The sequence below is a fragment of the Flavobacterium omnivorum genome (assembly GCF_900099915.1).
Taxonomy (GTDB): Bacteria; Bacteroidota; Bacteroidia; order Flavobacteriales; family Flavobacteriaceae; genus Flavobacterium; species Flavobacterium omnivorum.
This window is the reverse complement of the sequence record NZ_FNDB01000001.1, coordinates 57,672-115,342: the sequence shown is the minus strand read 5'-3', so window position 1 is coordinate 115,342 and position 57,671 is coordinate 57,672. Positions and strand designations below refer to the sequence as shown.

At 34.8% G+C, this 57,671-nt stretch carries 48 protein-coding genes (2 of these 48 cut by a window edge); 20 read left to right on the top strand and 28 right to left on the bottom strand.

Features of this window, described 5'->3' with window-relative positions; translation table 11 throughout:
- Positions 1–233, bottom strand: partial view of a hypothetical protein gene (locus BLS90_RS17285; protein WP_175455405.1) — the 5' portion only. Its footprint begins 28 nt before the window's first position; 233 of the gene's 261 nt are visible here — the first part of the coding sequence; its start codon is at positions 231–233; its stop codon lies beyond the left edge, outside the window.
- Between the two features lie 52 nt (positions 234–285).
- Entirely contained in the window at positions 286–2,811 is a 2,526-nt protein-coding gene (locus BLS90_RS00520; protein ID WP_175455404.1) for a WD40/YVTN/BNR-like repeat-containing protein, read from the bottom strand.
- 125 nt (positions 2,812–2,936) lie between these two features.
- Between BLS90_RS00520 and BLS90_RS00515 the strand changes: the two genes are divergently transcribed.
- From BLS90_RS00515 to BLS90_RS00505, 3 genes are all read left to right on the top strand, one after another.
- Positions 2,937–4,229, top strand: a complete 1,293-nt coding sequence (locus BLS90_RS00515; protein WP_091253739.1) for an aminopeptidase P family protein — start codon at positions 2,937–2,939, stop codon at positions 4,227–4,229.
- A 275-nt stretch (positions 4,230–4,504) separates the two neighbouring features.
- Entirely contained in the window at positions 4,505–5,305 is an 801-nt protein-coding gene (locus BLS90_RS00510; RefSeq protein ID WP_091253736.1) for a TIGR00266 family protein, read from the top strand.
- Between the two features lie 252 nt (positions 5,306–5,557).
- On the top strand, positions 5,558–6,340 hold the full coding sequence (locus tag BLS90_RS00505; RefSeq protein ID WP_091253732.1) for an alpha/beta fold hydrolase: 783 nt from the start codon (positions 5,558–5,560) through the stop codon (positions 6,338–6,340).
- Here the strand turns inward: BLS90_RS00505 and BLS90_RS00500 are convergent.
- The 6 genes from BLS90_RS00500 to BLS90_RS00475 all read right to left on the bottom strand — a co-directional run bounded on the left by BLS90_RS00500 (position 6,337) and on the right by BLS90_RS00475 (position 16,317).
- Positions 6,337–7,008 (bottom strand): ATP-binding cassette domain-containing protein, encoded by a 672-nt coding sequence (locus BLS90_RS00500; RefSeq protein WP_091253728.1) that lies wholly within the window; start codon positions 7,006–7,008, stop codon positions 6,337–6,339. The two genes, BLS90_RS00505 and BLS90_RS00500, sit on opposite strands and share 4 nt — an antisense overlap.
- Positions 7,005–7,256: a hypothetical protein gene (locus BLS90_RS00495; RefSeq protein WP_139171365.1), complete on the bottom strand. Its 252-nt coding sequence runs from the start codon at positions 7,254–7,256 to the stop codon at positions 7,005–7,007. Before BLS90_RS00495 ends, BLS90_RS00500 begins: the two co-directional genes overlap by 4 nt.
- A gap of 54 nt (positions 7,257–7,310) precedes the next feature.
- A complete protein-coding gene (locus tag BLS90_RS00490) occupies positions 7,311–10,076 on the bottom strand; it encodes a PD-(D/E)XK nuclease family protein (RefSeq protein ID WP_091253721.1) in 2,766 nt (921 codons plus the stop codon).
- Positions 10,077–10,352: 276 nt separating this feature from the next.
- The gene (locus BLS90_RS00485) at positions 10,353–11,795 is read right to left on the bottom strand and encodes an OmpA family protein (protein WP_091253718.1); all 1,443 of its coding nucleotides are present in this window, start codon (positions 11,793–11,795) and stop codon (positions 10,353–10,355) included.
- Between the two features lie 112 nt (positions 11,796–11,907).
- Positions 11,908–13,101, bottom strand: coding sequence for a glycine C-acetyltransferase (gene kbl / locus BLS90_RS00480; protein WP_091253716.1), 1,194 nt, complete (start codon positions 13,099–13,101; stop codon positions 11,908–11,910).
- A gap of 48 nt (positions 13,102–13,149) precedes the next feature.
- Positions 13,150–16,317 (bottom strand): UvrD-helicase domain-containing protein, encoded by a 3,168-nt coding sequence (locus BLS90_RS00475; RefSeq protein WP_091253712.1) that lies wholly within the window; start codon positions 16,315–16,317, stop codon positions 13,150–13,152.
- 231 nt (positions 16,318–16,548) lie between these two features.
- On the opposite strand from BLS90_RS00475, the gene rbfA reads away from it, so the two are divergent.
- Positions 16,549–16,941: a 30S ribosome-binding factor RbfA gene (rbfA, locus tag BLS90_RS00470; RefSeq protein WP_091253703.1), complete on the top strand. Its 393-nt coding sequence runs from the start codon at positions 16,549–16,551 to the stop codon at positions 16,939–16,941.
- Between the two features lie 3 nt (positions 16,942–16,944).
- Entirely contained in the window at positions 16,945–18,144 is a 1,200-nt protein-coding gene (locus BLS90_RS00465; protein ID WP_091253700.1) for an ABC transporter permease, read from the top strand.
- Between the two features lie 120 nt (positions 18,145–18,264).
- Here BLS90_RS00465 and dusB read toward each other — a convergent pair whose 3' ends face one another.
- The gene (gene dusB / locus BLS90_RS00460; RefSeq protein ID WP_091253696.1) at positions 18,265–19,257 is read right to left on the bottom strand and encodes a tRNA dihydrouridine synthase DusB; all 993 of its coding nucleotides are present in this window, start codon (positions 19,255–19,257) and stop codon (positions 18,265–18,267) included.
- A 348-nt stretch (positions 19,258–19,605) separates the two neighbouring features.
- On the opposite strand from dusB, the gene lepA reads away from it, so the two are divergent.
- The 3 genes from lepA (at position 19,606) to BLS90_RS17320 (ending at position 22,048) form a co-directional block, all read left to right on the top strand.
- Positions 19,606–21,402 (top strand): translation elongation factor 4, encoded by a 1,797-nt coding sequence (lepA, locus tag BLS90_RS00455; RefSeq protein WP_091253695.1) that lies wholly within the window; start codon positions 19,606–19,608, stop codon positions 21,400–21,402.
- 108 nt (positions 21,403–21,510) lie between these two features.
- The gene (locus tag BLS90_RS00450; protein ID WP_091253692.1) at positions 21,511–21,732 is read left to right on the top strand and encodes an addiction module protein; all 222 of its coding nucleotides are present in this window, start codon (positions 21,511–21,513) and stop codon (positions 21,730–21,732) included.
- A 4-nt stretch (positions 21,733–21,736) separates the two neighbouring features.
- Positions 21,737–22,048 carry a type II toxin-antitoxin system RelE/ParE family toxin gene (locus tag BLS90_RS17320; protein ID WP_091253690.1) on the top strand — a complete coding sequence of 104 codons (312 nt, stop codon included), beginning with the start codon at positions 21,737–21,739 and terminating at the stop codon, positions 22,046–22,048.
- A gap of 14 nt (positions 22,049–22,062) precedes the next feature.
- Here the strand turns inward: BLS90_RS17320 and BLS90_RS00440 are convergent, their stop codons facing one another.
- On the bottom strand, positions 22,063–22,995 hold the full coding sequence (locus BLS90_RS00440; RefSeq protein ID WP_091253687.1) for a 1-phosphofructokinase family hexose kinase: 933 nt from the start codon (positions 22,993–22,995) through the stop codon (positions 22,063–22,065).
- Between the two features lie 105 nt (positions 22,996–23,100).
- Between BLS90_RS00440 and thiL the strand changes: the two genes are divergently transcribed.
- Complete coding sequence (gene thiL, locus BLS90_RS00435; RefSeq protein WP_091253684.1) at positions 23,101–24,150, top strand: thiamine-phosphate kinase; 1,050 nt, start codon at positions 23,101–23,103, stop codon at positions 24,148–24,150.
- A gap of 70 nt (positions 24,151–24,220) precedes the next feature.
- On the opposite strand, the gene BLS90_RS00430 is transcribed toward thiL, so the two are convergent.
- From BLS90_RS00430 to BLS90_RS00415, 4 genes are all read right to left on the bottom strand, one after another.
- Positions 24,221–24,916 (bottom strand): response regulator, encoded by a 696-nt coding sequence (locus tag BLS90_RS00430; protein ID WP_091253681.1) that lies wholly within the window; start codon positions 24,914–24,916, stop codon positions 24,221–24,223.
- Positions 24,917–24,935: 19 nt separating this feature from the next.
- Complete coding sequence (locus BLS90_RS00425; RefSeq protein WP_091253678.1) at positions 24,936–26,960, bottom strand: tetratricopeptide repeat-containing sensor histidine kinase; 2,025 nt, start codon at positions 26,958–26,960, stop codon at positions 24,936–24,938.
- A 102-nt stretch (positions 26,961–27,062) separates the two neighbouring features.
- Positions 27,063–27,350: a 3-oxoacyl-ACP reductase gene (locus BLS90_RS00420; RefSeq protein WP_091253674.1), complete on the bottom strand. Its 288-nt coding sequence runs from the start codon at positions 27,348–27,350 to the stop codon at positions 27,063–27,065.
- A gap of 167 nt (positions 27,351–27,517) precedes the next feature.
- Complete coding sequence (locus BLS90_RS00415; protein WP_091253671.1) at positions 27,518–28,330, bottom strand: LytR/AlgR family response regulator transcription factor; 813 nt, start codon at positions 28,328–28,330, stop codon at positions 27,518–27,520.
- A gap of 468 nt (positions 28,331–28,798) precedes the next feature.
- Here BLS90_RS00415 and BLS90_RS00410 point away from each other — a divergent pair, with 468 nt between their 5' ends.
- Positions 28,799–29,314 (top strand): DUF3575 domain-containing protein, encoded by a 516-nt coding sequence (locus BLS90_RS00410; RefSeq protein ID WP_091253666.1) that lies wholly within the window; start codon positions 28,799–28,801, stop codon positions 29,312–29,314.
- Between the two features lie 52 nt (positions 29,315–29,366).
- Here the strand turns inward: BLS90_RS00410 and BLS90_RS00405 are convergent, their stop codons facing one another.
- Complete coding sequence (locus tag BLS90_RS00405; RefSeq protein WP_091253664.1) at positions 29,367–30,908, bottom strand: glycine--tRNA ligase; 1,542 nt, start codon at positions 30,906–30,908, stop codon at positions 29,367–29,369.
- A 97-nt stretch (positions 30,909–31,005) separates the two neighbouring features.
- Between BLS90_RS00405 and BLS90_RS00400 the strand changes: the two genes are divergently transcribed.
- The 3 genes from BLS90_RS00400 (at position 31,006) to BLS90_RS00390 (ending at position 33,833) form a co-directional block, all read left to right on the top strand.
- Positions 31,006–31,689, top strand: coding sequence for a ComF family protein (locus BLS90_RS00400; RefSeq protein ID WP_091253661.1), 684 nt, complete (start codon positions 31,006–31,008; stop codon positions 31,687–31,689).
- 357 nt (positions 31,690–32,046) lie between these two features.
- A complete protein-coding gene (locus tag BLS90_RS00395) occupies positions 32,047–32,655 on the top strand; it encodes a superoxide dismutase (RefSeq protein WP_073352870.1) in 609 nt (202 codons plus the stop codon).
- Positions 32,656–33,209: 554 nt separating this feature from the next.
- On the top strand, positions 33,210–33,833 hold the full coding sequence (locus BLS90_RS00390; RefSeq protein ID WP_091253657.1) for a hypothetical protein: 624 nt from the start codon (positions 33,210–33,212) through the stop codon (positions 33,831–33,833).
- A gap of 443 nt (positions 33,834–34,276) precedes the next feature.
- On the opposite strand, the gene BLS90_RS00385 is transcribed toward BLS90_RS00390, so the two are convergent.
- The 4 genes from BLS90_RS00385 to purN form a co-directional block, all read right to left on the bottom strand.
- Positions 34,277–36,175 (bottom strand): amidophosphoribosyltransferase, encoded by a 1,899-nt coding sequence (locus tag BLS90_RS00385; protein WP_091253654.1) that lies wholly within the window; start codon positions 36,173–36,175, stop codon positions 34,277–34,279.
- A 127-nt stretch (positions 36,176–36,302) separates the two neighbouring features.
- Positions 36,303–37,226, bottom strand: coding sequence for a PfkB family carbohydrate kinase (locus BLS90_RS00380; protein WP_091253651.1), 924 nt, complete (start codon positions 37,224–37,226; stop codon positions 36,303–36,305).
- 95 nt (positions 37,227–37,321) lie between these two features.
- Complete coding sequence (gene rnhA, locus BLS90_RS00375) at positions 37,322–37,801, bottom strand: ribonuclease HI (RefSeq protein WP_091253648.1); 480 nt, start codon at positions 37,799–37,801, stop codon at positions 37,322–37,324.
- Positions 37,802–37,808: 7 nt separating this feature from the next.
- Positions 37,809–38,378 (bottom strand): phosphoribosylglycinamide formyltransferase, encoded by a 570-nt coding sequence (purN, locus tag BLS90_RS00370; RefSeq protein WP_091253645.1) that lies wholly within the window; start codon positions 38,376–38,378, stop codon positions 37,809–37,811.
- Positions 38,379–38,554: 176 nt separating this feature from the next.
- Between purN and BLS90_RS00365 the strand changes: the two genes are divergently transcribed.
- From BLS90_RS00365 to BLS90_RS00340, 6 genes are all read left to right on the top strand, one after another.
- On the top strand, positions 38,555–38,791 hold the full coding sequence (locus BLS90_RS00365) for an acyl carrier protein (protein WP_007137004.1): 237 nt from the start codon (positions 38,555–38,557) through the stop codon (positions 38,789–38,791).
- Between the two features lie 178 nt (positions 38,792–38,969).
- Positions 38,970–40,223 (top strand): beta-ketoacyl-ACP synthase II, encoded by a 1,254-nt coding sequence (fabF, locus tag BLS90_RS00360; RefSeq protein ID WP_091254590.1) that lies wholly within the window; start codon positions 38,970–38,972, stop codon positions 40,221–40,223.
- Positions 40,224–40,229: 6 nt separating this feature from the next.
- Positions 40,230–40,970 carry a ribonuclease III family protein gene (locus tag BLS90_RS00355; protein WP_091253642.1) on the top strand — a complete coding sequence of 247 codons (741 nt, stop codon included), beginning with the start codon at positions 40,230–40,232 and terminating at the stop codon, positions 40,968–40,970.
- Between the two features lie 114 nt (positions 40,971–41,084).
- Positions 41,085–41,573, top strand: a complete 489-nt coding sequence (locus BLS90_RS00350) for an IPExxxVDY family protein (RefSeq protein WP_091253638.1) — start codon at positions 41,085–41,087, stop codon at positions 41,571–41,573.
- Between the two features lie 5 nt (positions 41,574–41,578).
- Positions 41,579–43,009, top strand: coding sequence for a pyruvate kinase (gene pyk, locus BLS90_RS00345; RefSeq protein ID WP_091253635.1), 1,431 nt, complete (start codon positions 41,579–41,581; stop codon positions 43,007–43,009).
- A 161-nt stretch (positions 43,010–43,170) separates the two neighbouring features.
- A complete protein-coding gene (locus tag BLS90_RS00340; protein ID WP_091253631.1) occupies positions 43,171–43,941 on the top strand; it encodes a Bax inhibitor-1/YccA family protein in 771 nt (256 codons plus the stop codon).
- Between the two features lie 139 nt (positions 43,942–44,080).
- Here the strand turns inward: BLS90_RS00340 and BLS90_RS00335 are convergent, their stop codons facing one another.
- The 3 genes from BLS90_RS00335 to BLS90_RS00325 all read right to left on the bottom strand — a co-directional run bounded on the left by BLS90_RS00335 (position 44,081) and on the right by BLS90_RS00325 (position 48,260).
- Positions 44,081–44,596, bottom strand: coding sequence for a PAS domain-containing protein (locus tag BLS90_RS00335; protein WP_091253629.1), 516 nt, complete (start codon positions 44,594–44,596; stop codon positions 44,081–44,083).
- Positions 44,597–44,690: 94 nt separating this feature from the next.
- Positions 44,691–45,764, bottom strand: coding sequence for a DNA polymerase IV (gene dinB / locus BLS90_RS00330; protein WP_091253625.1), 1,074 nt, complete (start codon positions 45,762–45,764; stop codon positions 44,691–44,693).
- A 405-nt stretch (positions 45,765–46,169) separates the two neighbouring features.
- The gene (locus BLS90_RS00325; RefSeq protein WP_091253622.1) at positions 46,170–48,260 is read right to left on the bottom strand and encodes a recombinase; all 2,091 of its coding nucleotides are present in this window, start codon (positions 48,258–48,260) and stop codon (positions 46,170–46,172) included.
- A gap of 419 nt (positions 48,261–48,679) precedes the next feature.
- Between BLS90_RS00325 and BLS90_RS00320 the strand changes: the two genes are divergently transcribed.
- Entirely contained in the window at positions 48,680–49,147 is a 468-nt protein-coding gene (locus tag BLS90_RS00320) for a CYTH domain-containing protein (RefSeq protein ID WP_091253619.1), read from the top strand.
- On the opposite strand, the gene BLS90_RS00315 is transcribed toward BLS90_RS00320, so the two are convergent.
- The 6 genes from BLS90_RS00315 to BLS90_RS00290 all read right to left on the bottom strand — a co-directional run.
- Complete coding sequence (locus BLS90_RS00315) at positions 49,148–49,630, bottom strand: septal ring lytic transglycosylase RlpA family protein (protein ID WP_091253616.1); 483 nt, start codon at positions 49,628–49,630, stop codon at positions 49,148–49,150. It abuts the gene before it with no gap.
- An 84-nt stretch (positions 49,631–49,714) separates the two neighbouring features.
- Positions 49,715–50,149 carry a hypothetical protein gene (locus BLS90_RS00310; RefSeq protein ID WP_091254586.1) on the bottom strand — a complete coding sequence of 145 codons (435 nt, stop codon included), beginning with the start codon at positions 50,147–50,149 and terminating at the stop codon, positions 49,715–49,717.
- Between the two features lie 95 nt (positions 50,150–50,244).
- On the bottom strand, positions 50,245–53,538 hold the full coding sequence (locus BLS90_RS00305; protein WP_091253612.1) for a TonB-dependent receptor: 3,294 nt from the start codon (positions 53,536–53,538) through the stop codon (positions 50,245–50,247).
- A gap of 374 nt (positions 53,539–53,912) precedes the next feature.
- Entirely contained in the window at positions 53,913–55,571 is a 1,659-nt protein-coding gene (pgi, locus tag BLS90_RS00300) for a glucose-6-phosphate isomerase (protein WP_091253608.1), read from the bottom strand.
- Positions 55,572–55,755: 184 nt separating this feature from the next.
- Complete coding sequence (locus tag BLS90_RS00295; protein WP_091253605.1) at positions 55,756–56,976, bottom strand: M23 family metallopeptidase; 1,221 nt, start codon at positions 56,974–56,976, stop codon at positions 55,756–55,758.
- Positions 56,977–56,996: 20 nt separating this feature from the next.
- On the bottom strand, positions 56,997–57,671 hold the 3' portion of the coding sequence (locus BLS90_RS00290; RefSeq protein WP_091253602.1) for a tryptophan 2,3-dioxygenase family protein. Its footprint extends 261 nt past the window's final position; 675 of the gene's 936 nt are visible here — the last part of the coding sequence; its start codon lies off the right edge, out of view — the gene reads right to left on this strand; the stop codon is at positions 56,997–56,999.

The window sequence follows — 57,671 nt, the reverse complement described above, 5'->3', positions numbered from 1 at the left end:
GTAACTACTTTCTCTTTTCCTTTTTGAATACTGATTTTATTGATTGAAATTGGAAGGTAATATTTCCCATTTTTGGCTTCTTCCAATTTTAGTTTTTTGTCTTTATTTTTCCAATTATCAGCAGTTGCTTTGCTTATGGAAAGATCGTAAACGTGCTTATTTAGTCCTTTTGACGCTTTCACTTTCTGAGAATAAACGACTTCTTTTAAACTGTTTTCAATTTGCAAAAGCACTTCCGAATCCCCATTCGAATAAAACCAAATCTCTGCTTTTGGTTCTGAAGCCTCAGCCCAAGAACTCCAGCTGTTCCCCCCATTCTCTTGATTTTTTTATCTTTTTTAGTTCAAAAACATGAAGATTTTCCGCTATCACTTTATCGCTCAATTGTTGCACTTGCTCTAAATTGACTTTATAAATCGAACGTCCGTGAGTTCCTACCACTAAATCTTTTACTTTCTTTTGAATCACTAGATCGTGAACCGCAACGTTCGGAATTCCGTTCGAAAAATCATCCCAAGTTGTTCCTTTATTTAGTGAAACATACAATCCGTTATCCGTTCCCAGATACAAAACATTTTCGTTAACATTATCTTCCACAATCACATTCACTGGACTTGCAGGCAAATTAGTAGCTATATTTTTCCAAGTTTGACCAAAATCATCTGACACATACACATAACTAGTGAAATCATCATTTCGATATCCGTTTAAAGTCGCATACACTCTTTCTTTCTTGTGTGCCGAAGCCACGACTCTGGAAACCCAACGATTTTGAGGCAAATTTTCTGAAATTTTGTTCCAAGTCGAAGCACCGTCTTTCGAAACATGAATCAATCCGTCATCACTTCCTGTATAGAGTAAACCAAACTGCAAAGTGCTTTCACTAATAGCTGCGATGGTTCCAAAAGCTACATTTCCTTCTTTCACTCCTTGTGTCAAATCAGGCGAAATCGCAGTCCAAGTTTGCCCTTGATTCATCGAACGGTGCAAGAAATTAGATCCCATGTATAAAATATCTTGGTTGTGCGAAGACAATAAAATAGGCGTTTGCCAATTGAATCGAAATGGTTTCTCGTCCTTTTTTGGCTTTAGCGAAATATACTCTCGCTTGTTAGTTGCACGATCAATTCTGTAATAATTTCCAAATTGGAATCCCGTATAAACAATATTTGGGTTTCTTTTATCGATTTGAGTTTGCATTCCGTCGCCTCCCATCAAATTTTCGTACGGATATTTTCCGGTTTGGTACCATTCTGAGGAATATTTATACGTACTTGGTCCAACCCAAACGCCATTATCCTGCATCCCTCCATAGATATTATACGGTTCTTGCTCATCTACATTCACCGCATAAAACTGACTTACGCTATGGGAATTCCCTTTGAACCAATGTGCTCCATCATCGTATGAAATATTCAAACCACCATCATTTCCATTAATTAAATGCCCGGATTTATTTGGGTTCACCCAAACTACATGATGATCTGCGTGAACATTCTCTTCGCTTATGGAAGTGAATGTTTTTCCGCCATCATTTGATTTTATAATGGGTACACCTGATAAATAAATTTTATTGACATCGTTTGGATCAACAGAAATGACGCTGAAATAATAGCCGTAAGAATAAAAGAAATCATCGATAAAATCTTGATGGGTCTTCGTCCAGTTTTTTCCTCCATTACTTGATTTGTATACTTCGGCACCAATAACTTCTGTTTCGGCTAAACTATTTATAGCATCCAAAACTACTTTTGCAGCTTCGTTAGGTTGCAAATACCCGTTTTGAACCCAGTGTTTGATGTTTTCTGCTCTGTATTTTTCGGTTAAACCGTAATTCTTTAAAATAGAATTCAGACTTTTATTGGGCAATTTCAAGAATTCGTCTCCCGGGACAGAAAATGCAATTGGTAATGAATTGCTTTTTTTGGATCCACCCGGCCTTTTGAACTGGTTATCCAAAACAGCATACACGTTATTATCGTCATACACCGCTAAACCAATTCTCCCAACGCCTTCACCAACAGGAAATCCACTTTCAGCATTTGAAAAAAGTTTCCAAGTTAATCCCGCATCTTCACTTTTATAAATTCCCGAAGTGGCGCCGCTTCCTATAAAATCCCACGCTTTTCTGTCTTTACTCCAAGAAGACGCAAATTGAACCTTAAAGTTTTTTGGCGAAATAGCCACATCAATAATCCCGGTTTCGTCATCGATATAAAGGGTTTTACTCCATGTTTTTCCACCATTTGTTGTTTTATAAATTCCTCGTTCTTCATTTTTAGAATACAAATGACCCACTGCGCCCACAACAATTTCATCTGGATTTGATGGATTTATCAGGATTCTACTGATGTGATGGCTGTCGTGCAAACCCATATTTTGCCAAGTCTTTCCTTTATCTTCCGATTTCAAAATTCCAATTCCGGCGTAAGACGATCGGGACGAATTCACTTCGCCAGTTCCTACCCAAATCGTTCCTCTTTTCCAGTCTATCGCGATATCACCCACATTTTGCGTAGGCGCCGCATCCATAACTGAAGTAAAACTCATTCCGTTATTATTCGTATGCCAAAGTCCACCCGAAGCATATCCCACATAAAATTCGGTTGGATTTTCCGGATTTACGTCCACATCCACCACTCTGCCGCTCATCACCGTTGGCCCCACATTTTCGAAAGTAACCTGCTGAAAAAGCGATTGATTTTCCATTATTTTCTTGGCTACCAATGATTGCTGAATCGCTTCCACAGAAACTTGTCCCCAAGAGACACTTTGTATGATAAGAGCAGAGAATAGTACTATTTTTTTCATGTAAACTGATTTGAATTGGAAAATTAATCATAAAAATAGTTATCTGGAAATTTTATAGTGTAATTAACATCCGTTTCTCTCAAAGTTAGTATTTTTGAATAATCAATGTATAAAAACGAATTGTTATGAAATACCATCAAATTGACCGAGATTTATTTATAAAAAACAGAGAAAAATTCATGGCTCAGATGAAGCCAAAAAGTGTTGCCATCTTCAATTCTAATGATATTTATCCCGTTTCTGCAGATAGTACGTTGCCATTTGCACAACACCGCGACATATTTTACTTAAGCGGAGTCGATCAGGAAGAAAGTATTTTACTGCTTTTCCCGGATGGGCCTTACGAGCACCAAAGAGAAATGGTATTCTTGAAAGAAACCAGCGAGCACATTGCCATTTGGGAAGGTGAAAAACTAACCAAAGAGCGTGCTTTTGAAGTAACGGGAATCAGAACCGTGTATTGGTTGCAAGATTTTGAAAAAGTATTGTTCGAAATGATGACTCATGCTGAAACAATTTACATCAATACAAACGAGCATTACCGTGCCACTGTAGAAACTGAAACGCGTGAAGCCCGTTTTGTAAAATGGTGGAAAGAAAAATATCCGGCACATACTGTCGCAAAAAGCAATCCTATATTGCAACGCCTTCGTTCTGTAAAAGAAACCGAAGAATTGGATTTAATCCAAAAAGCCTGTAATATTACTGAACTTGGTTTTAGAAGATTATTGCCTTTCGTGAAACCAAACGTGACCGAATACGAAATCGAAGCCGAGTTGATTCACGAATTCATTCGCAACCGTTCCCGTGGTTTCGCTTACACGCCAATTATAGCTTCCGGAAACAATGCCAATGTGTTGCATTACATTGAAAACAACCAACAATGCAAAGCCGGCGATTTGATTTTACTGGATGTTGCAGCTGAATATGCAAATTATTCGAGTGATATGACGCGTACCATTCCAGTTTCAGGAAAGTACACCAAAAGACAAAAAGAAGTATACAATGCCGTTTTACGTGTGAAAAACGAAGCGACCAAAATGCTGACTACAGGAACACTTTGGAAACAATATCATATCGAAGTAGGTAAATTAATGACTTCAGAATTGCTAGGTTTGGGTCTTATTGACACAGCCGATGTGCAAAATGAAAAACCCGAATGGCCTGCTTATAAAAAATATTTCATGCACGGAACATCGCACCACATGGGATTGGACACGCACGATTACGGAATTCTTACTGAACCTATGCAAGCCAATATGGTGTTCACCGTTGAGCCGGGAATCTACATTCCTGCCGAAGGTTTCGGAATCCGTCTGGAGGACAACATCATCGTTCAAGAAAGCGGCGAACCGTTCAACATGATGCGCAACATCCCAATTGAAGTGGACGAAATCGAAGAGTTAATGAACGCATAATACGTCTTTCATATATAAAACAGGCAGTCTAGAGCAATCTAGGCTGTTTTTTTTTGAGCAGAAAGTATCGCTTTTCAAAACAACGTTTCCTCCTGCTGTCCGTTATATCTCTTGGTCCGTTGCACTTTACAAGAGGATATCACTTCCATCAGGGCTACACAGAACGTATGTTTTTCAGAAGAACCAAAATGTTAAATCCATTATAAAACCTAAAAAAGGCTGTAACATTTTATACCTATCTCCAACTTATCTATTCAATCAAAATACTAAAAATCATGCAAGCACACGAAATAGACTACCACATTTACGGCGAGGAAATGCAGTATGTGGAAATAGAATTGGACCCACAGGAAATTGTAATTGCCGAAGCGGGCAGTTTTATGATGATGGACAATAATATCCAAATGGAAACCATTTTTGGAGACGGTTCCGGACAGGAAAACGGATTGTTCGGTAAACTTTTAAGCGCCGGAAAACGAGTACTGACCGGTGAAAGTCTTTTTATGACGGCGTTCATCAATCAAAACAATACCAAAAGCAAAGTTTCATTCGCATCGCCTTATCCCGGAAAAATTATCCCAATTGACTTGACACAATTTAACGGAAAATTCATTTGCCAGAAAGATGCTTTCCTTTGCGCTGCCAAAGGCGTTTCGGTTGGGATTGAATTCTCTAAAAAACTGGGCCGCGGACTGTTTGGTGGTGAAGGTTTCATCATGCAAAAAATAGAAGGTGACGGAATGGCGTTTGTACATACCGGCGGAACATTAGCCAAAAAAGAATTAGCAGCAGGCGAAATCCTAAAAGTCGACACCGGTTGCATTGTAGGTTTCACCAAAGATGTCGATTATGATATTGAGTTTATTGGCGGCATCAAGAATTCTATTTTTGGTGGCGAAGGATTATTTTACGCCACACTGCGCGGTCCGGGAACAGTTTATGTACAATCCTTGCCTTTCAGCCGACTTGCCGATAGAATCATTGCATCTGCACCAAGAGCAGGCGGAAACAGTCGTGACGAAGGAAGTTTATTAGGCGGATTAGGAAGCATGCTTAATGGAGATCGACGATTTTAAATTTGAATAATTACAAACGGCTTTCAGGAATGGGAGCCGTTTTTCAACCATATAAGTCATGTAAGCAAATAGAGGTAATGCTTAAATGAACTTAAATTCCTTATATGGTTAAAAAATAGTTTTTGTTTAAATATTTTTTCAATTTCACTTTGTGCTTTTTGATATAATTCGCCATGACAACTTTAAAACTTATATGCCTTACATGGTTTAAAAAGATTAAAGCCCTAATTTTGCAAACTCTAAAAACTAAAAGTGAAACAAATTCTCTTTAAAAACACCAACATCTCCTATTCCGATACCGGGAAAGGAACCGCTATTGTCTTGCTTCATGGTTTCTTGGAAAACAAAGGCATGTGGGATTTTTATATACCCGAATTTGCCAAAAAAAACCGCGTCATCATCATTGATTTATTGGGTCATGGCGAAACGGAATGTTTGAGTTATGTGCAAACGATGGAAGATAATGCCGATGCCGTTCACGCAGTTTTATCGGAATTGCGCATCCGAAAAGCCATTTTTGTCGGGCATTCTATGGGCGGTTATGTAGCTTTGGCTTTCGCCGAATTATATCCTGACACGATAAAAGGATTGGTTTTACTAAACTCGACCTCAAGAGCCGACAGCGCCGAACGAAAAACAAATCGGGATCGAGCTATCAAAGCGGTAAAACAATCTTTTATGAATTTTGTTTCGCTTTCTATTGCAAACTTATTCAGCGAATTTAACAGAGAACGACTCGCACCAGTTATTGAAAAAGTAAAAAAGGAAGCTTTACAAACACCGCTTCAAGGAATCGTTGCTTCACTGGAAGGAATGAAAATTCGACAAGATCGGGAAGTATTGTTGCACCTTACACCCTATCCAAAATTATTGATTCTGGGCGAAAAAGATCCTGTCCTGAATTACGAGGAAACCAAAGAACAAATTGAAAACACAACGGTAAAATTAGTGACTTTTCCGGACGGACACATGAGCCACATTGAAAACCAAGACCAGTTATTGATTGTATTGTTGGCTTTTTTCAAAAGCATCTAAATCATTCCAGATTTCAAATACCCTTTTTCCACCAATTCGCTTTTGTCTTTCAAATGGTGCATTTTTCCTTCTTTCATCAACGCTAGTTTTGTGGAAACCTTAATCACATTTTCATAATTATGATCCGTGATAATTACGCCTTTTACACTAGACATTGCAGTGATTAATTCATTAATTTTTTCAATCATTATGGGTGACAAACCATTGTAAGGTTCGTCCAGCAAAACAAATTTTGACGCGTTATTTAGGATTAATTTAATTTCTAAATACCGTAATTCTCCGCCGGACAAATGCTTTATTTTTTTATCCAACATCGATTGGATCATTTCATCAGCACAAAAATCCTGTAATTTCTCTTTGGCAATAGCCAATTGAATGGTCTTTTTTATCGAAAATGAATTTGGAATAAAATTATTCTGAGGCAAATAACTGATTTCATTTAGCAAATCGCTGGTTTTTGATTTCACGATGCCATCCACCCGAACAAATTTAAAATCGGCTGTTACAATTCCGGAAATAATTTTTAACAAAGTCGATTTTCCAGAACCATTTCGTCCTAAAACACCAATAATATCGGTGGTTTCGCATTTCAAATACACATCGGAAACTATGATTTTTCCCTCATATTGTTTTTGAACACTGTCTACTTCTAAAGCACTTTTAATCATACGAGTTTCATTACTAAATTAATGAATAAAATCAGCACCATAGAAAAAACAAAATTCATCAGAAAACCATACACAAACAATTGCATTTTTGAAATTCCGTTGTTGTAATAAAACAGATATTCATTTTTAGCATTCACCTCTTTTATCAAAAGGCTAATGAAGAAACCAAAAATAATAAGCACGTATTTGAAGCTTTCAAATCCTCCAAAAACCCATGCCAAAGCGCTTATTGACACGTTTATTGTCAAAGTGCTTTTGTAAAACTCAAAGATGTTGGCTAATTTTCTAATTGGGAGTTTTGTTTAAATTATTTTTTCTTCAAAAGGAATGCTTTCATCCAAAATTTCGCTCAATAAAAGAACCATTTGCTCTAAATAATTACTCAAAATTTCTTCATTTATAATCGAATTTACTTCTTTGTCTTCTTTAAAATTAAACGGAAGAAAACCAGCTTTTAAATTCTTAAAAGAAATAATTCCGGCTTCAATTGGTTTTCCCTTCGCATCATGCTCATACATAAAAGCATACGCCAGAACCTGAATGATTTTATCGCTTTTAATATCTTCGGTTAATCGGTTCCAGGATTTCAGAGTGACGCTCGCTTTTTCTACTTTACCCGTTTTGTAATCGATAATTCGAATGACTCCGTTGCGCTCTTCAATTCTATCTACATTTCCTTTTATCAATACCGGAAACGGCAAATTCGGATGATTTAGAGTTCTTCCAAAAGTTTGTTCCAAAGCAATTATTTTTATTGCATCTCCGTTTTTAATACTTTCCAGTTCCACTTTTAGGAAATTAGAAACATTTCGTTTGGCAACTTCAAACGCCAATAAATTTCGACCTTTTTTGATTTCGCCTTCTTTATACACCAATTTAAACTGTTTCAAAACCTCAGCGTCTATTTGTTTGAAACAGTTTAAAATATCACTTTCTGAAATAAATTTACCAATAAATGGCTCGTACAAAACTTTTAGAGTTTCGTGAATAATGGTTCCCAACGTATTCAAAGCAATATTCTCCTCCACTTCTTCGACTTCGCTGATGCGTAAAATTTTCTGGAAATAAAACTGAATCGGATTCCGAATATAACTCGTCAATGCCGATGGAGAAAACCCTTTTTCGGCAATTTCTTTTAATCGTACCATCACACTTTCTGATTTTGGAATCACCATCGGTTGATAGGCCGTTTCAGGTAAAACTGCATTGTAAATTTCGTGTGTTAACGTATGATTATTTTGTTTTTCGACTTCCAGTTGGGTTATGAATCGGCTTTTTTCACCCGCATCTAATCCCTCACTTTCCGTATTATAAAGCAAATAAATGTTTTTGGCACGTTGCAACAAATGATAAAAATGATAGGTATAAATGGCGTCTTTTTCTTTGAAAGTCGGCAACCCCAATTCGCGTTTCACATCATACGGAATAAACGAGTTTTGTGATTTTCCGGCCGGAAATTTCCCTTCATTCATCGAAGTGACAATAACGGTGTCAAAATCCAAAACACGGCTTTCTAAAACGCCCATAATCTGTAAACCATTCAATGGTTCTCCTTCAAAAGAAACCTCAGCCAGATCAATTACTTGTTTGTAAATGGCGTAAAGTGTTTCTATTTTATCGATATGTGCGTGTTTCGAATAGTAATTAATCAGTTTGTTAATGACTTTAAAAATGGCAAATACAAAAGCTTTAGTTATTTTTTCTTCTTCGTTATCGTTACTTAAATTTTCTTTTATAGTTTGCAATAATCTAGAAATAGTCTCCAAGACCGGAATGGAACCTTTTTCCCATTTTTGAAATAATAAAAGAAACAACTCGCTTGGAATTATATTCAATTCCATCATTTTTTGATGCGTAATAAAAGTATAATTATTTTGATTGATGGTCTGAACAAGGGCAGTCGTTTTAGCATACGGTTCGACCAGCGGATGTGTCAAAATGTCCAATACATCTTTGTAATACAGCACATAACTTTTAGCATTTCTGGATAATGCATTCGTGTGCATTTTGAATAATTTGGCAATCAAAATCTGCGCTGGATTATTCTTACTCGAATATCCCATCGTGATATTCAAAGCACCTACACTTGATGGTAACGAATATAAAAGCGGCACCAAAAGATTTTCCTCGCCCAGAACCACAGCCACTTTATCCAGCTTGCTTTTGGGATTTTCATTTATGACATTCTCGATAATACTTCCGGCTATTTTGGCTTGACCAATAGTTTTTGGTGTACCAATAACCTGGATATTTTTAGTCTGCGAAAAATCATCTACAATCCATTCAAACGGATGCAATTTATAGTGCTTCCAATTTTCTTTGAAACGCCTAACAAACAATCCTGCATCGTGAAAGGGATCATTTAAAAAAGTTTGATCTACATCCCAATATATTTTAGCTTGGTCAGCCGCAATAAGGTGCTGTATTATTTTTTCTTCGGCAGCATTCAACGCATTAAAACCAGCAAATACAAATTGTTTCTCTTGAACAGAATTGGTAAAATGATCTAAGTTCTTAACTGCCTCGCGATAAATCAAGCCTTGATACCCGATTCCTTTGTTTAGCAAATGTGTATAAAGGGATTGATAGTAATTGGGAAGTAATTTCCAAAAATCAATATATTTTTCTAGTAAAGGAGTTTTATTTTCGACTTCAATTCCCCATTTTTTGATATCTTCAATATCTTTCAGATACGAAAGCACGTGAGAAGGATCTAATAAATAGCGGTCAATTTCATTAAAGTCCTGTAGGAGTGTTTTAGCCCAGTTGGCAAACAACTCAAAGGATTGTTGGTTTGCTTTATCGGTAATAGATAAGTAGACTTCGTAAAATTCAAATAACAATTCGATAGGATCAATAGCGCGGATCCCTGCTATATTTTGTACAAAATCCTCGATACTTATAATTTCGGGCGAAAGTATATTTGTGGTAACTTGATTTTTTACCGCTTCAATCAGAAATATTTTAGCCCGTTTGTTTGGTAAAACTACAATTGTATTGGAAAGATTGTCCGAGTAATTTTCGATTAAAACTGAAGCTATTTTATCTAAAAAAGAAGTATTTGTCATTCTATAAAAATAAAAAAACGTCCCGATAAATCGAGGCGTTTTCTAAAAATATTTTGAATAAAATTATTTTTGCAAAATAACTTCTGTTCTTCTGTTTTTAGCTTTACCAAGAGCAGTTTTATTTGTTTCAACTGGACTTCCTTCACCAAAACCAACAGCATTTAGGTTTACATCTTTAATACGTCATTCAAATAAAGCTTCTCTAACACGTTACTCTATCTATAAAAAAAACGCCCCGATAAATCGAGGCGTTTTCTAAAAATATTTCGAATAAAATTATTTTTGTAAAATAACTTCTGTTCTTCTGTTTTTAGCTTTACCAGCAGCAGTTTTATTTGTTTCAACTGGACTTCCTTCACCAAAACCAACAGCATTTAGGTTTTCACCTTTAATACCTCTTTCTAATAAAGCTTCTCTAACTACGTTAGCTCTATCTTCAGAAAGTGTTTGATTGTATGCATCTGAACCATCGCTATCAGTATGTCCTTCAACACTGAATTTAGCATTAGGGTAGTTTTTAAGAATATTTGCCATAGCATCTAATCTAGCTGGAACATCACCAACTTTGAAAGTAGCTTTACCTGAATTAAAGTAGATTGCTCTAGCTTGAATTTTAAGGTTATCTAACGCTTCAGTAGTTACTTCAGGACATCCTCTGTTGCTAGCTGGACCAGCTACAGTAGGACAATCGTCATCTTTGTCTAATACTCCGTCTCCGTCAGTATCAGGCCAAGGACATCCACCATTTTCTTTAGGACCTGCAACAGTAGGACATTTGTCATCTTTGTCAGCAATTCCGTCACCGTCAGCATCTGGACAACCGTTTAATGCAGCTAAACCAAAAACAGTAGGACAAGCATCATTTTTATCAGCAACACCATCTCCGTCAGTATCAGGACAACCGTTTAATGCAGCTAGACCAAAATCATTTGGACATTCGTCAGCACTATCTTGAATTCCATCTCCATCAGTATCAGGACAACCGTTGAATTCTTTCAAACCAGCAACTTCTGGACAAGCATCATCTTTGTCGTAGATTCCATCACCATCAGTATCTTTTCCTCCAAATTTGAAGATAAGACCAGCAGTGTGTTGAAAAAGAGAAGGAGCATCTGGAGTAGCAAAATCAACATTACCTTCCGTTCTATCACCAAAAGCTTTTTTGTATCTTGTAGCAATTTCCAAACCTACATTTTCAGAAAACCAGAAAGTCAAACCTGCACCAGGATTGAATGTTCCAAAACTACTATCTCCGAAGAAAGTATAACCTCCACCAACAGATAAAGACGGATCAATAACTTTAGATTTAATTAGGTTCATGAAGCTATATTTAATAGTAGCATCAACACCATAATACATTAAATCACCTGGATTAGTTACATGATATCCTCTAGAATCATGACCTACAGTACCTGGAGCAAAAGTTACAAATTTGTCAATTTTGTTAACAGATCCAGCAAGACCGAAAGAGAAATTATCTCCTACATATCTAGAAACACTTAAATAAGATACAGATGGAAGAATATTCCAATTGTCTTTCACTGCAAAAGGTTGAGAAAAATGACGGTCAAGCCAGTTATGTCCTCCCTCTGCACCAGCTTTGGTGTCAACGGCATTAACTCCAAAAGCGATAGCCCAAGGATTGTTACTGTCTTGTGCGTGAGAGCTTAAACCCATCACCATCATCACAGCAACTAAAATTTTGTTAAGATGTTTCATACTTAATTTTTTTAATTACAATTTAGTTAATTATATGCAAAAATAGTACGTAAATTTTAAACTACAAAATTAAATGTTAAAAAAAGCCCTTATATTAAGCCAAAAGTGGGAATTATACAACATTCAGAGCTTTTCCAACCTCAATAAATGCCTTTATTGCCTTATCTAAATGAGCTTTTGTATGCGCTGCAGAGAGTTGAACTCTTATTCTCGCCTTGTCTTTTGGGACTACGGGAAAAAAGAAGCCTATCACATAGATGCCTTTTTTTAACAGTTCATCAGCCATAGTTTGTGATAATTTTGCATCATAAAGCATCACCGGAACTATAGCAGAGTCCCCATCAACGATGTCAAATCCCGCATTTTCCATTCCTGTTTTAAAATAATTGGTATTCCACTCTAGTTTATCGCGTAACGTGGTGTCCTTTTCTAATAATTCAAATACTTTGATGGAAGCACCTACAATTGCAGGAGCTAGCGAATTAGAAAACAAATACGGCCTGGATCTTTGACGTAATATTTCGATAATTTCTTTTTTGGCGGTCGTGTATCCGCCCATCGCTCCACCAAGTGCTTTACCAAGTGTTCCTGTAATGATATCAACACGACCCATTACGCCTTTAGCCTCCGGCGTTCCTTTTCCCGTGGATCCAATAAATCCAGCAGCATGACATTCATCTACCATGACCATCGCATCATACTTATCAGCTAGATCACAAATTTTATCCAAAGGAGCTACAAGACCATCCATCGAGAAAACGCCATCGGTAACAATTAATTTAAAACGAGTTCCAGCTTCAGTAGCCTTAATTAACTGTTGTTCTAAGTCTTGCATGTCGCTGTTAACATAACGATATCGTGCTGCTTTACACAAACGAACACCATCAATAATAGAGGCATGATTCAAACTATCCGAAATAATGCAATCTTGCTCTCCCAATAATGGTTCGAAAACCCCGCCATTCGCGTCAAAAGCTGCTGCGTAAAGAATAGTATCTTCTGTTCCGTAAAATTCTGAAATCTTTCTTTCTAATGTTTTATGAATATCCTGTGTTCCACAAATAAAACGAACCGACGACATACCGAAACCATGCGAATCCAAGGCGTCTTTTGCAGCCTGAATCACTTCCGGGTGCGATGACAATCCTAAGTAATTATTGGAACAAAAATTTAAAACAGTTTCTCCAGTTGAAATAGTAATTTCTGCTCCTTGAGGCGAGGTAATAATTCGTTCCTTTTTAAAAATTCCGTTATCCTCGATGGTTTGTATTTCTGCTTGAAGATGTTCTTTTATTTTTCCGTACATTTTTTATGTTTTTAAAGTTCAATTTTTGCGAATAATTCATTTTTCAGTCTACAAATTTACTACATCGATTTCTTTTCCGATATAAATAAGTGCTTTTTTTACCACTTTATAGCCCATTAATTCAATTGCACTTTGGTAATTTTCCAATTGCAATTGGTATTTTGAATTGTGCGTTCCTGTTTTATAGTCCAGTAAAAACACTTCATTATCTTTGGTTAAAACCATTCTATCTGGCTTGATGGTTTTTCCCTGCATTTGAATGATGGTTTGCTCGTTCCATACTTCATTCCCTTCAGCAAAAAAAATCTCTAACTCCCTGTGATTAACAATTTCCCAAATTGTTTTATAAACCGTTTCTTTTTGACTAAAAATAATTAAGCCGTTTTCAATTGATTTTGTAATTGCTAAATCAATGTCATTTTTAATCTTTACAAAAGACAGAATTTCGTGAATAACATTTCCATATTCTATCGCTTCTTGTTGAAGTGTACCCCACATCAAAGCCTCTCGTTGTGCAATTTTAATATTTTTTGGATTCAGAATTTCCGCAACCAAAGGGATTCTTTTAGAAGTATCAACGTGCTTTTTATTTGTTGACAGTTTAGTCTCTTTCCCAAATTCATATTTTAACTCATCTGCCTTGAATAGGTTTTTACTTTCCAAATAATTGATAAAAAAGGTGCACATGTTATTTTTAGGAACTTCCCCTTTTCGAGATAAATTCATATTGGAAATCACATATAGTTGTTCTTCAGCCCGAGTTAAGGCTACATACAAAACATTAATATTGTCCAATAGTTCTTCCTGCTTTTTTTGATTGTAAACCCCAGCAGCTTCTTCTCCAAACCCTTCTACCGCACTACTATTATCAATTAAAACCTTTGGCAAACCAAAATCCTGCTCCTCAGCATTCAACCATAACTTATCTTTTGGCTTTCTGTTGTAATCTTCCTCCGCAAAAGGAAAAATCACGACTGGAAATTCCAATCCTTTTGATTTATGAATCGTCATAATCCGAACGGCATTAGTCCCTTCGGGAGACGGAATACTGAATTTCTCCGCATTTTTATCCCAGAAATTCAAGAAATCTGAAATTCCTGCTTGGTTACGAATGTCACGCTCGAGAACGATGTCTAGGAAGTATTGGACGTAGGCATTGCTTATTTTTGGATTTAGAAATTTCGAAATAATAACCTCTACAACTTCATACAATGATTTTTTTCGAATGTTTTGAAACGAAAGTGAAACCTCAAAACTCATCAACCAGTTTTCAAAATCCGTTTCTTGAAACAACGACATTCCTTTGGCAATAAAATCATGAACGGGTAATTTATCCTGACTGTTTTGAGCTAAATATTGAAGAAAGTTTGCTTTGGATTCCAAGTCAGAACTATTTTTCAAATATTTCAATAAATGAATAATCAATCTAACTTCTGTCGCATTTTGAATCATCAAGGTTTCTGATGACAACAGCGGAATTTGTTGTTCAGTCAAATAAGTAGCAATCGCAATTCCTTGACTCCGTTTTCTGGTCAAAATTACAATGTCTTTGTATTCAAAGCCTTCCCTAATTACTTTTTGAATGGTGTTTAATGTCGCCAAAACATACAACTCTGTTTTGTCCAACGTCTCTTCCTCCCCCGAAGTTTCGGGATTATCATCTGTTTTTTCTACTTTTGGAATGAAAGAAATATTTACATAACCGCCCTTTTTATCATTCAACTTCTGATGACTGTGATTGGCATATAAATCTTTATAATCTAAGTGATCAAACTCATTCGACAGCATTTTAAAAAAACCATTATTAAATTCAATTACCTGTGAATACGAACGGTAATTTTTATCTAAATGTTTGAGAACTTTCTCCTTATTATTAAACGGATTTTGGTCTTTACTCAAATCTATAAATTGCTCTGCTTTGCCGCCACGCCATCTGTAAATGGACTGCTTTGGATCGCCAACAATCATCAAAGTCCCCTTTTCACCATCAATTTCGCTAGATGTGGCATTATCAATTAATGGAATCAAATTCTGCCATTGCATTACGGATGTATCCTGAAATTCGTCTATAAAAAAGTGACGATATCGTTCTCCCAATCGCTCGTATATAAAAGGAGCGGGTTGGTTTTGAATTTCCCTATGAATTATTGCATTAAATTCGGAAATAGAAAGCACATTTTGCTCACTTTGGATTTTTGCCAATTCATTACTAACAGTGTTCAACAACGACAAAGGCGTTATGTTTTTTAGGAAAGCTTTGTAGAAATTTCTCTTTTCAAAAGCTTTATAAATAGTATCTACTAGTTGAAGTAATTCAGGAATTATGTTTTCAATAATCGCTCGGTCTTTTGCCGTTTTATTAATTTTTATATCATCGAATTCGTGATACGTTTTGTTTTTTGGATTGAACTTAACTTCTTGAATGCTGATCAAATGTTTTGGGAAATATGCTCCAGAAAACGACTTACTATCAATTCCGTTTTTTTCTATTAGCAAAAGGGCTTCCTCTGCCAAGGCAACACTTTCTTTCTCCAAAACTTTACAGGCCTCGTTCAATTTTGCTTTAATTGCTACAAAATCAGCTATTGACTTGTCATGGAAATGGGTAATTTCGTTTCGGTTATTTTCGTTTAAAACCAAACGACCAGTATCAAGAATCTCCCGTGAAATATCCCATGACTTGTCATCATCGGTTTTTTCCATCGTGAAATCAATCAATAACTTTGTCAAAGTTTCATCTTCCCCGGCTTGAGCTATTATGGCATCAACAGCTTCCACCAACAAATTTTCAGTATCCAAAGTAACTTCAAAAGTCATAGGCAAACCTAAATCATGAGCAAACGCGCGAATTACTTTATGCGTGAATTTATCAATGGTCGAAATATCAAAAGCGGCATAATTATGAATTATATGCTTGATGATTTGTTGTGATTTGGTTTTTATTTGAATAACAGAAAGTGCTGTATCCACTGCCAAATCCTGCATTAAATCTACTGCTTTTGAGCTTGGTTCGTCTTTAGCAAATTCAGAAAGACTGCCTACGATGCGGCCTTTCATTTCGTGAACAGCTTTGTTCGTAAAAGTAATGGCGAGAATATTGCGATACGCGTCATTTTTCTTGGCAACAAGAATAATTTTTAAATATTCTTTGACTAGCGCATAGGTTTTTCCGCTACCTGCCGATGCATCGTATATGGAGAAGGATGGTCTTTGCATTAAGATTTTTGATTTTTGATTAACGATTTTAGATTTCTGATTTAAGATAAGCTTTCTAATTTCCTAAATCTCCTAGCCCTGATGGAAACGACATCCTTTCTTGCCGGTTTTCGGCAAGAAAGATATAGTGAACAGCAGGAAATAGCTTCTAAAAACACCACTATTAACAGGTTACTTTTAAAATTTGTCTTGAAACTTCGGGGTAAACCTTAAAAGTAGTATTTTTGCAGCATGGAAACAAATAGACAGAAAAAAATAGGTGGGGTGATCCAAAAAGATTTGGTGGATATTCTGCAAGGTGAAGTGAGAAAAAACGGAGTTAGTAATTTGATAATTTCGGTGTCCAAGGTTGTTGTTACTTCAGATTTATCTGTAGCGACGGTTCATTTAAGTGTTTTCCCTCAGGATAAAGCAAAAGAAATTTTAGAGGCAGTAAAGTCGAATTCTAAAACAATAAAACATGACTTATCACAAAGAGTGCGTTTGCAATTAAGAAAAGTTCCAAATTTGGTTTTCTTTATTGATGACTCTTTGGATTACATTGAAAAAATTGACAATGCCTTGGCAAATAGAGACAATCCTATAGAAAATAGAGAGTTACTCGACAAACGCAGATTTCAATAAAATTTGAATTTTCCCCTTTACATAGCCAAACGCTATATTCTTAGCAACAGTAAAAACAACGCTATCAATATCATCAATCGCATTGCCAGCATGGGAATTATTGTTGGTGCAATGGCTTTGTTTGTGGTTTTATCCGTTTTTAGCGGACTAAAAGTTTTTAGTCTTTCGTTTACCAATGACATTGATCCCGATTTAAAAATAAGCAGTATTTTAGGAAAATCCTTTTTGATTACTCCAAATCAGGAAAGCCAAATCAAGAAAATTGAAGGTCTTGCATCCTATACCAAAATTATTGAAGAGCGGGTTTTATTCACTTTTGACGGTAAACAGGAAGTTACCTATCTAAAAGGTGTGGATTCTAATTTTAATCAAGTAAATGCTATTGAAACCAAACTTTTCAACGGCCAATGGTTGAAACCAGATACGTATCAAGTGGTAGTAGGGTATGGGATTGCCCAGACATTCTCCATGGGGTTGCTAGATTTTAATCGTCAATTGGAAGTTTTAGTTCCAAAACCCGGAAAAGGGACCATAGAAAATCCAGAACAAGCTTTTAACAAAACGGATCTGATTCCTGTTGGAATTTATGCCATTAGTGAAGACTTGGATTCCAAATATGTTTTTGCCGATTTAGGTTTAGCTCAGGAATTGTTGGAATACAAAACCAATCAAGTTTCGGGAATTGAAATCAAGACCAAAACTAGCGCTAATGAAACGGATATTAGCAACCAACTTCTAACTATTTTCAAAAATAAAATTACCGTAAAAAACAGAGCGCAACTCAACGAATCGCTCTACAAAATGTTGAATACTGAGAATATTGCGGTTTATTTAATATTTACTTTGGTGATTGTCGTCGCACTTTTTAATTTAATTGGCGCGTTGATTATGATGATTTTAGACAAAAAAGGAAACCTAAAAACCCTTTTTAATCTAGGAACCGAAATCAAAGATTTACGTAAAATATTCTTGCTACAAGGTACTTTATTGAGTGTTTTTGGTGGGATTATCGGGCTGGTTTTAGGAATTATAATTGTTTTGATACAAGAATATTTTCAACTGATTATGATTACACCTACTCTTGCTTATCCGGTAATTTTCTCTCTCGAAAATGTACTTATTGTAATGGGTACTATTATTTCGCTTGGATTTATAGCTTCGCTGATTGCGAGTAGTCGGGTGAGCAAGAAGTTGTTGGAATGAGATTTTTGATTGATGATTAACGATTTTTGATTTCAGATTTTAAAAAATAAAACACAAATTCCACTAATTTACACGAAATCATTTGTGCAAATTAGTGGAATTTGTGTTTAAAATATTTAGTTAAACAACTTCATATCCTGCATACGTTTCTTCGATTTCATTCAAAGCAGCGAATAATTCTTCAGGACGATCCAGCGTTACTAATTTTTGTTTGTGGGGTTTGAAAGAATGAATTCCTTTGAAATAATTGGTGTAATGCGGTCGTGTTTCCACAATTCCTAGTCTTTCTCCTTTCCATTCCATTGCCCAAGTAAGGTGATTTCGCACGGCTTCGACTCTATCAATAACAGTTGGTTTTGGCAAATGTTCACCTGTTTTGAAGTAATGTTTAATTTCATCAAAAATCCAAGGATAACCAATCGCAGCACGACCAATCATGATTCCGTCAATACCGTATTCATTTTTATATTGCAATGCTTTTTCCGGAGAATCGATATCACCATTGCCAAAAATAGGCATCGTAATTCTGGGGTTGTTTTTTACACGGGCAATATGCGACCAGTCGGAATGACCTTTGTACATTTGAGCACGAGTTCTGGCGTGTATGCTCAAAGCAGCCACACCAATATCTTGCAAACGCTCTGCAACCTCATCAATATTGATGGAATTATCATCCCAACCCAAACGGGTTTTTACGGTAACCGGTAAATGTGTGCTGTCAATTACGGCTTTTGTCAGGCGAATCATTAAATCTACATCTTTAAGAACTCCAGCACCAGCGCCTTTGCAAACGACTTTTTTGACAGGACAACCAAAGTTGATATCAATTATATCTGGATTTACGGCAGAAACAATTTTGGAGGACATGGCCATAGCTTCTTCATCGCCACCAAAAATCTGAATTCCAACTGGACGTTCGTAATCGAAGATGTCTAATTTCATTCGGCTTTTGATGGCGTCACGAATTAATCCTTCGGAAGAAATAAATTCGGAGTACATCATATCGGCACCGTGCGCTTTACACAACCTGCGGAAAGGCGGATCGCTCACATCTTCCATTGGCGCAAGAAGTAAAGGGAATTCGGGTAATATTATGTTGCCAATCTTGATCATCTTCCTTAATTTTTTGCAAAATTACGATATTTAGCTGAAAGGAGAAAAGAAGAAAGGAGAAAGACTTCGTATTAAAGCGATTAGTTTACATATTCGGGACTTTGAAACTGTTGAATTTAGCCTATATTTGCAGATTAATTGTCGTGGTTTGGCGATTGCGTGAGATTTGAGATTAAGAGGAGGACAGCCAGTGGCTGTCAGGTAATTTAAAATAAACTGGTATTTGCGTGAGGGATAGCCGTGTAAAGCCCACAGTAAAGTGTAGCGACAGCGGAACTTTACGAGGACTTGAAACGGATAGCCCGACCCTTGTGGTCACGCCCAAAATAAATTTGATATAAACGGAAAATGAAACATATAAGAAATTTTTGCATTATTGCACATATTGATCACGGAAAAAGTACGCTTGCGGACCGTTTACTTGGGGCGACTCAAACGGTAACTGCTCGTGAAGAGAAGGCGCAATTGCTGGATAACATGGACTTGGAACGCGAACGTGGAATCACGATTAAGAGTCACGCGATTCAGATGGAATATACGTATAAAGGACAAGAATATATCTTGAACTTGATTGACACTCCGGGACACGTGGATTTTTCATACGAAGTTTCTCGTTCAATTGCAGCTTGTGAAGGTGCGCTTTTGATTGTAGATGCGGCACAAAGCATCCAAGCACAAACGATTTCAAATTTGTATTTGGCTTTAGAAAATGACTTGGAAATTATTCCGGTTTTGAATAAAGTGGATTTACCAAGCGCCAACCCTGAGGAAGTGAGTGATGATATTATTGATTTACTAGGATGTAAACTGGAAGATATTATACATGCATCTGGGAAAACAGGTTTTGGTGTCGAAAATATTTTAGCCGCTATTATCGAAAAAATTCCGCCACCCTCAGGAAATGTCGATGAACCATTGCAGGCATTGATTTTTGACTCACATTACAACCCGTTTCGCGGAATTGAAGTTATTTTCCGTGTGAAGAACGGACAGATTAAAAAAGGCCAGAAGATTAAATTCATGGCTACCGGAAATGAATATTTTGCAGACGAAATTGGTACTTTAAAATTGAATCAAGTTCCAAAGCAAGTAATTTCAGCTGGTGATGTTGGGTATTTAATTTCTGGAATTAAGGAAGCCAAAGAAGTAAAAGTAGGAGATACGTTGACGGATGCAAAAACACCAACAACGAATATCATTAAAGGTTTTGAAGATGTGAAACCAATGGTTTTTGCTGGGATATATCCTGTAGATACTGAAGATTACGAGGAGTTGAGAAACTCGATGGAAAAATTACAGTTAAACGATGCTTCGTTGGTCTTTCTACCGGAAAGTTCTGCAGCTCTAGGTTTTGGTTTCCGTTGTGGGTTCCTTGGAATGTTGCACATGGAAATTATCCAAGAGCGTTTAGAGAGAGAATTCAACATGACGGTTATTACTACGGTTCCCAACGTTTCGTATTTGGCTTACACCAAAAAGGATCCAACAACGCCACTTATTGTAAACAACCCTTCGGATTTGCCGGAGCCTTCTCGTTTAGACCATGTTGAAGAACCTTTTATCAAGGCTACCATCATTACCAAATCCGATTATGTTGGAAACGTAATGAGTTTATGCATCGAAAAACGAGGGTTGATTACCAATCAGACGTATTTGACTACGGAACGTGTAGAGTTGACTTTTGATATGCCGTTGGCTGAGATTGTATTTGATTTTTACGACCGTTTGAAAACAGTTTCTAAGGGATATGCCTCGTTTGACTATACGCCAATTGGGTTGCGAACTTCTAATTTAGTGAAAGTGGATATTTTATTGAACGCTACAATAGTTGATGCTTTGTCCTCTTTGATGCATGCCGATAATGCATATTCTATAGGGAAAAAAATGTGCGAAAAACTGAAAGAATTGATTCCGCGTCAGCAATTTGACATTCCTGTTCAAGCAGCTATCGGGGTGAAAGTAATCTCACGTGAAACTATAAAAGCGTTGCGTAAAGACGTTACCGCAAAATGTTACGGTGGAGATATTTCACGTAAACGTAAATTATTGGAAAAACAGAAAAAAGGTAAAAAACGAATGAGATTGGTTGGAAATGTTGAAATTCCACAAGAAGCGTTTATGGCGGTTTTGAAGTTGAATGATTAGATTTTTTTAGAAGGAAGAATATAGAGAATAGAATATAGAGAAAACCTGACGATGAAAATTGTCAGGTTTTTTTGTTTGCTACAATTTGTTTTTGACTAACTTTGTTTTATGGAAACCGTAAAATTAAATATCGATTTAAGTGTCAATCAGTTGATTGAAGCTGTAAAACAACTTTCTCCAAAAGACCGTTTGAAAATTAATGATGCTATTTGGAATGAGAATATTGAGATTCCTGTTGAACACCAACGAATCGTTTTGGACCGAAGCGCAAAAACAAAAACAAATCCTGAAAGACTTTTAGATTGGGACGAAGTTTCTCAATCACTTTAAGGATTTGCGTTTTCAAATAAAAATAGATATCGATGCATTCAATGATATTCAAGAAACTGTCGAATGGTATGAAATGCATTTGAAAGGATTGGGCTTACGTTATAAAACCGAAACCAAAAAACAAATCAATTCTTTACAAAATGACCCTTATCTATTTAGCATAAAATATAACGAGATTAGGTGTAGAAAAATAAAAAAATTTCCTTTTTTGATTCATTATACAATTGATGATTCATTAAATATAATTACAATTTTGGCAGTTTTTCACACTTCTAGAAATCCTGAAATATGGAAAAAAAACTCAGAAATAATTTAATTCTCGATTACTTTTTATTTATCCTTTAACCATTCGAATAACCGTTGTGCATCGGTCCCTTTAAACAACTGCGTACCTTCATTCATAGTCGCTGCTGATCCACAAGCAACTCCCCAACGAATGACTTCTTTCAGACTTTTATTTTGCGAAAGCGCCCAAACCATGCCACCCACCATACTGTCTCCGGCACCAACAGTACTTTTTTTAGCAACATTAGGAGCAGGAACAAATTCGTAAGAATCTTTCGTTACCAACACTGCACCTTGCGGTCCAAGAGAAACGACTACGATTTCGGCACCGCCTTTGGCAATGATTTGTTTTGCGGCTTCATTTACTTCTTCTAGTTCTAATCGCTCCACACCTATTAATTTGGCGAGTTCACCTACATTTGGTTTAATAAGATAAACACCGATTTCTAAAACTTTTTTTAAGGCTTCCCCAGAAGTATCAATTATCAATTTTGAGTTTGACATTTTAGCAATTTTAGCAATTTTGGAATAAAAATTATCAGATAAACCTTCATTCAAACTGCCACTGGCTACTAGGAATTTTGGTTTTAAAGCTGCTATGGTTTCTAAAATTCTGTCGCTTTCTTCTTCGGAAATTTTTCCACCGGTAAATCCAAAACGGTACTGGGAATTCGTATTGTCATCCACAGCAACAAAACTTTCTCTGGTCCAACTCTGAACGGCAACAGCTACATAGGCAATAGATTCTTTTGCGACTAATTCTTCCAACATTTTACCAGTAGGCCCGCCAGATGTAAAAACCGCTAACGATGTTCCGCCCAAGCGAGAAATTGCTTTAGAGACATTGATTCCGCCCCCGCCAGCGTCATAGCGCGGTTCATCGCATCTAATTTTTTGCTCAGGAACTAATCCCTTAAAATGGGTGCTTTTATCCAAGGCTGGATTTACTGTGATGGTAACTATATCAAATGGTTTCATTTTTTATAATTTTAATTACCTAAAGATGCGAAAAAATGGCGAAAATTGATACAATTCGAGGCGAATATTTCTTTGTATATTTGCAACTTCAAAACAATAAAAATAATGATCGAAGATAAAAGCCCACAACGTACAAGTATTGCCCAATTAGGAGAATTTGGATTAATTGACCATTTGACAAAAAACTTTGAAATCAATCAGCCTTCTACTTTAAAGGGAATTGGGGATGATGCTGCCGTTTTGGATTTCAAAGATAAAAAAGTAGTTGTATCTACGGATTTACTGATTGAAGGAGTACATTTTGACTTGGCTTACATGCCGTTAAAACATTTGGGCTATAAAGCTGTTGTAGTGAATGTTTCTGATATCTGTGCGATGAACGCCAAACCAACACAAATCACGGTTTCTGTAGCGGTATCCAATCGATTTCCACTGGAAGCATTAGATGAATTGTTTGCAGGAATTACACATGCTGCCAATGAATACAAAGTCGATGTTATTGGCGGAGATACGACCTCTTCACAAAAAGGATTAATTATCAGCATTACCGCTATTGGCGAAGCAGATGCAGAGGAGATTGTTTACAGAAACGGCGCCAAAGAAACTGATTTATTAGTGGTTACCGGTGATATAGGGGCTGCTTACATGGGGTTGCAAGTTTTAGAACGCGAAAAACAAGTGTTTCAGGTAAATCCAAATTCACAACCCGATTTAGATGCGTATACGTATTTAATCGAACGTCAATTGAAGCCAGAAGCCCGCAAGGATGTTCGAACTTTATTGCATGCTTTAGAAATAAAACCAACTTCAATGATTGACATTTCTGATGGATTATCATCAGAAATTATGCATTTATGCAAACAATCTAAAGTAGGTTGTAATTTATATGAGGACAAATTACCAATCGATCCACAGTTTATCAATGTATGTGAAGAATTCGATATTGACAGTACAACGGTGGCAATAAATGGAGGTGAAGATTACGAATTACTTTTTACCATTGCCATGGAAGATTTCGAAAAAATAAAAGGAAATCCAAATTTTACTATAATTGGACACATGACACAAGAAAGTGAAGGGATTCATTTAGTGACAAGAGCCAATACCAAAATTGCTTTAAAAGCACGAGGTTGGGATGCCATTAGCGAAGAATAAACTTTGAGAAAACAAAAAACGACACTTTCTCAAATGTCGTTTTTTGTTTTTTATTTGAATTTCAAGAGTATTAAAAAAGTAATCCTTTATTTTTAGCTTCTCTAACCAAGTCCATATCACTGCCTTCTTCTATTTTTAATAATTCTTTTAAATTTATTTTCCTTCTTTCTATTGCACCTAATGAAATTGGAATGTACTGTGTCATATCCTTTAAATCTGTGCCTTTAGAAATGTGAAATAAAATTTGTTTGTCAAATTGGTCTATTTCTATAGCATCTGCTTCGGATTGACTCAACATTTTAAGGACAGATTCACTGTAATATTTTTCATTTTTTATAACCTTATCAAAGGCAAAAAGCAATTCATCAAAAGTTAAATCGTTTTTTATGACCAACCCGTTAGGGTTTATGGTTTTAATAATTGTTTTTATCTTCAGCAACTCTGTGTACATGGTAAGCAGAATAATTTTGCAATTTGGCATGTATTCAGACAGTAATTTGGCTAAATCTTCTCCGGAAAAAATATCTTTTTCTTCATAAGGAGGCATGCTAATATCTAAGAAAGCGATATCAAACGGAGCAATGGCGGGATTTGTAATAATGCCATAAGCTGATTCACATTCTTTAGCTTGCGTTATAACAAATTCAAATTCTTTAGGATTGTATCTTGTTATTGCATTTTTATACCCTTCAATAATAAAAGGATGGTCATCAACAATTAGTATTTTATTTTTTACAGTTTCTATAGTAGCTAAATCACTCATCATCTTCTCTGGTTTACTTTTTTTATTCTATGGGCAAGGTAACTGTTATAATTGTTCCTTCTCCTTTTTTTGATTTTATATCTACAACTCCATCACATTCATTGGTTCGAAAAAGGATATTTTGTAATCCAATTCCTTTCTTAGCTGTTTTCACATTAAAACCTATTCCATCGTCGCTCATTTTCAAAATCAGGTGGTCTTCCGACTTTTTGAATTCTACGCGAATAATGTTTGCTTGAGCATATTTATTGATGTTTTGAAGCGATTCTTGAAGAATCCTGTATAAATTAATTTTTACAGAATTACTTACGGCTTCCCATATAATACCAGAATCAACAATTGAAATTAACTTTGATTTATGGGTCTTTTTTTGCTCTTCGAATAAGCCATCAACAATGGCGACGAAGTTATTAATTAATTCCGACTTCTCTCTATTTAGATCATGTGAAATTTCACGAATGTCTTGCTCAATATTTCTCAATTCCGACAGATAGTTCGTTCGCTGGTTTACCGCTAGTTCATCTTGAAATCCATTTAATCCATCTAAGTTCATTCGCACACCAAACATTCTTCCCAAAACACCATCATGCAACTCCCTTGCCACTCTTTTCTTCTCTTCAATTCTGCCCGTTTCGATTGTATTCTGTTGTGAGATCATCAAATTATAGATTTCCGCATTGGCACTTTGTTGTTGCTGCTTGAACAGCAACTCTCTATTTTTTGCCTTTTGGGTTTTAATAACAAAAATAAACAATCCCAATACGCCTAATGCAGTAAAAAGAAACACTAAATTTCTATTTTGCGTTACTAAATCAGTGTTTTCGTCCTTTATTTGATCTGTTTCATACTCAATACGAGTGAACTTATCCCCCATTTTACGCTCTGCCGTTTGGAGACTATCATTGATATGAATGTATTGTTTGGTGTAATTTGAAGCATTTTGGGGCTCTATAATAGTTAGACGTTTGAGAGCTATCAAAACGCTCCTATAATTTTTAGAGCTCAAAGATTCATTCAGCGCCTCCTTTACATATTGCAAAGATTTTACCGAATCTCTTTTTGACGCAAAATATTCAGACAAACGCATTTTGGTCACGATAATACCTGACGTTAATTGCAAACTCTCCCGAATTTCAAGCGATTGATAAAATAATTCTGGTAAACCGCTATAATCTCCCGTTTTAAATTTAGAATACGCTAGATTATCTAATAACATCGCATACACGAAAGGCTTGTCTGTAATCAAATTGTTTTGTAATAATCCTTCCTTGAAATAACCTAGGGCTTTATCATGCCTGTTCATATTTTGATACACGTACCCCATATTGTTCAAAGAAGTAGCTTTTGATTGAAAAACAGCTGGCATCACTTTTTCATCGATACTATTTAATGCCTTGGAATTATATTCAATAGCTCTATCATAGTTCCCTAATTCATTATGAATTAAACCCAAGTGGTTATAAGACTCATACACTATAACATTTGCTTTTTCTCCTTTTACAACACGCAAAGCATTAAAAACTGCAATTTCGCTCCCCAAAAAATCTCCTTCGTTAAATAGCAGAATTGCTTTATTTAATCGAGTTCTGGCGAGATTTTTAATATCATTGCGTTGTAAAAATATTTTTTCTGCTTTAAAATAGTAAAGGAAAGCACTATCAGAAACTCCTTGCGAAACATAAAAATCCCCTAAATAAGTAAAGGCTTTTGCTTTACTGACTGTATCTTTATTACCGTTTGCTTTTTCTAAAATAATATCAACCGTTTTTTTAAAATCGGCCCAATTATCCATATTGTAATAGCGGTTGGCTACTTTAAATAAATTAACTTTATTTAAGGAATCATTAGGTTGATCAATAATGATTGAAAAGGCTTTCTGATTGAATTGTTCTCTTTTTTTCCGCGGCAGATTGAAATCATTTGCGATTAAAAGGTAAGAGGACAGACTGTCCTCACTAGAACTAATAGTTGTGTTGAATTTATTTTTTTGGGTACATCCAAAAAAAATAAATACTAGTAGTAAAAATATAGGGTAAATTCTTTTCAATAGTTACTTATTAGTTTCATCAAAAATAGGAAAACTATTGACAAAAAAAAAGGATGTCAATAAAATTGACACCCTTTACTATTTTGAAGAATTTTAAAACTCTTATTCATCTACTTTTTTATTTCCTCCTGTTGCTCCTGCACCAATTATATCTACTTTCTTATTTCCACCTGTTGCTCCTGCACCAATAATATCTACTTTTTTATTTCCTCCTGTTGCTCCAGCTCCAATAATATCCACTTTCTTATTTCCACCTGTTGCTCCAGCTCCAATAATTTCTACGTTACCATTTGCATCAATTAGCACTATAGGATCTGTTTTTGGAGTTGTGAATGAAGTCAAAACCATTACTAGAGAGAATAAACCGATTGTTAAGATTGCTTTTTTCATAATTTGGGGATTTTATGTTTTGTTATTTGTTTTAGAACCACGCAGCGGTAGATTCTTTTGTAAAACTACACAGACAACATCAGTTTCCCCTCTAAAAATAAGCGTTTATGGTAGAATGCGGTCGTTTAAGAGTGAATGACCCCCAAATTAAAGTAGATGACTATTTTTTAGATTTCAAGATAATTCCCATTGGCAAATTCAGAGATAATAAGGTCAATATTCACCTTATAGGATTTAGAAAAAGGAAGTTTTACAGTACTGTTTTTAATATAACAAACTGAATTGCCGCTATGAATTCTTGAAATATAGTTGCGATTGACAATGTAACTGTTGTGGATTCTTATGAAGGGATAGGACAATATACCCTCAAAATGTTTTAGTGTCTTAAATGCCGTTATCATTTCTCCATTGTACAAATGAAGGTCCGTGGAGTTATTATCCGCTCGAAGGTAACAGATGTCTTTTGCATCAATGTAGCGATAATCTCCATAAGACTTAATACATAAAGTCAACGATTGACCTTGACTTACTGTCTCCTGTTGGGGCAGAAATACTGCTTTATTATCATCATCAACAGGTTCATTTAAATGCTCTTCCTTTTCGGCTTGCGACTTATTCAATTTTAAAGTCAATTTGATTAAATCGATTCGCAGCAACGGTTTTAATAAATAATCCGTGACTCCATGCTGTATTGCCTCAAAGGCCAAGTCTTTTTTGCTGGTGGTGACAATAATTTTAGGGATGACTTTTAAATACCTATGCAGTTCATTGATCAATGCCAAAGACAAATTACTGGCTGTATCTATAGGATCTATTTCTAGAAATACTAATGCAGGCGTGTGTTCTAATATAAGATTTAGTCCCTCTGAATAATTATTTGCGGATGCTAGAAATTCAAGCTCCGAAAAACGATCAGCAATGCCTTTTGTTTTCAAAACATCTTCTTGATTAGCATCAATAATAATGTACGAATAATTCATCAACGGTTTTCCAGGAATTGTTAGGTATTATCTTAAATAGCTGAAGCAAAACACACTCCAAAAAATTAACTTATTAGGATAGATTTGAGAAATTATTAAATAAAAACTTGATATTTTAGCTAAAAAACTCTTATTTAACATTCTAAAAATAAGCATTTAACTATTTTTCAATAAAGGTTGTTCATATGTTCTTAACAAATGTTGATACATTAAGATGAAATGCAAATATATCCGATAAAGAGCATTTTTTCTGTTTTAAAAGAAATTGAAAATCGGAGACCTAGCGTGAATACTAGCTAAAAAACTGTGTATCAGTAATAAAAAAAAGTATCTGTTAGCAATTATTTATTGAACTAATACCGATTAGTAGTGGCATTTTATTCCTTAAATAAAACTTGTCCGAATTAACATGTAAAAAAAATACATATTTAGCAAATTTATCTTACTTTTATACAAAAAACCACTTCTATGAAAAAACTATTTGTCTTACTATGCTTAACTTCCTCTTTATTTGGCTTTAGCCAAGAAAAAGAAACAATTGATTTCAAGAGAAACGAGATCAAACTAAATGTTGCGTTTTTAGTTGCAGGTGCTTTCGAAGGCACGTTTGAAAGAATAATAAATGAAGAATCCGCTTTTGGTGTTTCGGTATTTGTTCCAATAATTGAAGACATTGAACCAAACTTTCAGTTAACACCTTACTACCGCTATTTTTTTGGTAAAAAACCCGCTGCAGGATTTTTTGCAGAAGGATTTGGTATGTTAAACTCCTATGAAAGCTACATTTATAGTAATACTAATAATTCAAATATAGAAACCAGAACTGATTTTGCTCTTGGTTTTGGTTTAGGCTCTAAATGGATTACAAGTAAAGGTTTTGTTTTTGAAATAAATGCAGGCGTTGGAAGAAATTTATTCAATAGTAGTGATACCGATTATGAGATCGTTGGTCGTGGTGGAATAACTTTCGGCTACCGATTCTAAACAAAAAAGCTTCTCAATCGAGAAGCTTTTTTTGAATATAAATCAAAAACAATTACATTTTCATCAACCAGTTTTTCATTGAAACTTCATTCTCGATAATCGATTTCAAATCTGCAATCGCTACACGATCTTGTTTCATCGTATCTCTATGACGAATTGTCACCGTTTGATCTTCGATCGTTTGATGATCCACCGTTATACAAAACGGAGTTCCTAATGCATCTTGTCTTCTATAACGTCTTCCTACCGCATCTTTTTCATCATACGAAACGTTGAAATCCCAACGTAAATCGTCAATAATCTTATGTGCAATTTCGGGCAATCCATCTTTCTTTACCAATGGTAAAATAGCCGCTTTTGTTGGTGCCAGAACCGAAGGTAATTTCAGCACTGTTCTTGTAGAACCGTCTTCTAATGTTTCTTCCTTTAATGAAGTAGCAAAAACTGCTAAAAACATTCTATCTAATCCTACCGAAGTTTCCACTACATAAGGAACATAATTCTGGTTTAATTCCGCATCAAAATACTGTAATTTTCTACCCGAGAATTGTTCATGTGCTTTCAAGTCAAAATCAGTTCTGGAATGAATTCCTTCTAATTCTTTGAATCCAAAAGGAAAATTAAACTCAATATCAGCTGCAGCATTTGCATAATGCGCAAGTTTTTCGTGATCGTGGAAACGGTAGTTCTCTCTTCCTAAACCAAGAGACAAGTGCCACTTTAAACGGGCTTCTTTCCAGAATTCATAATGCTTCATTTCTTCGCCTGGACGTACAAAAAATTGCATTTCCATTTGTTCAAACTCCCGCATACGGAAAATAAATTGTCTTGCTACAATTTCATTTCTAAATGCTTTTCCGGTTTGTGCAATTCCAAAAGGAACTTTCATTCGTCCTGATTTTTGTACATTTAAGAAATTGACAAAAATACCTTGAGCTGTCTCGGGACGCAAATATAAATCCATTGCTGAATCAGCTGAAGCGCCAAGTTTTGTTCCAAACATCAAGTTAAATTGACGTACTTCGGTCCAGTTTCTTGAACCTGATTCAGGACAAGCTATTTCTAATTCTTCGATTAACGCTTTTACATCTTCCAAGTCTTCATTACCTAAAGAACGTGCCATTCTTTCTAGAATTTCTCTTTCTTTAGCTTTGTACTCCATTACACGAGCATTTGTTGTAACAAATTCTTGCTCATTGAAAGCATCACCAAAACGAGCTCTTGCTTTTTCGATTTCTTTGATTGCTTTTTGATTTAGCTTTTCGGCATAATCTTCAATCAAAACATCGGCTCTATATCTTCTTTTTGAATCTTTGTTGTCTATCAATGGATCATTAAAAGCATCTACGTGGCCTGATGCTTTCCAAGTAGTTGGATGCATTAAAATGGATGCGTCAAGACCTACAATGTTGTCATTCATTTGAACCATCGCTTTCCACCAGTATTCACGTATGTTCTTTTTTAATTCCACTCCGTTTTGTGCATAATCATAGACCGCACTTAAACCATCGTATATTTCGCTTGACGGAAAAATAAATCCGTATTCTTTTGCGTGCGAAACTACATTCTTAAATAAATCTTCTTGTTTTGCCATAATGATGCAAAAATATAAAAAGTGAACTTAAAAAAAAGAAAATTGTTAAAGATTGAAGCATTGATTTGTCTATTTTTATAAATAAATCCCTGATTACATGTTTGAAAGCCTTATTAATCTCTTTTTTCCAAAAGTCTGTTCCGGTTGCAGCTCTTTTTTATTGACCAATGAAAATGTGATTTGTACCGTTTGCCGGCACGATATTCCGTTAACGAATCATCATCTTAACGCGGAAAATGAAGCTTTCAAAAAATTCTATGGACGAATTCCTGTAATCCATACTTCGGCATTATTTTATTTTCATAAAAAGGGCATTGTCCAAGAACTAATCCATAATTTAAAATACAAAGGGCACGAGGAAATAGGAACCATTCTAGGCGAATGGTACGCCGAAGATTTAAAAAGCATCGAATTATTACAATCAGTCGATGAAATCATTCCCGTTCCCTTGCATAGCCGAAAATTAAAAGAAAGAGGGTACAATCAGGTAACTGCGTTTGGTAAAGCACTATCTTTCAATTTAAACCTGACCTATAACGATTCTCTCTTGCTTCGCAATGTGTATTCAAAAACGCAATCCAAGAAAAATCTTTTAGGTAGAACGGAAGGCATTGCTACGGTTTTTGATGTTTCGTTTACGGAGAAAGATCACAACAAACATTTCTTAGTGATTGATGATGTTATCACTACTGGAGCCACACTTGAAGCATGTTCTCGAGCCATACTTAAAATTCCGGGTGCAAAAATTAGCGTTGTTTGTATGGCAATGGCACAATCTTAAAAGATAATTTTAAGGTAACAAAAAATAATTTTTCAATACTAATTTTTTTTCGGGAATTAAACAATGGTTTAAAATACAGTCGTATTTTAAGTTTAACAACTTCACCTCACTTTTATTCTCATAGGAGTTTAGTGAACTATGTTTAAAACGTAAACCCATTTTGTTTTTTCGATAAAAAACAAAAAAATTGCAGCTGGAAACTGCAATTAACTCTTAATTAGCAACGAATTGCAATTTTAATAAAACACACTATCAGTTAATTTAATGAAATTATAACGAAATAGAATTTCCGTTTCCAAAGTTTAATGTTTAAATTTGGATAAAATAATAACATAAATTAATTTAAACAATCATATTATGGCTTTTGAATTACCACAATTACCTTATGCGTATGACGCATTAGAACCTTATATTGATGCTCGTACGATGGAAATCCATCACTCAAAACATCACAACGCTTACATTACCAACGTAAATGCTGCTATTGCAGGGACGGATATGGAAGGTAAGACAATTGAAAATATCTTGATCAACCTTGATATGAAAAACATGCCCGTTCGCAACAACGGTGGAGGTTTTTACAATCACAGCCTATTTTGGACTGTAATGACACCAGACGGTGGCGGACTTCCAACAGGTGATTTATTGGCTGCAATTGAAGCTGCTTTTGGAACTTTTGAAGAATTTAAAGCAAGTTTTAGTAAAGCTGGAGCTACTCAATTTGGTTCGGGATGGGCTTGGCTTTGTGTTCATAAAGGCGGAAAAGTAGAAGTTTGCGGAACTCCAAACCAAGACAATCCATTGATGCCAGGTGTAGGTTGTGGTGGAACTCCAATTTTAGGAATGGATGTTTGGGAACATGCTTACTACTTGCATTATCAAAACAGAAGACCAGATTATATTGAAGCTTTTTTCAATGTAATTAACTGGACTGAAGTGGCTAGAAGATTTGCTTTGGAGAAATAGTTTTTTTTTTGCAAAAAAAACCTATAATAAAGAATATAGAAAATAGACAAAATAACTTAAAAGTTTATTTGTCTATTTTTTTATGCCCAGTAATTTGCCCATATATTATATCAAAAAAGACGAGTGAACTCTTGGCTCATTCGTCTTTTTTCTATTCTCTTCCTTCTACTTTCTTTTTACCTCACTTTATTCCAATAAAAAAGTAACTCTAAAAATAAAAGTTATTAACTTTATTAATCTTGATTTCAATCATTTAATTTAGAATTTTTCTGCTGAAATTGTCAACTTAGTCCTTTTTATTATCTCAGTTTTCTATTCTATAAATAGGGCTCAATTCTTTTAAGCGACAATTAAACTTTATACTTGTTTATTAATTTAAAACACTAAAAAAGAAGTACATGGTTTTTTAAAAATAATATTAATAGTGTTATTTTTATGTTAAATAAATTATTTTTAGAATAAATTTAATGTAATTTCACTTACAAATACTAACCATAAAATATTAGTTATGCTTACATTAAAAGAAGAAAGTAAATCAATACAACAGTTAACACATGAAATCAATAGCCCTATTATTATTCTTTCTTCCAGCATTGCTTTGTGCTCAAGATACTACAGCATTACTAAACAAATCCATACAAGTAGACATGGGCACTGGGTTGCATGGCAGTGGCGATCTTGCTGGTTTAACATTAAATACAAGTTATACGCACTATTTCAGAAAAAAAGTATCGTACACTGTAGAAATTGGAACAAGCATTCACTATGGCTCTAGCACTCTATACTACACTGACAATTTTGGGAAAAACATTGATGGATCGATTAGATTTACAACAGCAGGAATTCAATTAGCTGGTAAAATTGGATTGAGTGTTTTTAGAAATAAAAAAAATGACCTAGGCTTACGACTAGGACCTTTAGTGCGCTACCAATCATCGTCAATCCCTGATAGCATAACTACTATATTTCCCGCAGCAGGTACAGGATTTAATGTGCCAATTACTTTTATTAGTAATGAAGACCCCCAGAACACCTTAGCTCTTGGAGGTGCTTTTCAACTATTTTATAACTATTCTATTTCTAATAAAATATACATCGGCCCCAGCGCGGGTTTTCAAATTGATTCAAATGGAGATACCATCACAAATATTTCTTTGGCTTGTGGTATGAAATTTTAGTTAAAAGGCACAGCAAAAACACTCAATTTTCAAGAAGATTTGCTTTAGAGAAATAGTTTTTTTTGCAAAAAAAACCTATGATAAAGAATATAGAGAACAGACAAAATAACTTAAAAGTTAATTTGTCTATTTTTTTATGCCTTATAGTTCGCCCACATTTCACATCAAAAAAGACGAATAAACTCTTGGCTTATTTGTCTTTTTCTATTTTCTATGCTCTTTCTTCTATACTCTTTCATCTATGCTCTTTCTTCTATGCTCTTTTTTCAGACTTTACTCCAATAAAAAAGGTGGAATTTCTTCCACCCTTTTTGCCCCAAATCTACCATAATCTTAACCTACTAATGTTATGGTGATTCAAATTTATACTAGTTCTTGGTTGCTACCAAATAAATTAGATGAATGACTTAGAAAACCGATTAAAAACTTACAGCCCCAGATTATCAGTATGCTCTTGCGTCTTTTCCTTCATAAAAATTCATGAAGGCACGGTTTACTACTCGGTTACCTCCTGGCGTAGGATAGTCACCGGTAAAATACCAATCGCCCAAATTCTTTGGACAAGCGACATGTAAATCCTCCACGGTTTGAAAAATAATTTTCACCTCTGCCTTGATTTCAGGAGAGCTTAACATTTCTGCGATCTTATCAGAAACCTCTTGTGGCTGAAAAGGTTCGTATATTGCCGTCACGTAATTAACAACCTCACTATCTTGAAAGTTTTCCTGTGCTTTACATTTTGCATACACTTCATCGACAATATGGTACAAGTTTCTTTCTTTAAGTAATTCTAATGCTGCTTTGAACGCCACTAAACCTTCCAATTTCGCCATATCAATTCCGTAACAATCCGGATAGCGTATTTGTGGTGCTGATGAAACAACAACAATTCGCTTTGGATTCAAACGATCCATCATTTTGATGATACTCATTTTCAAGGTAGTTCCCCGAACAATACTATCGTCAATAATAACCAAATTATCTGTTGGTTTAATCACGCCATAGGTAACATCATATACGTGCGCAACTAAATCGTCACGACTGCTATCTTCAGTAATAAAGGTTCTAAGTTTAGCATCTTTAATGGCAACTTTTTCCGTACGGATTTTTACTGCTAATAATTCTTGCAGCGATTCTTTCGTTAATGTATTTCTGTTTTGTAGAATATAATTGTTCTTTCTTTGATTCAAGAAATCCTGTGCTGCTTCTACCAATCCGTAGAAAGAAGTTTCGGCCGTATTGGGAATATAAGAGAAAACCGTATTGTCTGTATCTTGATCAATTGATTTCAAAACAGCTGGAAGAATAAGTCTTCCTAGTGTTTTTCTTTCTTGATATATTTCAGCATCACTCCCTCTGGAGAAATAAATTCGCTCAAAAGAACATGCTTTTTTAACCGTTGGCGCAAGAATTTCCTTCATAGAAATAGTTCCGTTTTTCTTAATTATTAAGGCATTTCCTGGTTCAATTTCTTGTACTTTATCAAAAGGCACATTAAAAACAGTTTGAATAACGGGTCTTTCAGAAGCTACTACCACGATCTCATCATCTTGATAAAAATAAGCGGGACGAATTCCTGCAGGATCCCTAAAAACAAAGGAGTCTCCGTGACCCAAAAGGCCTGCCATTGCGTAACCCCCATCTAAATTTTTTGAAGCTCGGGTCAATATTTTTGCTACATCTAACCGCTCTGCAATTATTGGTGAAGCTTCTCTTTTGGTAAGACCTTCATTTTTACATTCTTGGTATAAATCAGTGACTTCATCATCTAAAAAGTGCCCTATTTTTTCCATTACCGTAACGGTATCTGCCATTTCTTTTGGGTGCTGACCCAGTTCAATCAAACTTTGAAAAAGCTCTTTCACATTGGTCATGTTGAAATTTCCAGCTAAAATCAGGTTTCGATGCATCCAATTATTTTGACGTAAAAAAGGGTGAACGCTTTCTATACTGTTTTTCCCAAAAGTTCCATAACGAACGTGTCCCAAAAACAATTCACCTAAATAAGGAATTTTATGTTTTTGTAGTGCGACGTCATCTGCGTACTCTGGATGAGCCGCCATTTCCTCATTTATTCTGTCGTTAATTTGAGCAAAAACATCTTGAATAGGTTGGGCGTGATTGGATCTTACGCGACTGATGTATCGTTCTCCTGGTTCCACGTCTAATTTTATGCTTGCAAAACCAGCACCATCTTGTCCTCGATTGTGCTGCTTTTCCATCAAAAGATACATTTTTTGGATTCCATAAAAAGCGGTTCCGTATTTTTCTTTGTAAAATTCAAGCGGTTTAAGTAGTCTAATTAAGGCTATACCACATTCGTGTTTTAAAGCATCGCTCATTGTAAAGTTGTTTGTGTTGTTGTGTTGTTCTAAAATAATTTGACCTGATTAAAAAAACGATAAATCAGATGTAATTCCCTGCTAATTTTATTTAACAAAAAAACCCCGTTTCCGAGGTTTCAATATATTATAATTCTATGTCAAATTGTGTCAGTGATTTGAATTGTTGTAGTCTGGATACTACTTCCTCTTTATCTAAATCAACCATTCTCTCGGTTCCAAATTTCTCCACACAAAAGGAGGCCAAATTCGATCCTTGAATAATTGCATTTTTCATGTTTTCGAATGAAATATTTTCGCTTTGCGTTAAATATCCTGCAAAACCTCCCGCAAAGGTGTCTCCTGCTCCAGTTGGATCAAAAACTTCTTCAAGTGGTAAAGCTGGCGCAAAGAAAACTTCTTTATTGTGAAAAATAAGTGCTCCATGTTCCCCTTTTTTAATAACAACATATTTAGGTCCCATCGCTTGAATTATTGCAGCCGCTTTCACTAGAGAATATTCTCCAGAGAGCTGTCTTGCTTCCTCATCATTGATCGTAATTACATCCACACGTTTTATTACGTCCATCAATTCAGCCAATGCACAATCCATCCAAAAGTTCATAGTGTCCAATACTACTAATTTAGGTTGAGTTTCCATTTGGTCCAAAACACTGCTTTGTACTAGTGGATGTAAGTTTCCTAACATTACTATTTCGGCATTTTTGTAGTCTTGAGGAACTTTTGGTTGAAAATCAGCCAAAACGTTTAATTGTGTATCCAGCGTATCTCTAGAATTCAAATCATTGTGGTAACGACCACTCCAAAAGAAAGTTTTCCCACCATTTACAACTTCAAGTCCAGAGATATCAATGTTTCGTGCAGTCAATAAGTCTAAATATTCTTGTGGAAAATCATCGCCAACTACAGAAACTATAGCTGATTGTACATTAAAAAAAGAAGCAGATAGACCAATATAAGTTGCTGCACCACCTAAAATTTTGTCCGTTTTTCCAAATGGAGTTTCAATTGCGTCGAAAGCTACTGTTCCAACAATCAATAATTTATTCATTATATACGTTTCGAATTAAGGGGCAAAGATAGTTTATAAGTTGTAAAGTTGCAAAGAGTCTAAAGCGTAAAGTTTTGCCAATTTAAATCTTTAAATCATAACAACTTCGCCTCTTCTTTTTCATAGAAAGCATCGACTGAAAGTTGCTTTTGCATCGAAGCCATAACGGCTAATTCATCGCACCTTTCGTTTTGAACATGATTGTTGTGTCCTTTAATCCATTTGAAATCGACTTTGTGTTTTCTATAAACAACCAGAAACCGTTTCCACAAATCGGAATTTTTCCTGTCCACAAATCCTTTTTTTTCCCAACCTAAAACCCATTTTTTGACCACTGAATCTACCACATACTTAGAATCCGAAACTATTAAAACCCTAGTATTTGGATTTTTTAGTTTTTCTAGCCCAACAATAATACCCAGCAACTCCATCCTGTTATTAGTGGTTCGCCGAAACCCTTCGTAGAATTCTTTCTTATACGGTTTTCCTACCCATTCCATCACCACTCCATAACCGCCGTTTCCGGGATTTCCTTTGGCAGCGCCATCCGTATATATATGCACGTCGTGATCCATTTCTGAATTAAATTTTTTGATTTAGAATTCCTTCAATTACCGTTGGAAAATATTCTTGTTCTACTAAGTGTATTTTTACAGCAACTTCTTCCGCTGTTTCGTCGCCCGTTAAAATAACGATTTGCTGAAAAATAATATTCCCTTCATCATAATTTTCATTTACAAAATGAATGGTAATTCCCGTTTCCTTTTCCTTATTTTCAACAACTGACTTGTGAATATGCATGCCATACATTCCCTTTCCTCCATACTTAGGCAACAAGGCGGGGTGAATGTTTATGATCTTATTGGGATAAGCGTTTATGATATTTTTGGGAAATTTCAATAAAAATCCTGCCAAAACAATCCAATCTGGTTTGAAATTATTTAATATTTGTAATACTTCACCTTCAATTAAGTCTTCTTTTGAGAAAATTTCTACTGGTACGCTATACTTTTTTGCTTTCTCAATTACGCCAGCAGTTGGGTTGTTTGTAAAAACAGCAACGACACTTCCAGTTTCAGTTTTTTCGAAAAACTGCATGATGTTTTCAGCGTTAGTACCCGATCCAGAAGCAAAAACAACAATTTTTTTCATAACCTAGTCTCTTTTAATTGTACAAAAAAAAGCATAATAATTGAAAATAAATAACATTGCGTCTCCTTTGTTAAAATAAATTTCATAAATTAGATGTCACATTTATTAACTAAATAGTTGTTTTAAAATAAAGTTTTTTATTTTTGCCAACAAATTAAATTCTAAAATTAAAGATTATGTCAGACATTGCATCAAGAGTAAAAGCGATTATCGTAGACAAATTAGGTGTTGACGAAAACGAAGTTGTAACAGAAGCAAGCTTCACTAATGATTTAGGAGCTGACTCATTAGACACTGTTGAGCTTATTATGGAATTCGAAAAAGAATTTGACATTCAAATTCCAGATGATCAAGCAGAAAACATCGCTACTGTAGGTCAAGCAATCTCTTACATCGAGGAAGCTAAAAAATAATAAAGACACACCCGTTTGCAATCCTGTAAACGGGTGTTATTATTTTTTTAAAATTAAATTCGAGATTGAAATTCAATCAAAACTATATTTATTGTAACACCCATGGCTCTTTTGTAACATAATACAGTAAAGAAAGCATGGGTTTTATTTGTTTAAAGATAACAAAAATAAAGATTTTATGGTATTAAGACGAGTTGTAGTAACAGGTTTAGGCGCTCTTACACCTATTGGAAATAACATTGAAGAATATTGGAACGGACTCATTAACGGTGTTAGTGGAGCCGCACCAATAACCTATTTTGATGCTTCAAAATTTAAGACTCAATTTGCCTGCGAATTGAAAAATTTTAATGCGGAAGATTTTTTAGATAGAAAAGAAGCTAGAAAAATGGACCGCTATGCACAATACGCGATGGTTGCATCTGATGAAGCGGTAATTGATGCCGGTTTTAATTTCGAAAAATTAGACAAGGATCGTGTAGGTGTTATTTGGGGTTCTGGTATAGGAGGCTTGGAAACCTTTCAAATCGAAATGTTGAACTTTGCTGCAGGAGATGGCACACCAAAATTCAATCCTTTCTTTATACCGAAAATGATTTCTGACATTGCCGGTGGACACATTTCCATAAAATACGGATTTAGAGGTCCAAACTTCACAACGGTTTCTGCTTGTGCTTCTTCAACTAATGCAATTATAGATGCTTTTAATTACATAAGATTAGGTCATGCCGATGCTATGGTAACTGGAGGCTCAGAAGCCGCAGTAACTATTGCAGGAATGGGTGGTTTTAATGCCATGCATGCTTTATCAACCAGAAATGACGATCCTAAAACAGCTTCTCGCCCCATGGATAAAGACCGAGATGGTTTTATTTTAGGCGAAGGTGCTGGTGCGTTAATACTTGAAGAGTACGAGCACGCTGTAGCACGTGGCGCTAAAATTTATTGCGAAATAGGCGGTGGCGGAATGTCAGCCGATGCTTATCACATTACGGCACCTCATCCTGATGGATTAGGCGCTAAAAACGTAATGCTAAATTGTTTAAGAGATGCTGGTCTTCAAGCAACTGATGTAGATGGTGTGAATATGCACGGAACTTCTACTCCCCTTGGTGACATGGCAGAATCTAAAGCAATATTGCATGTTTTTGGTGAACATGCCTACACGATGAACCTAAATTCTACTAAATCCATGACAGGTCATTTACTTGGCGCAGCCGGAGCAGTAGAGACTATCTCTTCGATTCTTTCGTTGAAACATGGAATAGTACCTCCTACCATCAATCATTTTACAGATGATGAAAACATAGATTCTAAACTAAACTTTACATTTAATAAAGCTCAGAAAAGAGACATGAACGTTGTTATGAGTAATACTTTTGGTTTTGGAGGTCACAATGCTTGTGTATTAGTAAAAAAATTAGAAATCTAATTATAGATGCGTATAATCAGAAAAATATTTTCAAAATCCCGTTCTACAGAAGACGGGATTTTTTTTGATTCTATTCAAAAAATTTTAGGATTTGCTCCTGTAAATCTTGATTGTTACAAAAAAGCATTTACCCATCGCTCCTCAAATCGTTTGGATACATTAGGCAATCCTATTAATTATGAACGGTTAGAATTTCTGGGTGACGCCATGTTAAGCTCTGTTATTGCTGCTCATTTATTCAATAAAGCCCCAGCAGGTGATGAAGGTTATCTTACTAAAATGCGCTCCAAGATTGTAAGCAGAGAACATTTAAACGAACTAGGAAAAGATCTTAATTTAGTCCAATATATCGAAAGTAAAGTGCCACTTCAGCATTTTGGCGAAAACATTCATGGCAATATTTTTGAATCATTAGTGGGAGCCATATACCTAGACCGTGGTTACGTTTATTGCGAAAAATTCATTCAAAAGAGAGTCATAATTCCTTACGTAGATATCGCAAGACTCGAAGGAAAAGTAATCAGCTATAAAAGCTTAGTTATAGAATGGTGTCAAAAAGAGAAAAAAATATTTCATTTTGATATTTTCGAAGACAACGCCATCGATGGACAACGCTTGTTTGGTGTAAAACTGAGCATCGATGATAAAGTAATTGCGAAAGCCAGAGCGACTTCAAAAAAGAAAGCAGAAGAAAAAGCATCACAACGTGCTTATTTTGCATTTCAAGAAAAAATGGATAGAAAATAATTTCAATATTCTTAAAACTATAACGTTATCGTTCATAAATTAACAAAAACATCCTCCCTCAAGAGTCTAATACTTCGATAGAAATACTATATTTACATCTTATTTTTTCATAAAATGGCTATTCATAAACTGGATCTTGGCGAATTTGACGAAATAGATTACTATCTTTTTGCAATTCATACTTCATTAGAAGACTATCGATTGGCCTTTTTTATTAATCAAAAATTGCCAGTGAATCTTAGTAAAAGTGAAAATGAAATTCAGATTACTATAAAAGAAGGACAAACAAATTTTTCCAGATTTTATTATAATGATCAAGAAAGTAGCATTTCCTGGAATTTAATTCAGAATAAAAATGAAGTACTCCAATTTAATAAAGGAGTCACGCACAATCTATTTTCAAATGTGACTCTAGAAGTAGCAACAAAAGTTTTTTTACTTCCTGAATTTAAAAAAGTAGATTATTTTTTGAAAATTGAAAAGAACAACGATGCTATGGACATATCCAATATACAACTCCTATTAAATACCATAGACAGCATATCCGCAGTTTATTTAGTAGAAACCAATCAAATAAAATCTAAAAACAATTTAATTTTTTAATACAAATGCTTACAAACAAAAAAACTAAAATTGTAGCCACACTTGGGCCCGCTTGTAGTACAAGAGAAATCATAAAAGACATGATTGACGCAGGTGTAAATGTGTTCCGAGTAAATTTTTCACATGCTGACTACGAAGATGTAAAAGAAAAGATAAACCTTATAAGAGGTTTAAATGAAGAGTTTGGTTATACCACTGCTATCCTTGGCGATTTACAAGGTCCTAAACTTCGCGTTGGAGTAATGGAAGAAGGTGTTGTAGTGCAAGATGGAGATTTAATTACCTTTACGACCGCCGAAGACATCCTTGGTACGGCCAAAAAAGTTTTCATGAAATATAAGAACTTTCCAAATGATGTAAATCCTGGCGAAAGAATCTTACTTGATGACGGTAAACTTATCTTTGAAATTGTGGAAACTGATAAAAAATCAGAAGTTATTGCACGAGTAATTCAAGGTGGTGAATTGAAATCTAAAAAAGGAGTTAACTTACCTAATACTAAAATATCTCTCCCTGCAATGACTGAGAAAGATATTGCAGATGCAATATTTGCCATTGAACAACATGTCGATTGGATTGCATTGTCATTTGTAAAAACACCAGAAGACTTACAAGACTTGCAGGAATTAATTGCCAAACATTCGGACTATAAAATTCCAATCATTGCCAAAATCGAAATGCCTGAAGCACTAGAAAATATCGACAAAATTGTTGCTTACTGCGATGGTTTGATGGTAGCACGTGGTGATTTAGGTGTGGAACTTCCTGCTCATGAAGTACCTTTAGTACAGAAAGAACTAATTCGCAGAGCCAAAACTGCTCGTATACCTGTAATTGTTGCCACGCAGATGATGGAAACAATGATTACAAGCTTGACACCTACACGTGCCGAAGTAAATGACGTAGCGAACTCCGTTATGGATGGTGCTGATGCAGTAATGCTTTCAGGAGAGACTGCAACCGGTAATTATCCAGTTCAGGTAATCCAAAAAATGACACAAATTATCGAAGCAGTTGAGGATTCTCCACTTATTCAAGTGCCACAAAACACTCCACAAATAAAAACAAAACGATTTATTACTAAAACGATTTGTCATCACGCAGCCACTATGGCAAATGTGATTAAAGCAAAAGCCATTTGTACATTGACGAATAGTGGGTATACCGCTTTTCAAATTTCAGCTTGGAGACCAAATGCACATATTTTAGTTTTTACCTCCAATAAAAGAATCCTAACCCAACTTAATCTACTTTGGGGAGTGAAATCTTTTATTTACAATAAAGATGAAAGTACAGATGATACTGTTACTGATGTTAACGAAATTGTAAAAGAAAAAGGATTTGTTAAAAAAGGAGATTTTCTTATTAATTTAGCAGCAATGCCAATTAAGGATAAAGGAATGGTTAATACTTTAAGAGTTTCAGAAATAGAATAGATTATCCGTTTATGCAAGCTATCTTAAAACCGTCTCGCTAATGCAGCAAGACGGTTTTTTAATTGCATCAAATACCGCTCTTTGGCAAAAAAATTAAGAACAATTAAACACTCTTGTGCAAAATAAAATTTATATTTGACTAACAAAAAATCACTGTATTTATGAATTTTAGTTCTAAAAATCCATTTTTAAACAATAAAACTTTTTCGACTGCCGTTTCTAAAAAAGACCAAGTACATCAAGCCACTATTATCGATTATAATGACGAGATGACGCTATCAGGAACTATAAATAGAAGTTTAATTTTATTCTTACTACTCACAGCTTCTGCAACCGTAATTTGGTGGATGACATTTAATGGAATGAATCCAATAACTCCAGCAATTGGAGGTGCCGTCATGGGATTAGTTTTAGTTCTCATTGCTGCTTTCAAACCACACTACTCCCCTTATCTTGCTCCTGGTTATGCCTTGTTCGAAGGTTTATTTATTGGTGGAATTTCAGCAATATTTGAAGCAAAGTTTCCTGGAATCGTGATTCAAGCCGTTGGTGCAACATTTGTAACTTTTATGGTTTGCCTAGTATTGTATAAATATAAAATTGTTAAAGTAACCGAACAATTCAAATCAGTCGTTGTGGCTGCAACTCTTGCCATTGCAACTTACTACTTAATTTCTTGGGTTTTTTCAATGTTTAGCAGTTTTACGCCTGTGCATTATGGGAACTCACTGATGAGTATTGGAATCAGTATTTTTGTAATCGTGATCGCTGCTTTAAACTTATTCTTAGATTTTGATCGCATTGAAAAAGGAGCTGAACAAAAAATGCCAAAATACATGGAATGGTATAGTGCTATGGGTTTGATGATAACATTAGTTTGGCTGTACATCGAATTTTTAAGACTGCTTTCTAAACTGAATAGCAGAAACTAACGCATTCTTACAGAATTTTAAAAAAGAAAACCCTTTACAGAATGAACATGCCCCAAAAAGTTAGCTACTAATTGGGGCATTTTTTATGGAAAGAAAAATACAGAATGACTAAGCACTTAAATTAAAAAGGGTCGTTGTATTATGCTGCTTTTTCAAAAGCGATATAATGCCTTAATTCACCCTTACTATTGAAAACGGGGAATCCTTTTATCAAACAAACATAAACCTCCCCATTCTTTTTATAATTCATAACCGTTTTTTCAAAAGGCTGCTGGTGTAATATTGCCTTACGAATTTCACTCGAGGTAATCTGATTTGTCGCTTCTCCTTGAAACATTTTTGGACTTTTACCCAGAACTTCTTTTGCAGTATATCCATTCATTGTCTCCATGTTATGTGATGCAAAAACAATTTTTAACGTCACATCCGTTACTACAATTACCTCCTCTTTGAGGCTGTTTTTAAGATCCCAATTATTTTGAGCCCATTTATTTTGTAACGCAATTGCATTCAATTTATTCAAATCTGCAAAAAAGTTTTTTATTACACACACAAAATCATTGTGAAAATCCCAAGAATATACAGGCACAGTCTTAATACTTAAACTATTGTGATACAATGCAATAGCGTCTTCGTATTGTCTAAAATTACTCATGATACATTGATTTAATGGTCAAATGTAATTTTATTTTCAATAATAAGATAATACTTTTCAAACTTTAACCCTTGTTGAACGCGCTGTGTATCAATTAGAAATCAAATTTTAACTGTACCACTACGAATTTCTTTTGCTCTGTATTCAAATTACTCACTGAAATACCAAGCAATCGCACAGAATCCTTCATTCGTTCTTGATACAAAAGCTCGCTTACAATTTCTAATAGTAACGTTTTATCCGAGATAAAATAAGGCAGCGTTTTACTTCGGGTTTGCTGTGAAAAGTCGCTATATTTTATTTTTAAAGTTATTGTTTTACCGGCAACATTGTGTTTTTTTAATCTTTTCTCTAGGGAATTCGCTATATTCTCTAATTTCTCCATCATAAAAATTTCCGAAGAAAGATTAACATCAAAAGTATGCTCTGCGGCCACTGATTTAGTAATTCGATTTGATTTAACCTCACTGTTGTGAATGCCTCTTACCACATTGTAATAGAAATTACCAGATTTACCAAAGTGTTTCTCTAAAAAATCTAAGGACTTGTTTTTTAACTCCAATCCTGTAAAAATACCCAGCTGGTACATTTTTTCAGTTGTAACTTTCCCTACACCGTGAAATTTCCTGATGGCCAGTTCCTCTAAAAAAGAAACAACCTCTTCTGGATTAACTGTTTTTTGACCATTCGGTTTGTTGTAATCACTGGCAATTTTAGCCACAAACTTATTAACTGATATTCCAGCCGAAGCGGTTAAACCGACTTCATCAAAAATCCGTTGCCTGATTTCCCGTGCCAATAAGGTTGCGCTTGGATTTCCTTTTTTATTTATAGTTACATCTAAGTAAGCTTCATCAAGCGATAAGGGCTCCACAAGATCCGTATACTCATAAAATATTTTTTGAATCTTGCTAGATATCTGCTTGTACCTGTCGAATCGTGGTGGAACAAAGATAAGATCAGGACAATTTTTTTTAGCCATTACTCCGCTGATAGCACTATGAACTCCAAATTTCCTAGCCTCATAACTTGCTGCAGCAACGACTCCACGGTTTTCTGAACCTCCAACAGCAATGGGTTTTCCGCGCAAGGCCGGATTGTCCATTTGCTCAACTGAAGCATAGAAAGCATCCATGTCAACGTGTATAATTTTTCTGTTTGGAATCATTTTGTCCAGCGAAACTATTTAAATCAGAATTAAAATATTTATTTTTCTTGAATACCGAAAGACTTTTAAAAAAAGATTCTTAAACGCAATTTGCCTCAAGATTGGCAAATTTACAACATAAATTATGTAGACGTATTTGTTAACAAATAGTTTACTGTAATCAAATTTATGATTTTGATTTAAAGCACCTTATTTCTCTTTATACTAACAACACGAGTAACGCTTGCATCTGCAACAAATCACACAACTACACACGGATCGTACATTGAGATACAAAATCCAATAATCCTTAATGAATCTCTAGAAACAAATCCTACTTGAATTATTATTTATTAATCAATAGTATCGTGCCGTAAAGATTTTCAGTACAAATCAACCACTCTTTCCGAATTCTTTTTTAAAATATCAATGTTCATTCGCCTTGCCATCTGATGTCAAATAATTGACAATAACATCTGACTTCTTTTTATTTTCTGTTGGAAAAAAGAAACTAATAGGCCTATGTTTAAAATGATTCCAGATCGAAGCAGCTATGAACCGCAATTCAAATAACGAAATGGCTCGAGAACGTAGCGCCAATCCCAACGAAAGACTAAAACTAACTATAAAATTTACAACACCAATCACTCCAATCCCAAAAATACCCCAAAATAACATCGCATTGCTTACTTGATAATTTGCTCCATACAACCCTAAGGCAAGATTACCACTGACAAAAGTAATGTGCCTAATATCAAGATTCAAACCCAAAAACAAACCTACTGAAGCGGTACTTCCCATAAAAACACCAAACCAAAAATTAGAAATAATTCCAGCTCCTTTTTTTTCATATAGTTGCGCTAATTTTAAAGTACGCGATTTCCCTAAACTTCTTTTTAGAATGGGATGTTCCGTTATCCGGAAAAAAACCTGATTGTGCTTATCCCTGTTAGCAACACTTCCTGAAATAATCCCAGACAAAAACAGAAAAACTCCAGCAATTGCTGCATGAAAAATGGCTGGTGAATGAATGGGACTAATATCTGTAAGCAACGTTTCCCATTTAGTTGCGGCAATATTATATTGCATTGTGTAATCTATAAGCCAGATTCCCAGTAAGGAGACAGGAAAAGCCATAATTACATTTCCCACAAAAGCGATAAACTGAGAACGAAATACTCGTGCAAATAAAATAGCAAAAGCTTTGTACTTTTCAGCATCTCTTCCCTGCTTCAATACACCCTCTTCTAGTGCTTTAATCAAAGCGGCAGCAGTCATTGCTGGCTGCTTAGTCGCCAAGGTAAAGCCCAACAGATAAATTGCTATAAAACCAAAAGCATAATTCATACTGTAAATAAAGGCATGTCCAAAAAAACTGGTATCGGCCTTAGAAAGCAACACTTTTATAATACACAAAATCCCTACAATGAAACCACCTCCTAGCGCTGTTTTGAACATTTTAAAATATTCCTTACGCCCTTCTGTAATATAATGTTCCCCAGTTTTAGCCGTATGTTGTGTGATCTCATATGAAATCAATTGCGTACTTTCTGCTACAAATTTTCGAACATTATTTTTGTAGCAATTAAACTTTATTAGTCGCGAAGCTAACATGATCCCATTGTTCTTTTTATCTTTCTCGCTATCTACTATCAGTAATGAAATTAAAAATTTAAGTCGCTCTAATTGCTGTCTAATTTTTAATAAATTCTGGTTTACCCTAAGTGATATACCGTATTTGGAGCTGTTATGAAATGCTTTCTCCACAAATTCTTCGCATTGCTTGTGCAGCACTAATAATTGGGCATAGGACAAATCATCTGAAGTAATGTAATGCCTATCAGAAATTCTAATTCGCTCTTCCAACAAAAACAATTCCTTTTCAAAAGCAGAAAATGGACTTTCGAGATCATCAAATTCCGGCACCATTTTGATTACATCCGTTTCCATTGCGCGACCACTGATGCGTTGTGTAATTAAATGCATTGCAACTAATAACTCTGACAACATAGAATCAGGTGCTGCGCTGTCATAAATCGACCTGAATTTCAAAATGTCGTAAACTTCTCCTAATTGCTTCAATGGAATTTGGTTAATCCAAATCCCATCATTGGCAAGATAAAAAACCTGATTCAGCACATATTCTAAAGTATCAATCTGTGGCTGATAAGGCAAGAACTTAGCGAAGATTCTCTTTTTTACTTCAAAAATAAAATCTACATCTTGCAAAATAGCAGCATCAGAAAGAATTTTATTAAATTTCCTATCTTTTAAAATCTCTTTGAGGTAGATAGAAAACTGTTTCCTACAAGCATAATTTTCTTTTAAAAAAGAAATAATTTCTTGTAAATCTACCTTTTGTCCCTTTTTGACTTTTAAAGGGCGTATCAGACGAATTAATTCAATTAAAGGTTCCAAGCTGTCGTTTGTGTCGCGCCAAGATTGTGCTTCACCAAAAAATTCAGTTAAAAGTCCTGCAATAGTGGCCTTAGGCTTAGCTTTGAAAAATACCTTCATTTTTTTAGTTCAATTTTTGTAAAAATACAAATAGGCCAAACAAATTCAGCGAACTTATTCATAAAAAATTGATACGTATGGGCAAAAAAGAAAATAAATACGCTTACTTTTTAAAAATGTCTTCTCTTATATTTTCTAGATCACAATTATAGTGCTGCAAAACCTTAGTAAATGAAACGCAACTTCGCATCTACAAACTAAGTAGCACTTCGTTTGCAGTAAAAAGATAGAAACCGACTAAAGTCAAAATATTTAATACCTTTGAATTCTGAGATTAGAAACAATAACAAAGAAAATCTTCCAATACTAAAACTGTTTTTTAAATAGAAAAAAGGATATCAGGAAATGACTGTTCCAGCGAATAAACTTACTATTGCTGACGAAATCAACAATCACAAGCGGTAAAAAATTAAAACGATATGATTGAAATAGAAAGAAAGTTTTTAGTTAAAAATGAATCGTTCAAGGCAGTTGCTTATGCTCAGCATCATATTGCGCAAGGGTACTTGAGTTCAGTTCCTGAACGTACGGTTCGAATTCGCATCAAAGGCGACAAAGGATTCCTGACTATAAAAGGAAATTCAAATAAAACAGGCATGTCCAGATTTGAATGGGAAAAAGAAATCCCTATTACTGAAGCTAAAGCATTACTACTATTATGTGAAGAAGGCGTCATTGAGAAAACCCGTTTTGAAATAAAATCCGGGAATCACACTTTTGAAGTAGACGAGTTTTATGGTAAAAATAAAGGGTTGATCGTTGCAGAAATCGAACTAAAAACTGAGACGGATTCTTTTTATAAACCAGAATGGCTTGGTGCTGAAGTAACCGATGATATCCGTTATTACAATGCTCATTTAAGCAAAATTCCCTTCCAGAAATGGTAATTAATTATTCAACACTTCAATAGTTACCAACATTCCCCCACTGCCTCTATTGGAAGTAATATCCATAAATGCTCGCTTTGAGAGGTCAATTTCCCTAGACTTTACAAAAGGTCCTCTATCTGTGATTTCCACAACTACCCATTTTCCATTTTTTTCATTAGTGACTCTAACTTTTGTCCCAAAAGGAAGTTTTTTATGTGCGGCCGTATATTTGTTATTGTCAAATTTTGCCCCACTAGTAGTGCGTCTTCCGTTAAATTTATCTGCGTAATAAGAAGCATGGGCTGCTTTTTTGAAAGGCTTAAAAACGCCTAAAACTGCTACTAAAGAATCCATTTTTTTTTCCTCAATTTCAATTGCCTTTTTACTCTTTTTAATGGAGTCTTTTTGAATTGAAGCTTTTTGCTTATTTGTAACAGCACTTTGACTACTTACTAAGCTAATAACTGCCAGTAAAAAAAATAAAGTAATTGATTTTTTCATATATCTTGTGTTAGTTAAACCTATTTTACAAAAACCATACCTAGAAAAAAAAAGCTCTATTTCTAGAGCTTTTTTTTAGGTTTTTTATAACCATATTTTCCATGGGATTCTACTCAATATAAGTAATAATCCCAAGCCATATAAAATAGAAAAGGTTTTAAATTTTGACTCACTAGTCATCAATTTTTTATGTTTAGACCAACCTATAGTGATTAACGCAATAGCAATAATATTGATTAACGGATGCTCGAGTGCTAACAATCGGCTTTCCGTTGTTAAACCTCCCATTCCAACCGCTTTTATCATATTTAATCCGTTAGGAGAAACAAAATATAAAATGATACCCACTAAAAATTGAATGTGAATTGCAATCAAAGCAAACAAGGCAATTTTTCGATCTTTGGAAAAAAATTCTTTTTTAGAAAACATTCCAATTAAGGAATTTACCACCGCAACCACCAATACTAAAAGAGCCAAATAAGCCCAGCCAGAATGGAATTTTTGAATAAAATCGTACATATTTATTGTTTTTGTTTTAACAAATATAATAAAAAAAGGCATAAAAAAACCACGTCTCTCAACGTGGTTTTTAAAATATTCAAAATCTTAAAATATTATTTTCCAAAAATATATCTCAAAGTAAATTGTGCTTGCCAAACATCAAATGTTGAAGCATTTTTTTGAAAAGTATCTTTAATTAAAACTCTTGTTCCATTAGCTTCTACTTGAGTTGCTAATTGATAAAAAGGTACATTCGTAGTTGTTGTTCTATAATTTAAAACATTAGCATTTGTAACTCTTTGTGTAACACCCCAATCTTTATTAATGAAATTAGTAAAGTTTAAGATATCAGCTCTAAATTGGAAGCTATTCTTTTTACCAGCTATTGTGATATAAAAATCTTGTGTTGCTGATAAATCTAATCTATGTAGCATAGGTAAAACTCCTCCGTTTCTTTCAGCATACTGCCCTCTTCTTGTAGAAAGATATTTGTCTTGACTAATATAAGCGTCGTAAGCAGCTTGTTGCTGTGCTTCCGTATACACCGTTGTAACTGTCCCATTTCTTACTGAAAGTGATTGAAAACGAATTTCGCTTGCATTATTAGGAACATAAATCAAGTCGTTATTGTTGACTCTGTCTCCATTCATATCACCTCCATAAGAGTACGAAAATGGCCCAGATTGTTCTCCAATATATCCTAAGTTGATTGATGTAGCTGCTCCTACATTTTTACCATATTCGATTTTATAACCTACAATACCTACTAATCTATGTGGTGTATTGTTATTAGACAATGCTAAAGGCAAATCATTATTTCCATTTACAGATCTAGCGCCTGTCCATGAACCAGAAGCAATCGAACCAGGAGATAATAAATCATTTGCAGTTGAATGCGTGTAGGCGAAAGATCCCCAAAGACCTTTTTTGTAAGGATACTCTAATTTAAAAGTTGTAGAATAGAACGTTCCTTTATCAGTATTAGATAAAACTACTGCACTAGAAACATTATCATTTACACGAACCCCTGCATCAGTACGAGCGTATCTTGGTCTGTTATCTGGACCACTAAACGTTCCAACAGGAGCATCAAAGTTTGCATTGTAATAGTTAATTGCATTTATGTTTCTTTGAAATATCCCTTCAATTGTTCCTACAAAACCGAAAGGAAGTTTTTGATCAACAGCTATGTTTGTTTTCCAAACTTGAGGAAACTTAAATTTTTTATCTGAAAAAGCCAATTCAAATGTAGTAGGAAGAGTTGGAGTATCTGGAATAAAATAATCATTAGGATTAGGAGTAAAACCATATCCTCCCGCTGCCAATGCAGTACCACTAACGTCTACAAAACCTGTAAGTACCCCATTATTTCCAATAGCGTTAGATAAAAAAACCGAAGGAGCTCTTCCAGTAAACACACCACTACCTCCACGAAGTAATGTACTTGCGTCACCATTTAAGTCTAAGTTAAAACCAACTCTAGGCTCAAATAAATATTGTGTGTCAGGCATATCACCCGTATTGAACTTTTGTCCTTGTCCAAAAGTTAAAGCCGTAACAGCAGGGTTTTCAAGCGCTGTATCAGCAAACCAAACTGCTGAAGCACGTAATCCAACTGTTAATTTGAATCGGTCACTCAATTTCATTTCATCTTGCGTGTATAAATCTAATTTATTCGATTTAAATATTTGCAATGGCTCTTGTGCACCAGGCAATGCAGAATATCTAAATTGGAAACGTGCAGGAAGTGCAGTAGTTGATGGCAATCCTCCAGTACTAGCAGATTGATTAGCCGCTGCATAAAAATCAGTTAGTGAATTAAAAATATAAACACCATTTGATCCAGAGAAAAACAAGTTACTTGATTTGAAGTACTCAAAGTTAGCACCAAATAATAAAGAATGCTTTCCTATGGTTTTCGTCAAATTATTTGTAAAGTGCAAAGTGGAATACGAAAGTTTATTTCCTTGAGTAAACGGATCTAAACCAGCAGAAATATAAGTATTTGAACCGTTTAAGATATCAATTGTCGGAAACAAACCACCACCTTGTAACGCTCTGTCTTCAATTTGCTTATCATAACCTGCAATGAAATTATTGTACCAAGAATTGCTTAATTTACTATTCAATTCTAAAACAGCAGATCTTGTATTATCTTGAATCACATAACCACTGTTCTTGAATGACATCGCATTTATATTTGTTCTCCTGTTACCATTCCCTAAAGAAAAAGAGTTTGAAGTTAATTCGTCAGAACTTGAATCGTGGAACACATAACGAGCTGTCAATTGATGATTGTCATTAATATTCCAGTCAAGTCTTGCTAGGAATTTTTTAGAAATTCTTTCAGAATCATAATTTTCCCACGGTCCAGTTGTGTAATTAAATTTATCTTGCAAAAAAGTAGAAAGTGTTTGCATTTCAGTAAAAGTAGGTGCCGAAACCTGACCACTTGCTTGTGGTGAACCTGTAGATGTCCAAGTAGTAGCCGGGCTTATATTTTCTATGGTTTCAACATTACCAAAAAAGAATAATTTATCTTTAATGATTGGTGCTCCAATTCTGGCTCCCCAAATTTTTTCTTCAAATTTCCCTGGAACGACTGTTACATCTCCTGCTTTACTACCTATGAAGTCTTTTTTGTTACTTCGGAATGAGTTGTACACAGATCCTTCAACTTCATTTGTTCCACTTTTTGTAACGGCATTTATTCCAGATCCTAAAAATCCAGATTGACGTACATCATAAGGAGCTATACTTACTTGTAATTGTTCGATAGCATCTAAAGAGATTGCTGTAGAACCTGTTCTACCTCCTGCTTGTGAATCACTACCTAAACCAAAACCATTATTGAATACAGAACCATCAATAGTAAAGTTATTTAATCTTGAATCCTGTCCTCCAAAAGTACCATTACTACCCGCATTGGCATTGTACTTGGTGATTGAATTTATTGAACGTGCACCTGTTACTGGCACCGCCGTTATTTCTCTATTAGAAAATTGTTGAGAAGCTCCGGTTCTTCCTTTATTGAAATTACCTTTTGATTTTGTAGAAACAATCACTTCACTTAAAGCATTTGATTCTTCTTCTACAACAACATTTACAGTTAAGTTATTACCTAAAGGAGCATTAATATCTGTAATTTCTGTTGTTTTGTAACCAACGTAAGTTACCTTAACTGTATAAGGTCCTCCTGGTCTAATTCCTTGAACTGCATACCCTCCATTACCATCCGTAGTGGAATAGTACTTAGTTCCTGTTGGCTTGTGAACAACCTCAACCGAAGCTCCCGGAAGAGTTTCTCCAGCATTTGATTTAACAGTACCAGACATAGCAGAACTAGTAACCTGCGAATGACCTACAACTGATAAAAAAATAATCAAAATAAAAATAATTCTTTTCATTTTTGTTTTTTGTTTAGTTTAAAAATATTTGGCAAAATTATAACATTTTTAGTTTAATAAGTTAACACAACGTTAAGAATTCCTGTTTTTATAAAAAGCAGGAATTCAATTTAAAATAATTTTATCGATATTTTTAACAATAAAAAGATTTTTTATCAATTAATAGCTATTTTTATTAAATTATTAGCAATATTTATCCAATTGTAATCATTAAAAAAAACTCTGCAAACTCAAAAAAAACTATTAAAACAGAGACACTTAGCCATAAAAAAGCCCTGATCTCACTCCAATCAGGGCCTTAAAAACTATATTTACTACTCTAAAAAGAGCTGTCAATTCAAATTATGTGAAAATTTATTAAAAATATAAACTTTTTACTTCTTTTTACTTCTTAAAAAATGATTCAATAAAAATGCAGTAGAACTATCATGACCTTGAACTTTTTCCGTCTTAATTTCCTCTAATATAGAGTTTGCCAATTGTTTACCTAACTCGACACCCCATTGATCAAAACTAAAAATATTCCAAATAACACCTTGCACAAAAATTTTGTGTTCATACAAAGCTATTAAAGATCCTAAATTTGCTGGTGTTAGTTTTTGAATTAATATAGTATTCGTTGGTTTGTTCCCAGCGAATACTTTAAAAGGCAAAAGAAACTGAGCTTTATCTGCTGCAAGCGCTTGATTATCAAATTCCGCTTGAACTTGCTCTGCTGATTTTCCATGCATCAAAGCTTCTGTCTGAGCAAAAAAGTTAGACATCAATTTATCATGATGATCATTGTCTCCATATAGAGGTGCCACAAATCCAATAAAATCAGTTGGAATCAATTTTGTACCTTGATGAATCAATTGAAAAAATGCATGTTGGGCATTAGTCCCTGGTTCTCCCCAGACAATAGTTCCCGTTTGATACTGGACCGGCTTGCCATCACGACCCACACTTTTACCATTGCTTTCCATTGTTCCTTGCTGCAAATAAGGTGCTAATTTTTGCAAGTATTGTGTGTACGGGATTAAAGCTTCACTTTCGGCACCATAAAAGTTATTGTACCAAACACTTAACAAAGCTAAAATTACGGGCATGTTTTTATTGAAATCGGCTGTTTTGAAATGATCATCCATCTCATTTGCCCCTTTCAACAAATCATTAAAACTATCATATCCTACCGCTAAACTTATCGTAAGTCCAACGGCGCTCCACAATGAGAATCGACCGCCAACCCAGTCCCACATAGGAAAAACATTATCTGGATTTATACCAAATTCAGTTACTTTATCAATATTGGTGGAAACCGCAACAAAATGTTTCGCTACATTTGCTTGAGTTGTGCCAAAATCTGGGGACAAAAACCATTTTCTAATGGTTTCAGAATTAGTCAAGGTTTCCTGTGTGGTAAACGTTTTAGAAACAATAACAAACAAGGTTGTTTCAGGATTTAACTTTTTAATGATTTCATTGACATGATCACCATCAACATTAGAAACGAAATGAACATTTAAATGATTTTTATAAAACTGTAATGCCTCTACCACCATAACGGGACCCAAATCTGAACCACCAATACCTATATTCACAACATCTGTAAATGGTTTCCCTGTGAAACCAGTTCTACTACCAGAGATAACTTCATTCGTAAAGGTCTCTATTTTAAGTTTTACATCATACACTTCAGGAATTACATTAATTCCATCAACAGTAACAACCGCTGATTCACTAGCACGTAAGGCAGTATGCAATACGGCTCTGTTTTCAGTTTGATTGATTATGGCACCATCAAAATAATCCGCAATAGCACTTTTAAGCCCCATTTCATCAGCCAGTTCCATTAATAATTGAATGGTTTCCTGATCAATACAATTTTTTGAATAATCAAGTAAAAAATCATTCCATTGTAGGTTAAACTTATCAATTCTAGTAGGATCCAGTTTAAATAATTCCTGCATAGACACATTTTGCATCTTGTTGAAATGTATTTCTAGTTTCTTCCAAGCAATTGTTTCCGTTGGGTTTATCGTATTTAAAGCCATTTATAAGGGATTTGTAGTATTATTTAAATTTTGCCAAAAATACTCAAATTAGTTTTAATGAAAAATGAGTTTTGAATTATATCACAATTTTGCAGCAAAATAGTTAATTTTTGAACTAAGAAATAAACGAAAGACTTGTCATTTATCACGAAAAACAATCCAAAGTCTATATAAAAGGATTCAATTATAAATTGGCAACGCTGTCTAATACAAATTTCAACGGCGTAATTTGTTTATTAAAGCGATTTTTGCTAGCACCACTCATCGGTTCTCCGGTAGGCAATTTAAGCTTAAGGGCATCTACCTGCCTGCCATTTTTCCAGAATCGATAACACACATGAGGTCCAGTAGCGAGACCTGTACTTCCCACTAAACCTATAACCTGTCCTTGATTGACACGTTGCCCACGTCTTACTAATATTTTAGACATGTGTAGGTATTGAGTAGAATAAGTTCCGTTATGTTTCACTTTTACAAAATTTCCGTTTCCAGCAGTAAAACCGCTTTGCTCTACAATTCCTCCCGCCGTGGTGGTAATAGGAGTGCCTCGTGGAGCAGCATAATCCGTTCCTTTGTGCGCTTTCCATCGGTGTTGGACCGGATGAAACCGACTTGATGAAAATCGGGATGAAATTCTGCTGAATTTAATAGGTGATTTAAGAAAGAAATTTTTTAGTGTTTTTCCTTGCTCATCATAGTACTCTTTTTTATCTGAATTGGGATTCTGCGCAAAAGGAAAAGCATAGATAATTTTACCTCTATATTCAAAAAAAGTAGCTTCCAACTCTTCCACGCCGTCGTAGATACTATCATTTATGAATCTTTCTGTAAAAGTTATTGCAAACCGATCGCCTTTTTTGAGCTTCATAAAATCTATAGAATAGGCATAAATTTTAGCGATTTTGCTAGCTAACGCTCCTTCTATCTTTGCATTGCCTAAGGTTTCAGACAATGATTCTTTTAAAACTCCGCCAATGGTTCGGCGTTTAATCGTAATGGGTTTTATTTTTTTGTAAACAACCACTGCGCTATCTCGCATATCAATTACGTAATATGTCAAAGCATCCGGTTGATATATAAAAACCTGTAAGTCATTTTTTTTATTTTTGGACCGAAGCAAAGTAAATGGCCTGTTTATCCTGATGCTTCTTACATCAAAACTATCTCTTACTTTAGCGACAATATCAAATACTTTTCGATCTCCAATATTTTGCTCTTCTAGTAAAGTACCAAAAGTATCCCCTCTTTTCACAGTGTCCTGAATTACATTAAAATCAGCATACACAAACCCAAACTCACTTTTTTTAGGGACTAATTTTAAGATCTTTTCCTCTTTTATTTCCTCTACTTTTTTACATGATACTAAAGAAAATAGCGCTATAATAACTATAAATATTTGTTTCAAACCTTGTTTTTTAATTCAACTTACATTTCTACTCCCCAATTTTCTAATTCATGGCTACTCCATAGTTTCGGGAAGAAAATTCTTCTTTGGTATTTTGGATGCATGTATTTTTTCCAGTCACTTCCACCGGTAGCTTCTCCATCTCCTTTTCCGCTTTGATCAATGTATTTTTTTGCTGTATTCAAATGTTGCATCACCCATGTAATATTAACCGTATGGTCGTAATGACGCATCGCTTGAACTAATTCAGGATTTTTTTGATCTAATTCCGGCAGTTGCTTAAATTTTTGCCAAATATTTATGGTGTTGTATTCCTCCATGTGCGCTAGGAATTTCTGTTTATATTTTTTTTCAAATTCCTCCAATAGGAACGATTTTTTTCCAGTATGATAATCTTTACCGGCTGCTTGCCAATACAAATGCTCAAAGGCAAATTCATAAGGTGTATTTCTATCAATTGAATCTCTATAACGATGGTCGATCAGATTTATTAGGTCTGTGGACGAAAATTCTATCAGACGGTATTGTGCGCTTTGAAAACCACTAGCGGGAGTTAATGTATTTCTAAACTTCATATATTGTTCTATTTCCATCCCATCGCCCATAATGCTAAAAGAGGTGGTTAACATATCAAAGTAACGGCTAATTCGCATCAATCTTTCTGTAAAAAACACGGTATTTATTTCCTTACAATA

Excerpts from the sequence above, each read along its gene's own strand:
- BLS90_RS00520 (WP_175455404.1), bottom strand. The coding sequence starts at position 2,811 with ATGAAAAAAATAGTACTATTCTCTGCTCTTATCATACAAAGTGTCTCT.
- BLS90_RS00515 (WP_091253739.1), top strand. The coding sequence starts at position 2,937 with ATGAAATACCATCAAATTGACCGAGATTTATTTATAAAAAACAGAGAA.
- BLS90_RS00510 (WP_091253736.1), top strand. The coding sequence starts at position 4,505 with ATGCAAGCACACGAAATAGACTACCACATTTACGGCGAGGAAATGCAG.
- BLS90_RS00500 (WP_091253728.1), bottom strand. The coding sequence starts at position 7,008 with ATGATTAAAAGTGCTTTAGAAGTAGACAGTGTTCAAAAACAATATGAG.
- BLS90_RS00490 (WP_091253721.1), bottom strand. The coding sequence starts at position 10,076 with ATGACAAATACTTCTTTTTTAGATAAAATAGCTTCAGTTTTAATCGAA.
- BLS90_RS00485 (WP_091253718.1), bottom strand. The coding sequence starts at position 11,795 with ATGAAACATCTTAACAAAATTTTAGTTGCTGTGATGATGGTGATGGGT.
- kbl (WP_091253716.1), bottom strand. The coding sequence starts at position 13,101 with ATGTACGGAAAAATAAAAGAACATCTTCAAGCAGAAATACAAACCATC.
- BLS90_RS00475 (WP_091253712.1), bottom strand. The coding sequence starts at position 16,317 with ATGCAAAGACCATCCTTCTCCATATACGATGCATCGGCAGGTAGCGGA.
- rbfA (WP_091253703.1), top strand. The coding sequence starts at position 16,549 with ATGGAAACAAATAGACAGAAAAAAATAGGTGGGGTGATCCAAAAAGAT.
- dusB (WP_091253696.1), bottom strand. The coding sequence starts at position 19,257 with ATGATCAAGATTGGCAACATAATATTACCCGAATTCCCTTTACTTCTT.
- lepA (WP_091253695.1), top strand. The coding sequence starts at position 19,606 with ATGAAACATATAAGAAATTTTTGCATTATTGCACATATTGATCACGGA.
- BLS90_RS00450 (WP_091253692.1), top strand. The coding sequence starts at position 21,511 with ATGGAAACCGTAAAATTAAATATCGATTTAAGTGTCAATCAGTTGATT.
- BLS90_RS00440 (WP_091253687.1), bottom strand. The coding sequence starts at position 22,995 with ATGAAACCATTTGATATAGTTACCATCACAGTAAATCCAGCCTTGGAT.
- thiL (WP_091253684.1), top strand. The coding sequence starts at position 23,101 with ATGATCGAAGATAAAAGCCCACAACGTACAAGTATTGCCCAATTAGGA.
- BLS90_RS00430 (WP_091253681.1), bottom strand. The coding sequence starts at position 24,916 with ATGATGAGTGATTTAGCTACTATAGAAACTGTAAAAAATAAAATACTA.
- BLS90_RS00420 (WP_091253674.1), bottom strand. The coding sequence starts at position 27,350 with ATGAAAAAAGCAATCTTAACAATCGGTTTATTCTCTCTAGTAATGGTT.
- BLS90_RS00415 (WP_091253671.1), bottom strand. The coding sequence starts at position 28,330 with ATGAATTATTCGTACATTATTATTGATGCTAATCAAGAAGATGTTTTG.
- BLS90_RS00410 (WP_091253666.1), top strand. The coding sequence starts at position 28,799 with ATGAAAAAACTATTTGTCTTACTATGCTTAACTTCCTCTTTATTTGGC.
- BLS90_RS00405 (WP_091253664.1), bottom strand. The coding sequence starts at position 30,908 with ATGGCAAAACAAGAAGATTTATTTAAGAATGTAGTTTCGCACGCAAAA.
- BLS90_RS00400 (WP_091253661.1), top strand. The coding sequence starts at position 31,006 with ATGTTTGAAAGCCTTATTAATCTCTTTTTTCCAAAAGTCTGTTCCGGT.
- BLS90_RS00395 (WP_073352870.1), top strand. The coding sequence starts at position 32,047 with ATGGCTTTTGAATTACCACAATTACCTTATGCGTATGACGCATTAGAA.
- BLS90_RS00390 (WP_091253657.1), top strand. The coding sequence starts at position 33,210 with ATGAAATCAATAGCCCTATTATTATTCTTTCTTCCAGCATTGCTTTGT.
- BLS90_RS00385 (WP_091253654.1), bottom strand. The coding sequence starts at position 36,175 with ATGAGCGATGCTTTAAAACACGAATGTGGTATAGCCTTAATTAGACTA.
- BLS90_RS00380 (WP_091253651.1), bottom strand. The coding sequence starts at position 37,226 with ATGAATAAATTATTGATTGTTGGAACAGTAGCTTTCGACGCAATTGAA.
- rnhA (WP_091253648.1), bottom strand. The coding sequence starts at position 37,801 with ATGGATCACGACGTGCATATATATACGGATGGCGCTGCCAAAGGAAAT.
- purN (WP_091253645.1), bottom strand. The coding sequence starts at position 38,378 with ATGAAAAAAATTGTTGTTTTTGCTTCTGGATCGGGTACTAACGCTGAA.
- BLS90_RS00365 (WP_007137004.1), top strand. The coding sequence starts at position 38,555 with ATGTCAGACATTGCATCAAGAGTAAAAGCGATTATCGTAGACAAATTA.
- fabF (WP_091254590.1), top strand. The coding sequence starts at position 38,970 with ATGGTATTAAGACGAGTTGTAGTAACAGGTTTAGGCGCTCTTACACCT.
- BLS90_RS00355 (WP_091253642.1), top strand. The coding sequence starts at position 40,230 with ATGCGTATAATCAGAAAAATATTTTCAAAATCCCGTTCTACAGAAGAC.
- BLS90_RS00350 (WP_091253638.1), top strand. The coding sequence starts at position 41,085 with ATGGCTATTCATAAACTGGATCTTGGCGAATTTGACGAAATAGATTAC.
- pyk (WP_091253635.1), top strand. The coding sequence starts at position 41,579 with ATGCTTACAAACAAAAAAACTAAAATTGTAGCCACACTTGGGCCCGCT.
- BLS90_RS00340 (WP_091253631.1), top strand. The coding sequence starts at position 43,171 with ATGAATTTTAGTTCTAAAAATCCATTTTTAAACAATAAAACTTTTTCG.
- BLS90_RS00335 (WP_091253629.1), bottom strand. The coding sequence starts at position 44,596 with ATGAGTAATTTTAGACAATACGAAGACGCTATTGCATTGTATCACAAT.
- dinB (WP_091253625.1), bottom strand. The coding sequence starts at position 45,764 with ATGATTCCAAACAGAAAAATTATACACGTTGACATGGATGCTTTCTAT.
- BLS90_RS00325 (WP_091253622.1), bottom strand. The coding sequence starts at position 48,260 with ATGAAGGTATTTTTCAAAGCTAAGCCTAAGGCCACTATTGCAGGACTT.
- BLS90_RS00320 (WP_091253619.1), top strand. The coding sequence starts at position 48,680 with ATGATTGAAATAGAAAGAAAGTTTTTAGTTAAAAATGAATCGTTCAAG.
- BLS90_RS00315 (WP_091253616.1), bottom strand. The coding sequence starts at position 49,630 with ATGAAAAAATCAATTACTTTATTTTTTTTACTGGCAGTTATTAGCTTA.
- BLS90_RS00310 (WP_091254586.1), bottom strand. The coding sequence starts at position 50,149 with ATGTACGATTTTATTCAAAAATTCCATTCTGGCTGGGCTTATTTGGCT.
- BLS90_RS00305 (WP_091253612.1), bottom strand. The coding sequence starts at position 53,538 with ATGAAAAGAATTATTTTTATTTTGATTATTTTTTTATCAGTTGTAGGT.
- pgi (WP_091253608.1), bottom strand. The coding sequence starts at position 55,571 with ATGGCTTTAAATACGATAAACCCAACGGAAACAATTGCTTGGAAGAAA.